Source organism: Niveispirillum fermenti (assembly GCF_048066175.1).
Classification (GTDB): domain Bacteria; phylum Pseudomonadota; class Alphaproteobacteria; order Azospirillales; family Azospirillaceae; genus Niveispirillum; species Niveispirillum fermenti.
On sequence record NZ_JBLTXA010000030.1, the window covers coordinates 1 to 57,671 of the forward strand.

Consider the following 57,671-nt stretch of genomic DNA (forward strand, 5'->3'; position numbering starts at 1 on the left):
TGGGCGCCAGCGCTTGAGGTGCCGAAAGCCTTGACCATCGGTCAAGATTTTCGGCCACTGGTATGGTACCGGCGGCGACTGCCGACGCGCGCCATGTGGCGCGCGCCCCAACCGATCAGGAGAACGTCACCTGCCGGCCATTGCGCAGCACGGGGATGGCGTTGCGGCGCAACTGGCGCGTGCCGGGGTTCAGGATCACTTCCGGGCTGTACTGGGCCAGATAGACGCGGCGCATCCGGTCGGTGCGGTTGGCCCCCGTGGCGTGCAGCAGCAGGGAGGAGAAGGCGACCACGCTGCCGGCCGGCACCTCCACCACCACGCCTTCCTCGTCACCGGACCAGCCGACCAGGTCGTTGGTGCCGGGCTGGCGGATATGGGGAACGATGCCGTCGCGCGTGGCGGGCACCTGGCTGAAGGGCAGCACGCGGACGGTGCCGTTCTCGATGGTGGTGTCGTCCAGCGTACACCAGCAGGTCAGATAGGGCTTGTGGTCCGGCGGTCCGCCATTGCCCACGACATAGCCGCTATCCTGGTGCCAGGAAAAGGACATGCCGCCGCCCGCACCCTTCACGACATACTGGTCATAGAAGAAATAGGCGTCGTCGCCCAGGGTGGCGCGGCAGATGTCGGCCATCACCTCGGAAAACAGCATCTCGCGCAGTTCGGGCTGCACGCGCTGGCATTCGCCGGCGAAATAGCGGTTGCCGCGATGGGTGATGCCGTCCACATCCACGCCCAGCGCATCCAGGCGCGCATCCTCGCGTTCCACCATGCGGCCGCACTGGGCCCGCAGGATGTCCAGAAGCTCGCCTTCCAGCACCCGCTCGAACACGGCATAGCCTTCACGCTGGAACTGCTCGCGCTGCTGTTCGTACTTCATCTTTTCCTCCCGCTTATGGTTTGGCCCCAATCGGTTTGATGCCGGGGACCATTCTGCGGCGGCGCGGGCCATCGCATCCAATCGAATTGCATCAGCACTTCATTCGTGAATACTATGAACCCATGCGCATGCGACAGATCGAAGCCTTCCGGGCCGTGATGATGAGCGGCGGCGTCACCGCCGCGGCTTCCCTGCTGAACATCTCCCAGCCATCGGTCAGCCGGCTGATCGCCGACCTGGAACATTCGGTGGGCTTCCCGCTGTTCGAGCGGCGGGGCGGCCGGGTGCATCCCACGGCCCAGGCCGAGACCTTGTTCGAGGCCGTGCAGCGCTCCTTCACCGGGCTGGACCTGCTGGCCCAGGCCGCGCGGCGCATCAGGGCCCATCCCGTGGGGACGGTGCGCATCGCCTGCCTGGCCAATATCGCCATCTCGCTGCTGCCGCCCGTCCTGCACGCCTTCCGCCGGCAGCATCCGGACGTCAAGGTGACGGTGGAGGCGGTGGGTCAGCACGCGATCGAGGATCGGGTCTTCCTGGGGCAGGCCGATCTGGGCATCGGCGTCGCCGCCCCCCCGCGGGAGGGGGTCCGCGCCGACCTGCTGGTACGGGCCGATTATGTCTGCGCCCTGCCGGCGGGGCACCGGCTGGCGGACCGGTCCGCCATCGCCATCGCCGATCTGGCGGGAGAGGCCTTCGTGGGGCCCATGCACGAGGCCGATGCCCTGTGGAACGGCATCGACGCCGCCCTGGCGGCGGCGGGGGTGAATGTGGAACGCCATGTCGAATGCCAGCAATCCCTGCCCATGTACGCCTTTGTGGAGGCCGGGCTGGGCCTGGCCATCGTGGAACCGTTCACGGCCCGGCTCTATCGCCGGCTGGGGCTGCCCGTGCGGCCCGTGACGCCGGCCATCGGCTTCGATTTCACGCTGATGGAACCCGATATCGGCCCCACCCCGCCGCCCGTCGCTTGGCTGCGCGCAGCCGTGCGGCAGGAGGCGCTGGACTGCCTGCGCGGGTCATGAGCGGCGCGCATCGGCCCTTGCGCGGACGGGACCTAGACAGGAACGGCGCATTGATGGTCCGCTGATGCGCCCATGCCTCATACCGTTTCCCCTCCCCTGTCCCCGCCCGCCAGGATGCCGCCCATGCCCCGCCTTCTCGTCCTGCAATCCATCTGGGGCCTGGATCAGTGCCCCGGCTTCGATGTCTGGAACGACCTGGAAACGGCCCTGCAGGCCGTCATCGACGCCGGGTTCGACGGGGCCGGCACCAATCTGGTACGCAAGGAGCGCACGGCCGTCACCGCCCGCTTCATGAATGAACGCGGCCTTGCCTGGGAGGCACAGGTGCTGGCCGGCAGCGCCGACGAACTGGCCCGTTATGCCGACGAGGCGGCCCGCCTGGGGGCCCATCACCTGAACGTGCAGGTCCGGGGGCCGCTGGACCGGGTGGCCGACGCGGTGCGGCTGATGGAGGGGATGGAGGTCGTGCGCCGGGCCGCCGGGCTTCCCGTCTTCTACGAGACGCACCGGGCGCGGCTGAGCCAGGACCTGCCCTTCTTCCTGCGCCTGCTGGACGCGCTGCCCGACCTGCCGCTGACGGCGGACCTTTGCCACTATGTCGTGGCCGGGGAATGGGACCTGCCCATCGACGCGGCAAAGCACGCCGCCATCGACCGGGTGCTGCGCCGGGCGCACGCCTTCCATGGGCGTGTCGCCACGGCCCATCAGGTCCAGGCCCCCATCGGCGGCCATCACCAGCCCTGGCTGGACCTGTTCGCGGGCTGGTGGCGGCGCGGGTTCGACCATTGGCGGGCACGGGCCGCGGCCGGCGACACGCTGAGCTTCATGGTCGAGCTGGGGCCACCGCCCTATGCCGTCGTCGACAGCCAGGGCCGGGAGCTGACCGATCGCTGGCAGGAGGCGCAGCGGCTGAAGGATCTGGTGCGGGGCCTCTGGCAACAGGCATAAGCAGATTTTCCGAACGCCGCCCACAGATGGGCGGGCTCGGAAAATCTGCAAACCATGGAGTCGGCAGGTTCCTCCAGACCGGGCCATGTGTGGCCCGATCTGGAGGAACCTGCTTAGGCCGTCCCGGCCCTAGCCCAGCCGGTGGATGCGCACGCCGTCGCCCAGCGCTTCCAGCCCGGCATCGACCACATAATGGTGATGGGTGAACAGCACCACCTGCGTCACCCCGCCCAGTTCGGCCAGCGCCAGCAGGCCGGCGCGGGTGCGGCGCTCGTCGGACGTGATGAACAGGTCGTCGGCAATGAAGGGCAGCGGGGTGGCGCGGGCGACATGCGCCTCCACGGCCGCGATGCGCAGGGCCAGGAACAACTGGTCGCGCAGCCCTTCGCTCATATCCTCCACCTGCGCGTCGGCGCCATCCCGGCGCACGCCGACCAGCACGGGATGGTCGGCATCGCCGTAATCCACCTTCAGCCGCGTGACGGGGTTGCCGCCGCCGACCGCCATGGCAGCCAGGATGGTCCCCGCCCGCCGCAGCAAGGGATGCTCGTTGCGGTCGCGATACCGCTCCACGGCCTGGGTCAGCAGCAGGGCCGCGGCGCGCAGCCGCAGCCAGCGGCCGGCCAGTTCGGCAGCCCGCGCCGCGGCATCGGCCGCGTCCTGGGCCGCCCCGCCGATGCCGGCGCGGCCGCGCATCTCGTCCAGCCCGCGTTCGGCATCGCGCAGCCGGGCCGACATGTCGGCCAGTTCACCCTGCAGGCGCTCGATCTCCGCCGTGCGGGCGGCAGCGTCGGCGGCCAGGGCATCGGGGTCGGCGGCATCGGCCTCCACGCGCAACTGCTCCGGGTCATGGCCATCGCCGGCCTGGGCCAGTTCGGTCCTCAGGGCAGCCCCCTGCGCCACCAGCGCCCGCCGCCGGGCAGCCGCTGCCACCAGGGCCGGCACGTCGGCCCCCTCCGCCAGCCGGTAAAGGCAGCGCAGATCGGCCAGCGCCTCACCCGCCCGCCTTTCGGCCAGCAGCGCCGCCTCCAGCGCCTCGGCGGCGCGGGCCTGACGCTCGGCCAGCAGGTCGCGCCGGGCCGCCTGTTCCCGCGCCGCGGCCAGCGCCGCGAACAGCGCGCGGGGCACGGCATCGGCCGCGACATCCAGGTCCAGGCCGGGCGAAAAGGCCGCCGCCGCCGCCGCCAGCGCCGCCCCTTCCGCCCCATGGCCCCCGATATCGCGCTCCAGTGCCGCGATACGGTGATCCAGATCGGCCAGATGGCGCAGTTCGCTGCCGATATCCTCCCAGCCGCGCAGGGCGGCCTCCGCCTCCGCCGGGCCGGCATCGGCGGGCAGGCCGATGGCGTCCATGTCGGCCGACCATGCTTGCCGCCAGGCGTCGATCGCCGCCTCGGCCTGGGTGCTTTCCGCCCGCGCCGCCTCCAGCGCATCGCGGGCGCGCTGCCGTTCCTGTGCCACGCGGGTTGCGGCCTCCAGCGCCTGCCGCGCCGTGGCCACCGCCGCTTCCGCCTCCCCGCGCAGCCGGGCCAGCGGCTGGTCGCCGGGTATGGCGACACCGCACAGGGCCAGCGCCTGCCGCAATTCATCCATGCATTGCCCGGCCTGCGCGGCCAGGGCGGCCAGCGTCTCGCGCTGCTCCGCCTGCTGGGCATGGGCGGCAATGACCGCATCGGCCTGGGTCAGGAAGGCCGCCATCTCTGCCGGGGCGCCGGGCCGGCCGACGCCCGCCGGGCCCCACAGGGCCTGCCAGCGCGCCGCCATCTCCGTGCCCTGGGCCTCCAGCGCCGCCTGCTCGCGCGCCAGGGCGGCCTCACGCTCCATCAGGGCGGCCAGGTCGCTCTCGGCCCGGATATAGCTGGCCACGCGGGCGGCCTCGCGTTCCCGCAGGTCGACCAGCCGGTCGGCCCCGTGCAGCGCCTGCTCGAAGCCGGGCACGGCATCGGCCGGGGCGGTGGTGGGCCCGTCCAGATGCGGCCGCAGGCCCGCCCACAGCCGGTCGCGATGGCGGCGGGCATCGGCGATGGCGGCCGGCGTCGGCACCTCCCCGCCCTCGGCCAGTTCGCGCAAGGACCGGCGCAGGCGCTGCCCCTCCTCCGCGATGGCGCGGGCGTCCGCCTCCAGCCGCTGGCGGCGGTTCTCCAAGGCGGTCTCCTGCTGGCGCTGGGTCTCCACGGCATCCATGGCGGGCAGGGGCAGCGCTGCCAATTGTGCGGCCGTGCCCTGGAAACGGCCCAGCCGCGACAGCATCCGGGCGATGCGCGCCTCCCCCTCGGCCAGGGCGCGTTCGGCCCGGTCCAGATGCAGTTCCACGGCCCCCGGCCGCTGGGCGGCGGCCAGTGCCGCCTCGGCGCGGGCCAGATCGCGGGGGTCCGGGGCGTCGGGCACGGGCTGGCGGTCGGCCTGGCGCGCGGCCGTCGCCGCCGCGTCCGCCCGGCGGTGCGCATCGGCCAGGGCCTGGTCCAGCCTTGCATGGGCGCGGATATGGTCGCGGATGCGCGCCACCAGCCGCCGGTCGGGCTGGCGTTGCGACAGCCGGGCCGCATCGTCGGTATCCAGCCCGATATCGCGGGCCGCCTGTTCCAGCCGGGCGGCCGTGATGTCGCGCTCCTGCCGGCGGCGCGGCAGGTCGGCCCGCGCCTTGGCGATCTCCCCCTGCCGCTGGTACAACGCCTCGATCCGGGCTGCCAGGGACAGCAGGGCCGGCACCTCCCCGGCCCGCTCCAGGGCCTCGGTGGCGGCCCCCGCCTCCTCCCGTGCCCGCTCGGCCTGCCGGCTGGCCGTCATCAGGTGGGTTTCCGCCCGGCGCCACTGGTCGGCCAGATCATCGGGCAGGTCCGGCCCCTCCCCCTCGGCAGCCAGCAGGCGGGCCTGTTCGTCCAGCCGGGCCAGCAGCGGACGGACGCGGCGCTGCCGCTCCAGCCGGCTGCGGGTCCGCTGCGCCTCGGCCAGGGCGGCGCGGATGGCCGCCAGTTGCGCCTGCGCCGTGGTGACGGCGCCCTCCGCCGCCTCCCACGCCTCGGCCTTCGTGGCCTCGCTGCGCATGCGGGCCGCGGCGGCGGCCTGGGCGTCGATGGCCTGCCACAGGGGTTTGCCGGCCTGCCGCCGGTGGGGACTGCCGATCTCGTCGGCATCGCGGGCCAGACGGGACAGGCGGTCATTCAGATCCGACAGGCCGCTGCCGGCCTGGAACAGGGTGCGGGCCAGATCGCCGCCGGCCTGCAGCATGGCCTCGCCCCCGGCCCGCAGCCTTTCATGATCCAGGCCGAACAGCCGCTCGAACGCCGCGCGGTCGATGCCGCCCAGCAATGGGGCCAGCACGGTGTCGGGCAGCGCCACGCCGTCGCCGTCCAGCAGCGTGGCCGTGCGGCCCTTGCGGCGCTTCACCTCCAGCACGCGGCCATCGGGCAGGCGCAGGGCGGCACCGATGCGCAGCGCGCTGTTGCCGTGGCGGAACCCCAGGCGCGACCGCTCCGGCACGCCGAACAGCAGGTCGCAGATGGCCTGCAGGGTCGTGGATTTGCCGGCCTCGTTATGGCCATGGACGATATGCAGCCGGGCTTTCCCATCCGAAAGGTCCAGGCTCGTCCCCTCGAAATGGCCGTAGCGTTCCAGATCCAGCCGGTCGATACGCATCAGGTCCGCTCCGCCAGCCGGTCCAGCAGCAGGGCCTCGGCATCGTCCAGCAGGGCGGCCAGCGCGCCTTCCCCCTCCAGCCCCAGCGCCTCGACCGCGCGGTCGGGCAGGCGCGCCCGCAACTGGCCGATATCCTCCATCAGCGGGGCCAGCGCCTGCGGGTCGTCCTTCAGCACCCGCAGGCTGTCGGCCAGTTCCGACAGGGCGTCGCCCGGCAGGGCGGGGCCTTCGGCCATGTCGCGGGTCCGGGTGGCGACCTTCTCGATCCAGATGTCACCGCCGGCCCGCGCCGCCGCCAGTTCCATTTCCGCCGCCAGCCGGGCCGGATCGCCCTTCAGCCGGCGGTGCTGGGGCGTGGCGCCCGACAGGACCAGCCGCACGGCCAGGGTGCGGTCCCCCGCCTCCTGCACGGCCCGCGTCAGCGCGCCGGCCACGCGGTCGGCCAGGTCCAGGTCATCCCCACACCCCGTCAGGTCCACCTCCACCCGCGCCCAGCGCACATCATCCAGCACCACGTGCGCCACGTCCGCGATGCGGCCCGCGGCACAGGTGACCAGCGTGGCGCCCTTGGGTCCCGCCTCGTTGGCGTGCCGGCCCTGCAGGTTGCCGGGAAAGACGATCCAGGGGTCGCGGTCCAGCACGGCACGCTCATGCACATGGCCCAACGCCCAGTAATCATACCCCCTGGCCTTCAGGTCGGCCGGTGTGCAGGGGGCATAGCGTGCATGCGGCGGCCGGCCTTCCAGCGCCGTATGCAGCACGCCGATATTCAGCCAGCCCGCCACCGGTGGCGGATAGGACAGCGCCAGATTGTCGGTGACATCGCGGGTGTGGAAGCTGCGGCCATGCAGCGCCACGCCCAGATCCTCCCGCCGGAAGGTTTCCGGCCGCCGGTGATCGAAGACATGCACGTTCGGCGGCAGGGCCAGCCGCCGCGTCATCGTGCTTTCCGCATCATGATTGCCGCGCAGCAGGTAGACCTGGATGCCGGCCCTTTCCAGCCGGGCCATCTGGGCCGCGAAGAACAGGCCCGTCATGAAGTCGCGCCAGTCGCCATCGTAAAGGTCGCCGGCAATGACCAGGAAGGCCACCTGCTCTCCGATCGCGGTATCGACCAGCCGCACCAACGCGCGGCGCGTGGCCCCCACCAGCTTTTCCGCCCGCTCTCCGGCGCGGGCGGCAAGGCCAAGCAGCGGGCTGTCCAGATGGATGTCGGCGGCGTGCAGAAAGCGCATGGGGCGGGCAGTCACCTGTAAGGGCGGGGCGGGGCGAACCGGTATGGCGGCGACGGCCGCCGCACGCCACCTGGCGCATAGCCGAGCCCACAGTAGCCCCGAGCCCACGGACGGGGGCGCTGGCGATTGCAGCCCGGTGATCGGTGGCGATCACCGGGAAACGGTATTACCCGTTCTGCACCCGCCCGTGCAATGGGCTTCGGCTTCGGCCCTGGGCCCGCACCTATCCCTCCCGCACCTGCGCCACGAAGCGCGTGACCTCCTGATCGGCGGCCCCGGCGCTGTCGCGGACCTTGCTGGCATTGTCCAGCGCCGTGGCGGCGGCTTCCGTCACGGCCAGCACCTTGTCGGCGATGCCCTGGATGGCGCGCGAGGCGTCGTCCGTGCCGCCGGCCGCCTCGTTCACGTTGCGGGCGATCTCCTGCGTGGCGGCGGTCTGCTGTTCCACGGCGCCGGCGATGGCGGTCGCCGTTTCGTTGATGGTGCGGATGGTGGCGATGATGCCGTTCATGGCGCGGGCGGCATCGCCCGAACTGCCGCGGATGGACCCGACAAGCTCGGCGATCTCGTCGGTGGCCTTGGCGGTCTGGGTCGCCAGGTTCTTCACCTCTGCCGCCACGATGGCGAACCCCTTGCCCGCCGCCCCGGCGCGGGCCGCCTCGATCGTGGCGTTCAGGGCCAGCAGGTTGGTCTGGCTGGCAATGTCGCTGATCAGGCCGACCACGTCGCCGATGCGCTCGGCGCTGCGGGTCAGGGCATCGACCGTGGTGCTGGCCCCGCCCGCCTCCTCTTCGGCACGCGCGGCGATGGTGGCCGACATCTGGACCTGGGTGCCGATCTCCGTGATGGACGCGCGCAACTGTTCGGCCGCCGACGCCACCGTCTGCACGTTGGACGCCGCCTCCGTCACGGCAGAAGCGCCGATCGAGGCGCTCTGCTGGGTGTCGGCGCAATCGGCCGACATCTGCCGGGCCTGATCGACCATGCGCTCGGCATTGCCGGCCACGGCGCGCAGCAGGGCGCCCACCTCCCGCTCGAACCGGTCGGCCAGTGCCAGACGGTCGGCCCGCAGCTTGGCCTCCGTCTCCGCCTCCTTGCGCGCAGCCTCGGCGCGCAGCCGCTCCGCCGCCGCCAGCCCGTCGCGGAAGGCGGCCACCGCCTCGGCCATGTGCCCGATCTCGTCGGCGCGGTCGGCCCCGGGAATGGCACTCGCCAGGTCGCCGCGCCGCACGCCGGCCATGGCGGCGGTCAGCGACAGAATGGGCCGGGCCAGGCTGTTGCCCAGCCAGGCGAACAGGCCGGCGGCCATGGCGATCAGCACCAGGCTGATGGTGGCCAGCGTGCCCACGCTGCGCAGCAGCGCCTCCTGGATGACGGCGGTCGGCACGCTGGTGACCAGCATCCATTGTTCCTGCACGCCGCGAAAGGTGATCGGCGTGGCGAAGACCAGCCGCTCCTGCCCGTCCAGCATCAGCGTGTCATGGGTGGGGCGGCCGTTGCGGCGGGCCTGCGCCACCAGATCGGCCAGCCCCTTATCGTCCAGCGGCCTGTTCAGGCGGGCACCGTCGGGATGCACGACCCAATGGCCATTCTGTGCCAGCAGCCGGACATCGCCCCGCTCCAGCGGCCGAAAGGCGGCGAATTGCTGCTGAAGCGCGGTCAGCGCCATGTCGGTGGTGGTGATGCCCACGGGCCGGCCGTCACGGCGGATGGGCGTGCTGACGGTGACCAGCAGCACCTCCTTGCCCTCGATCGGATAGAGATAGGGCACGGTCAGCATGGTGCGGTTGGCAGCCAGCGGGTCCAGGTACCATTCCTTGATCCCGGCCTCCACCGTCATGACCAGCGACTCCGTGCCGATCGTGCCGTCGGCCCCCCGGAAGAAGTAAGGCACGAAGCGCCCCGCGGCATCCGCCCCCGGCACGCCGATGCCCGTGCTGTCATCGCCATTGAAGCTGTTCGGCTCGAACGCCGTGGTCACGCCGATGATGTCGGGATTGGCTGCCACGGCCGCGGCGACCTGCGCGGACAGCATCGCGCGGGAGAAACCCTCGTACCGCAGGCCGCCTTCCACCTGGGCATTCACGATATGGGCGTTGTCGACAGCCTTGGCGATCAGGTCCGCAGCGATCAGCGCGAAGCCTGTCGTGGATTCCGCCATGGCCTGGCGGACCTGCTCGCCGGCGGTGCGGTGGGACTGCACGGCCGCACCGATGGTCAGTGCCAGGCCCAGACCCAGGCAAAGCCCGATCCCCGACAGGACCAGGCGTGTCTTCAAGGAGGAGCGCAGCGACAGGATCATAGGCATTCCCCTTAAAATCCGGTGGGAAACGTGACTGCATCCATGTGCTTTGCGGCCGGCGGGGAATGGTGGGCATGCCGCCGGCTCACCCGTCATCTTGCGGGCAGGATCACGAAAAATACCACCTTCGATCGTATGTCCCGGTCCCTGTCGGCTACCGGCCGCTGGCGCTTTTATCCGTGCCGTCACCATTGTGCCACATGTCCGTTTCCGGCATGGCGGGAATGGGGGATCGCCGCTTGCGCCCTTTTCACAGCCGCGATAAGGGAGGGCCATCGATGGTTCCTCGAAAGGGGTGAAAAGGGAACGTGGTGGGACGCCCGCAAGGGTGTCGATGCCACGGCTGCCCCCGCAACTGTAAGCGGCGAGAAATGCCCGTCATGGCCACTGGGAAACTGGGAAGGCCGGGCAGCTCCGCGACCCGCAAGCCAGGAGACCTGCCATCGGCAATGCGTCGCGCGGCCATTGGGCGGGGTGCCCCGATGGGACGGTTCACCGTTTCGCGCTGGCGCTTCGGAAGGAGTGCGCGGGTGAACCAGGGGAAGAAGGGGCCGGACGGCCCCGGCACCGGGACATGCATTCGACAAGCGGCCAGCCGTTCCGGTCAGGAACAGCCGCGCCCGGCGCACGCCATCCGAATTCGTCGATGAACGGAACGGAGTGGTGCGAAGTGTCTGCCAATAACCTTTTCCGCCGTGCGCTGCTGTGCGCCGGCGCCACCTTGTGCGTGCCCGCCGCCCTGGCGCAACAGGGCGAGCCCGTGCAGGTGGCCGAGATCATCGTGTCGGCCAACCGCGTGCCCACCGCCCAGGACCGGGTAGGCAGCACGGTCGATATCGTGGATGCCGCCGAGATCGAGCGGCGCCAGCAGGTCCAGGTGCTGGACATGCTGAAGCGCGTGCCCGGCGTCTCCATTTCCCGTTCGGGCGGCTTCGGCAGCACCTCCACCCTGCGGCTGCGCGGGTCGGAAGCCGGCATGGTCAAGGTGCTGGTCGATGGCGTGGAGGTGAACGACACCTCCACCACCGGCGGCGAGTTCGACTTCGCCAGCCTGTCGACGGTCGATATCGACCGGATCGAGGTGCTGAAGGGCCCGCAGAGCGCGCTTTATGGCAATGACGCCATGGCCGGCGTGATCAACATCATCACGCGCCAGGGCACCGGCGCCCCGACGCTGCGCGCCACGCTGGAAGGCGGCGCCTTCGGCACCTTCCGCCAGCAGGCGTCGCTGACGGGCGCGCAACAGGATGTCTCATACGCCCTGACGGCCAGCAACTACCACACCGACGGTTTTTCCCGCACCTTCGTGGGCAACGAGAAGGATGGCAGCGACGCGCGGTCGGTGTCGGGCCGCGTCGGCTATCAGGCGTCGGAGACGCTGCGCTTCGACCTGAATGCCGGCTGGTCCTGGCTGGACAGCGAGTATGATCCGTTCGCCGCCGACGGCGACGCGGCCTTGGAGAAGGAGGACTGGCACGTCCGCGCGGCCGCCAATCTGACCCTGCTGGGCGGCGCGTTCGAGAACAGCCTGGCCGCCTCCTATGCCAGCACGGACCGCGATTTCGACGAGCCGACGGGCTGGTACCGCTTCTCCCAGTATGACAGCCGGCGCAAGGCGCTGGATTATCAGGGCAATCTGCGCCTGCGCGACCGCGATGTCGCCACCATCGGCCTGTCGGTCGATGAGGAAAGCGCCAAGATCGTCAATACGACGGCCACGGCCACCACGACCGACATCGACGACAAGGTTGTGACCAAGTCCGCCTTCGCCCAGTATCTGGCCGCGGTGACCGATGATCTGACCCTGACCCTGGGCGGCCGCATCGACGACCATGAGCAGTTCGGCACCGAGGCCACCTGGCGCATCACGGGCGCCTATCAGGTGCCGGCCACGGGCACGGTGCTGCGCGCCTCCTACGGCACGGCCAACAAAGCGCCCTCGCTCTACCAGCTCTATGCCCCCTGGTACGGCAATGCCAGCCTGCAGGCCGAGGATGGCAAGGGCGTCGATGTCGGGTTCGAGCAGAAGCTGCTGGACGGGCGCCTGTCGTTCGGGGCCAGCCTGTTCCGCAACACCTATGACAACATGATCGGCTTCACCAGCGCCTATGTGAACGTGGCCAGCGCCCGGACCAAGGGCGTGGAGGTGAGCTTCCAGGCGCGCCCCGTGGAAGCCGTGCTGATCCAGGCCAACTACACCTATCTGGACGCCAAGGACCGGCTGACGGGCCGCGACCTGCCGCGCCGGCCGCAGGACAGCTTCAACGCCAGCATCGACTGGACACTGGTGGACGGGATCGATCTGGGGGCGGCTCTGCGCTATGCCGGCAAGCAGCGTGACACCGCCGCGGCCACCTCCCCCATCCTGGCCGGTTCCACCGTGGTGGATGCCACGGCCCGCTGGCGGGTGTCCGACCGGTTCAGCCTGTTCGGCCGCGTGGAAAACCTGCTGGACAAGGACTATCAGGAGGTCCGGTCCTACCGTGCGCCGGGCCGGTCGGCCTATGGCGGCGTGACGGTGACCTTCTGATGCGGCCCGGCACCGCCCCCGTCCGGTCCCTGCCCGCCGCCGCTGCCGGCGCCTGGGATGGCACAGGGGTGGTGCCATGACGCGGCTGGCCGCCCTCGATATCCATATGCGGCGGGGTGGCCGGCCGGTGCTGACGGGTGCCGGCCTGTCCGTGACGGGCGGGGAATGCGTGGGCCTGATCGGCCCCAACGGGGCGGGCAAGTCCACGCTGCTGTCCATCATGGCGGGGCTTGCCACACCCGATGGCGGGTCCGTCCTGATGGACGACCAGCCGCTGGGCTCCTGGACACGGGCGCAGCGGGCCCGGCGGCTGGGCTTCCTGGAACAGGGCGCCGATTGCCACTGGCCGCTGAGCGTGGAGCGCGTGGTCACGCTGGGGCGCCTGCCCCATGCCAATGGCTGGGCCGGCCCGTGGAGCGGGGAGACGGCGGCTGACAGGGCGGCCATCGCCCGCGCCATGGAACGGTGCGACGTCACAGCGCTGTCCGGCCGCAACGTGCTGAAACTGTCGGGCGGGGAACGGGCCAGGGTCATGCTGGCCCGCGTCCTGGCGGGGGAACCCGACATCCTGCTGGCCGACGAGCCGGCGGCCGGGCTGGACCCCTATCACCAGCTTCAGGTCATGGAATTGCTGGCCGCGCTGGCACGCGGCGGCATGGCCGTCATCGTCGTGCTGCACGACCTGTCGCTGGCCCTGCGCCACTGCACCCGCCTGTGCCTTCTGTCTGCCGACGGCAGGGTCGCGGCCGACGGCCCCCCGGTCCCCCTGCTGAATGGCGGCATCATCGAACAGGTCTATGGCGTGGAGCTGCTGCGTGGCGGGCATCAGGGCATGCCCTATGCTCTGCCCTGGCGGCGGCTGGACATGCCGGCCGGCGGGCCGGCACCGTGACGGCAGGGCCGACGCTGGTGCTGGGCGGCGCCCGGTCGGGCAAGAGCCGCATGGCCGAAAGCCTGGTCACGGGCCTGCCCGGCCCCTGGACCTATATCGCCACGGCCCGCGCCCTGGATGCGGAGATGGCGGACCGCATCGCCCACCACCGCGCCGGCCGCATACCCGGCTGGGTGACTGTGGAGGAGCCGCTGGACCTGGCCGGCGCCCTGTCGGCAGCCGGCGGCACAGGCCGACCCGTGCTGATCGATTGCCTGACCCTGTGGCTGACCAACATCATCCTGGCCGGCCGCGACGTGCCGGCCGAATGCCGCCTGCTGCTGGGGACATTATCCCTGCTGCCCGTGCCCACCGTGGTGGTCGCCAACGAAGTGGGGCTGGGCATCGTGCCCGGCGACGCCCTGTCGCGCCTGTTCCGCGACCATGCCGGACGGCTGAACCAGGATGTCGCGGCCATCGCGCGGCGCGTGCTGTTCATGGCCGCAGGCCTGCCCCTGACCTTGAAGGAGGTGCCCTGATGGCGCCGGAAACCAAGGCACGACCGCGTGCCCTGATGATCCAGGGCACGGGATCGGATGTGGGCAAGTCGCTGCTGGTGGCCGCGCTGGCGCGGGCCTTCAGCAACCGGGGGCTGGCCGTGCGGCCGTTCAAGCCGCAAAACATGTCCAACAACGCCGCCGTCACCGCCGATGGCGGGGAGATCGGGCGGGCCCAGGCGCTGCAGGCCCGCGCCGCCCGCGTGGCGCCCAGCGTCCACATGAACCCCGTGCTCCTGAAGCCCCAGAGCGACACGGGCGCCCAGGTGGTGGTACAGGGCCGGATGACGGGCACGGCCCAGGCCGCCGACTACCAACAGCGCCGCGGCACGCTGCTGCCGGCCGTGCTGGACAGCTTCCAGCGGTTGGGGGACGGGGCCGACCTGATCCTGGTGGAAGGGGCCGGCAGCCCGGCCGAGGTGAACCTGCGCGCCCGCGACATCGCCAATATGGGGTTCGCGCTGGCGGCCGGCGTGCCCGTGATCCTGGCCGGCGACATCGACCGGGGCGGGGTGATCGCCAGCCTGGTCGGCACCCATGCCGTGCTGGACGCCGCCGACCGCGCCGCCATCCGGGGCTTCATCATCAACAAGTTCCGCGGCGACATCCGCCTGTTCGATGACGGGCTGGCGGAAATCGTGCGCCGCACGGGCTGGCCGGGCTTCGGCGTGCTGCCCTTCCTGCCGGCCGCCGCCCGCTTGCCGGCGGAAGATGCGGTCGTGCTGGACCATTGGCGTGACGCGGGCCGCGGACACAGGCTGCGCATCGCCGTGCCCATGCTGTCCCGCATCGCCAATTTCGACGATTTCGACCCGCTGCGCCTGGAACAGGGGGTGGCCGTGACCATGGTGCCGCCGGGCCGCGCCCTGCCGGGGGATGCCGACCTCGTCATCCTGCCGGGCACCAAGGCCACCATGGCCGACCTGGCCTTTCTGCGCGCCCAGGGCTGGGACGTGGATCTGTGCGCCCATATCCGGCGCGGCGGCCGCGTGCTGGGCATCTGCGGCGGCTATCAGATGCTGGGCCGTCGCATCGCCGATCCCGGCGGCATCGAGGGGCCCGCCGGCAGCGTCGACGGGCTGGGCTGGCTGGAGGTCGATACCATGCTGACGGGCGCCAAGACCCTGCAGGCTGTGGCCGGTACGGATCTTTCCGGCGGTCACGGCTTCACCGGCTACGAGATGCATGTCGGCCTGACGGATGGCCCCGCCCGCGAACGCCCCCTGCTGCGCCTGGCGGACGGAAGGCCGGAAGGGGCCGTGTCCGCCGATGGCCGTATCGCCGGCTGCTACATCCATGGCCTGTTCGCGGCCGACAGCTTCCGCCGGCATTTCCTGGCCGGCCATGGCGTCACCTCCGCCCTGTCCTACGGGCAGGCGGTGGAGGCGGCCCTGGATGCCTGCGCCGCGGCGGTGGAAACCCATCTGGACCTGGACGGGCTGCTGTCCGTCGCGTCCTTCTGAGAGTCCACACCTCCTAAGCAGGTTCCTCCAGATCGGCCATACATGGCCCGGCCTGGAGGAACCTGCCGACTCCATGGTTTGCAGATTTTCCGAGCCCGCCCATCTGTGGGCGGCGTTCGGAAAATCTGCTTAGCCACTGACCGGCGGGTCGGCGGCCAAGCGGGCCAGGGGCAGCAGGTCGGCCCAGCCATAGGCGCATTCGGTCAGCCGGGCCCCGGCGAAGGACAGCGGCTGTTCGGCCAGAAGCGCCCCCCCCAGCCGTTCATAGAAGAAGCGCGACGGGTTGTCGCGCAGCACCCAGACCACGGCCGCCCCGCGCCCGTCGGCCAGCAACCCCTGCGCCATCGCCCCCAGCAGGCGGCGGCCCAGCCCCTGGCCCTGTACCCGGTCCAGCAGGTAGACGGCGTAGAACTCCCCGCCATAACCGGGCAGGCCCGTGCGCTGCGGCCCGCAGGAGGCGAAGCCGACGACCTCACCCCCGGCCTGGGCCACGAAGGTGCGGCGGCCGCGCTGTGGCGGCCCTTGCAAAAGCCCGCGCCAGCGCCGTTCATGAACGGCGGTCGACAGGCCCACCAGATAGCGGTCGGGCAGCATGCCGGGATAGGTGGCGCGCCAGCTTTCGACATGCACGGCGGCGATGCCCGCGGCATCGGCGGGGCTGGCGGAACGGATCAGGCTGGCGGTCATGGCCCTCCTCCGGACAAGCGGCATCCGCTGCCATGCTGCCCCAGAATCCCGGCCTTGGCGAGCATGATTGACAAGCCGGGCGCCAGCAGGCTGGATAGGCGCCAATGATGCGAGACAAAGTGGCGAACAACATGGAAGACCGGCGCGCCGTCAGCGTCACCGTCACGGGACGAGTCCAAGGCGTATGGTATCGCGGCTGGACCGTGGAGCAGGCCCGTGCCCGGCAGTTGGACGGATGGGTCCGCAACCGGACCGATGGCAGCGTGGAGGCCTTGTTCGCCGGCCATGGCGCCGATGTCGATGCCATGCTGGATGCCTGCTGGCGGGGTCCCCCCTCGGCCATCGTCATCAATGTCAAGGTGTCGGAAGCGGCCGACCCCGGCCCGTCGGGCTTTGAACAGCACCCCACCGCCTGATCCCGCCATCAGATGGCGCCATCGTCCCCGCGGATAAAGAAGGGGGGCGGTGTGTGGCACCGCCCCCCAAGGCTTGGCAGGGAAATGGAAAGCCGGTCCGGTCAGAACCGGCCGCGCAGGCCGACCAGGAAGGTGCGGCCGGGCTTGTAAGATGTGAAGGTGGCGTTTTCAAACTGGAAGTAGCTGCGCTGTTCCGATGCCGTCAGGTTGATGACGTCGAAGGTCAGTTGCGGCAGTCCCTTGGAACCTGTCAGTTCGTCCAGGTCGAAGCTGGAGGAGAAATCCCACTGACGGTAATCGTCACTGAAGATCGCGGCCCGGCCGATACCGTTCTGGTTCGTGCCGCTGGACTGCGATCCCTTGGTGAAGGTCTGCGAGATGCGGGCCGAGATGCCGCCATGTTCGTAATAGGCCGTGACGTTGTAGGTGTAATCCGCGACGCCGATGGCCACGGCGGGGGCGGCACCCTTGCCCTTCTGGTCGATGATGGTGGCATTGGCCAGGAAACCGAGGCCCGGCACCACGTCTTCCAGCAGAAAGTCCAGCGGCTGCACCCAGTTGAATTCCAGCCCGTTGACCGTCAGGCGGCCTTCGGCATTGACCTGCTGCTGCAGGACGACGGTGGCCGACCCCGGCCCGCCGCGGGCATCGATGGCGGTCTTCTGGGCTGCCGTCAGCGTCTCGTAGGTGACGCCATACTGGGCCAGGGCACCGAACGCCACCGTGCGGGAACCATTGACGGTGAAGCCCGTGATCGACTTGCGGAAGGCCGCGACACCGATATAGCCCTCACGGCCCGTATAATATTCGAAGCCGAGATCGATATTCTCGGAGATATAGGGCGACAGGGCCGAATTGCCGACCGAGCCGACATCGGCCGACGGCGTGCTGAAATTCAGGCCCGGCAACTGCGCATTGGGGTCCGGGCGGGTCATGGTCTTGGACAGGGCCGCGCGGACCACGGCATTATCCGCGACATTATAGGCAGCCGATGCCGAGGGCAGCCAATTGTCATACGTGTTCTTCACATAGACGACATTGACGATGGAGGGATATTGCGCACCGTCGGGAAGCGACGGCCCCCCCGCCACCGGCGTGTTGCGGGGATCGGTCAGGGAAACCCGGCCGCCGACCTTCTGGTCGGTCTGGACCCAGCGCAGGCCCAGATTGAAGCGCAGGTTGTTGCCATCGACCTCCTGGATGCCGTTCACCTCGCCATAGGCACCCAGCGTCTTCTCCCAGATGAAGCCGCCGGACGCGCCTGTATTCGACGCTCCCGATTCCGGGGCGTCGCCATGGAACTGGTCATACTTGCTGTCGGCCTTGAACCGGTCCCAGTCCACGGTGACGAAGCCGAACTTGCCCGGACGCAGATAGCTGGCAATCGCGCTGTTGGGGATAAGCGATCCGCCATAGCTGATCTGGCCGGACGCCCCCGCCGTGTAGCCCGTGCCATAACCCGGATATGTCGGATAGCCGGCGGGCGCCGCACCGGGCTGGTTCAGCCCGTTGCAGGGCGGCTGGCTGTTGGGCCGGGGAATGAAGACCGACGGGTTGTTGCCGCAAACGGCGGCCTGCCAAGCGTCGCTGTTGTCATAGGCGCGGATATAGCGGGAAACATCGTCCCAGGCAGCGCCGACCCGCAGGTTCAGATCGCTGTCACCCCAGGTCAGGTTGCCCCGCACGCCCTTGGTCCGGGTCTCGCGGCGTTCGTCCTGGATGTTCACGCGGCCGCCGGGCCAGCCGAACTGGGCCGGATCATTCAGGTCCACGTTGGGCACGATGCTGGGGATGCCGCCATCATTGCTGTATTCGACCGTGACACCGGAATTGGCGGGCGTCAGCACCAGGAAGGTGGGCGATTCCCGGTGGAACTTGGACTTGGTGTAATTGGCCTGCACATCGAATTTCAGATTGTCGGTAATCTGGTAATCGAAGCCCGGATTGATGCCCCAGAACTCGGTATCCTCGATGAAGGGACGATATTCCAGGAAGAACTGGGAATTGGCGAAGGTACCCTCCGTCACCACGCAGCCGAGCGAGCAATCGTCACGATCGACCTTCATGTTCAGCGGGATGGCCGCACCGTTGCGGCCGACCCAGTTCATGTCCACACGCTGCAGGTCGTTGGCCTTCTTTCCATACATGCCGTCCAGGAAGAAATGCAGGTCGTCGGTGGCCTGCAGTTCGAACGAGGCGACGGAATTGACGCGGTCGCGCCGGCCGAAGATCTCCGCGGGGCGGCCCAGGCGCGGGATCATGGCATTGTCGATCTGTTCGATCGTCAGGCCGGGATTGAGGGCCAGCAGCGCCGCGCGGTCCAGCGTGGCGCCCGTCGTCAGGCCATTGCCGGCATTGGCCGGCACCGTGCCGGGGATGGACCAGTTGTTGCCGCCGATGCTGGTACTGCCGGTGCCCGTGATGCAGTGGGAGGCGCCGCCGCATTGTGCCGCCGTCAGGTTGGCGTTGGTCCAGCCGATCGTCTCGAAGCCCGGTGTGCTGACATGATTGCGCACGGCCGCGACGCCGACCAGCGCCCCGAACTTGCCCCAGGTGTCCGACGCCAGGAAGGAACCGCGGCCGCCCCATTTGCCGGCCTTGCTGCTCTTGGTCGTCTGCAGCGAATAGCTGGCGCGCTGGCCATCATAATCAAACGGGCGGGCGCTGCGCATGTCGACCGTGCCGGCCGCCCCGCCCTCGACCATGCTGGCCTGGGGCGACTTGGATACGGTCAATTGCGTGAACAGTTCCGTGGGGAACATGTCCAGGTCGACCTCGCGGTTCGTGCTCTGGGCGTCCGTGCGGCCCGTCGATGCCACGGCCACGGGGGCGCCGTTCAGCAGCACGCGGGTGAAATTGGTGCCCAGGCCGCGGATGGCGATGTTCAGCCCCTCGCCCGTCACCTCGCGGGCGATGGTGATGCCGGGAACGCGGTTGAAGCTTTCCGCGATGTTCGTATCGGGAAACTTGCCCATGTCCTCCGCGAAGATCGCGTCCTGGAAGCCGGTGGCGTTGCGCTTGGCGTTGGTGGAGTTGGCCAGGCTGGACCGGAAGCCGGTGACCACGATCTCCTCCAGCGTGTCGGCACCGGCACCGCCCGTCACGGTCTGGGCCTGGGCCGGCAGCATGGCGCCCGCCGACAGGCAGGTCGCCACCAGCAGCATCGCCCTGACAGGCATCCCCCGGCCCCGTCCGGCCGCACGGCCGGTCCGGTCTGTTTGCTCACGCATGTTCACTCCCTCCCTTTTGAGGCGGCCGCTGCGGGCCGCGCTTGGCTGATCACGTGCGGGTTCCAGCGCTTGGTTTTTGATAGCGCTACCATTTTTGGGCGCCATGGCCCCGCTCTGGGCGGGTCATGGGTACCGGTGGGGTGGCGGGATGAACCGGCCCGTCACCCGTTGCCGACCGCCGCCTGTTTCAGCCGCGGCGACAGGATGTGGACGGCCAGCAGGGCCAGCGGATAGGCCCCCGCCGCCACCAGCAGGATGGGCGTGTAGCTGCCGGACGTATCCAGCACCCAGCCCGTGAATTTCGACATCAGCATGCCGCCGACGGCCCCGGCCATGCCGCCGATGCCCACCACGGACGCCACGGCGGCACGGGGAAACAGGTCGGACGGCAGCGTCAGCAGGTTGGCGGAGAAGCCCTGGTGCCCGGCCGTGGCCAGTCCCAGGATCAGCACGGCCAGCCACAGGCTTTCCGCCGATGTGGCGAAGATGACGGGCAGCACGCAGGCGGCGCAGGCCAGCATGGCCAGCTTGCGGGCGCCATTCACCCCCATGCCGCCCCGCATCAGGCGGGACGAGAACCAGCCGCCGGCCACCGACCCCACATCGGACAGGATATAGATGGCCACCAGCGGCGGCCCGAACCCCTTCAGGTCCAGCCCATAGGACCGGTGCAGGAAGTCGGGCAGCCAGAACAGGAACAGCCACCAGACAGGGTCGGTCAGGAACTTGGCCAGCGCATAGGCCCAGGTCTCCCGCCGGCGCAACAGGACCGCCCAGGCCACCTTGCCCGGCGCCTCCGCCGCGTCGGACCGGATATGGGCCAGTTCGGCGGGGCTGACGCCCGGATGCTGTTCGGGCGTGCGGTAGAAAGCCAGCCACGCCACCAGCCAGCCGAAACTGAGCACGCCCGTGATGACGAACGCCGCCTGCCAGCCCCACTTATAGGCGATGACGGGGACGATCAGCGGCGTGATGATGGCGCCGATATTGGCCCCGGCATTGAAGATGCCCACGGCCAGGGCCCGTTCGCGCCGGGGAAACCAGTCGGCCACGGCCTTCAGCCCGGCCGGGAAATTCCCCGCCTCGCCTGCACCCAGGAACAGGCGGGCAACCATGAACTGGACCAGCGTGGCGGCGGCGGCATGCGCGATATGGGCCAGGTTCCAGACCGTGAAGGCCAGCGCATAGCCCCAGCGCGCGCCGATGACATCGATGAACCGCCCGAACAGCAGGTAGAAGACGGCATAGGCGGCCTGGAAGGCGAAGACGATGTCGGCGTAATCCGTCTCCGTCCAGCCGAACTCCTCCGACAGGGACGGCTTCAGCAGCCCCAGCATCTGCCGGTCGACATAGTTGATGATCGTGGCCGTGAACAGCAGCGCCACGACGATCCAGCGCCGGCCTATGCTCTTGTCCGTGGGCATGCGGATGCGTTCCTTCAGGCAAAGCGGGGGCTTCACCGGCCCATCGGGCGCCGGCGGCAGCGTTGCGGGATTGGCTACTCGAAACCGGTCGGCGCGGCGGGCCACTCAACCCTCCCCGCGCGCGCGACCTTACAAATCACTCTTCACCGGCCCCTGGCGGCGGGGGCGATGGCCCCCGCTTTGGCCTCACCAGTTCCACATGGTGCCGTCGCGCAGGCGGGCCACCGGCAGATAGGCGGGGGTATAGGGGTATTTCGCGGCCAGTTCCTCGTCGATATCCACGCCATGCCCCGGCGCCTCGCCCGGATGCAGGGCACCGTCGGCATAGCTGTAGGCATGGGGGAACACGGCGTCGGTTTCCGCCGAATGGATCATGTATTCCTGCACCCCGAAATTCGGGACCCAGGTGTCGAAATGCAGGGCCGCCCCCATACAGACCGGGGACAGGTCCGTCGCACCATGGCAGCCGGTCCGCACCTGGTAGAGTTCGGCCAGGCCGGCGATACGGCGCAGATGCGTGATGCCGCCGGCATGGACCACGGTGGCGCGGATATAGTCGATCAACTGGTTCTGGATCAGTTCCCGGCAATCATGGATGGAATTGAACACCTCCCCCACGGCGATGGGCGTGGTCGTGTGCTGACGGATCAGGCGGAAGGCCTCCTGGTTTTCCGCGGGGGTCGGGTCCTCCATCCAGAACAGGCGGAAGGGTTCCAGCGACCGGCCCAGCCGCGCCGCCTCGATGGGGGTCAGGCGGTGATGCACATCGTGCAGCAGGTGCAGATCCCAGCCGAACCGGTCGCGCACCGCCTCGAACAGCCGGGGCGCATGATCCAGATAGGGCTCGGTCGCCCACAGCGTCTCGTCGGGGGCGGCTGACCGGATGGCGGGTTCATACGCCTCCCCCTTCTGGACGCCATAGACCTTGTCCAGGCCGGGCACGCCCGTCTGCACGCGGATGGCCTTGAATCCCTTCTCCCGGTAGTAATCGACGCGGTCCAGCGCCTCCTCGATGTCGCGGCCATTGGCATGGGCATAGACCATGACCCCGTCACGGCTTTTCCCGCCCAGCAACTGATAGAGCGGCAGGCCCGCCACCTTGGCCTTGATATCCCACAATGCTGTGTCCACGGCCGCGATGGCCGACATGGTGACGGGTCCGCGCCGCCAATAGGCGCCCTTGTACAGATATTGCCAGATATCCTCGATCCGCTGCGGATCGCGGCCGATCAGGCACGGGATGACATGGTCGTTGAGATAGGAGGCGACGGCCAGTTCACGGCCGTTCAGCGTGGCGTCGCCGATGCCGTACACGCCCTCGTCCGTGACGATCTTCAGCGTCACGAAATTGCGCCCCGGCGAGGTGACGATGCAATAGGCGTTGGTGATGCGCATGGGTGGCTCCCCCGGAACGCGCAAGGTTTACGGCGTCTCCGGAACATCATGGTTGAACAGGGCGGGAAAACGTTTCTCCAGCTCCGGCAGGGAGGTGAGGATTTCCCGCAAATGGGTGCGCATGGCCGCCTGGGCCGCCTCGCCGTCATGCGCGGCGATGGCATCCACCACAGCCGTGTGCTGCGCGATCAGGCGCGGCAGGGGCGTGGTGTCGGCAATGGAAAGATAGCGGGCCCGGTCCATCTGGGCCTTCGTCTCCTCCACCACGCGCCAGGCATAGTCGCAGCCCACGGATAACGCGATGGCGCGGTGAAAGGCTTCATCCAGTTCCATGAAACGGCCATGGTCGCGGTCGGCCACGGCATCGGCCTGTTGCTTCAGGTTGTCGCGGAACTCATCAATATGCCGCGCCGCCGCCTCGGCCGCGGCACGGGCGACGACGGCCACCTCCACCGCCTCGCGCACGAAACGGGCATCGAACACCTGCCGCACCGAGATCTTCACGATGAAGGAACCGCGCTGCGGCCGGATCAGCAGCAACCCCGCCTCCGACAGCTTGATGAAGGCCTCCCGCACCGGCTGGCGCGACACGCCCAGCTGGTCGGCGATATCCTGTTCCGACAGGGCCTGCCCCGGCAGGAAGGCCATGCGGACAATGGCACGGCGCAATTCCCGAAAGACGCGGCGCGCCACGGGTTCGCTGCTGTCCATGTCGATCGGCCGCAGGCCGGGCCTTTGCTGGTCCCGTTCCAAGCGTTCACCCCCCTGAAATTCATTCCCGATCCCCCGGCACCCGTTCAAGGGTGGAGATCGGCGGCAATCATAGCAATGTCGCTGCCGTTACCATTCATGTATACTACCATACCAGAAAGGGTCAAGCATAATGTTAGCGGTAAAAACGGCTGGGCCAAGGGGCGCACACCAGCTTGTCTATCGGAAAGCCGGAATTTTGATAGACAAGCCGGTTTGGCTATCGATCTGGTGACACAAACTGGCTTGTCTGTCGAAAACCGGGAATTTTGACAGACAAGCCAGTTTGGCTCTCATTTTCGACAGACAAGGTCACTTGTCTATCATATTCTTTGATTTTTCACACACAAACTCCATAGTCTATCGATATTCCCGCAGATACAGTCGGCAGGATGCAACACGGAAGCACGTGATGACGGGAAGCAAGACTCCGAACGGATACGACCTTGGTGAAGCGGTCCAGTATCATTATGGGAAGTTCCCCCCGGCGATCAGCGACTATGCACGGATCATGAAGCCGCTGACGCGAGCAACCGCAGCACTGGCGCGTTATGACCAGATGCTCAAAAGCATGCATAACAATGATATTCTGCTGGCACCGCTGCGTAGCCAGGAAGCCGTCATCTCGTCGCGCATGGAAGGAACGGTCAGTACCCTGGACGAGGTTCTGCGCATCGAAGCTGAATATGACGAGGATGCGGATGCGGCCCATGGCAACGCGCGAAGCGAAGCGGTGGAGGTTTATCTTTACAGCCGCGCCATGGACATGGCTCAGAAAAGCATCCAGGATGGCTTGCCGATCTGCAGTTGGCTGGTCCGGTCAGCGCACCGGGTCCTGTTAGGCTTTGGCCGGGGCGCTCATCAATCGCCTGGCGAATTCAAGACGGAACAGAACTATCTGGCCGACCGGTTGCGTCGACAGATTCTTTTCGTACCGATCAGTCCGGAATTCCTGAATGACGGGATGGAGGCGCTGTTCCGATATATGGCGGATGATGATCAGGAAATTCTGATCCGCACGGCATTGGCCCATCTGGAATTCGAGGCACTGCACCCGTTCAAGGATGGCAACGGCCGCATCGGCCGCATGATCATTCCCCTGATGCTGTGGAAGGCCGGCGTCATCAGTCAGCCCTACTTCTACATCAGCGACTTTTTCGAGCAAAACAAGGATGAGTATATCGACCGTATGCGGGCGGCATCGGCGTCGGGCGCTTGGGATGAATGGGTCTTGTTCTTCCTCTCCGCCCTTGAAACCCAGGCGCGGCAGAATCTGGAAACAGCGGAAAGGATAGCCCTCCTTTATGAGGCGATGAAGGAGCGGTTCCGGGACATCCTATCCTCCAAATGGACCATCAGCGCCCTGGATTTCATCTTTACCCGTCCTGTGTTCCGCAACAGCACTTTCACCAGCCGGTCCGGAATACCGGTCCCCACCGCCCACAAATTCACACGAGTCCTCGCCGATGCAGGACTCCTGAAAATCGTGGAACCGGCGTCGGGCCGGCGCCCCGCCCTTTACGCCTTCGAACCGCTGCTGGCCCTGGTTCGGTCATAGGCGGCAACAAGGGGGCGGCAACAAGGGCGTTGCCGCCGCGACCGATCCATACTACCATACCAGTATGGATCAGGCAGCCCCTTGCATAAAATTGATAGCGCTACCATGATCCTTCCGGGATGCGCCGCATCCCCGACCGGCGACCGGGGCCAACACCGGCGCCGACGGGTAGGGGGAAACCGCCTTGCTGCACGAAGATCGCCTGTTCCCGGCCGATCCGGGTACCCGCGCCATTGCGCGGCGGCTTTATGCCGACATCCGCGACCTGCCGATCATCAGCCCGCATGGCCATACAGACCCGGCCTGGTTCGCGGGGAATGCGCCCTTCGCCGATCCGGCCAGCCTGCTGGTCACGCCTGACCATTATCTGCTGCGCATGCTCTACAGCCAGGGTGTGCCGCTGGAGGCTCTTGGCGTTCCCCGCCTGGATGGTGCGCCGGTGGAGGCGGATTCGCGGCGCATCTGGGCCACGGTGTCGGCCCACTGGCACCTGTTCCGGGGCACGCCGACCCGCCTCTGGTGGGAACAGTCGCTGAAGCAGTTGTTCGACGTGGACGAGGTGCTGTCGCCCGGCAATGCCGCTGCCGTCCATGACCATATCGCCGCCTGCCTCGGCCGGCCGGAATACCGGCCCCGCGCCTTGTACGAACGGTTCAACATCGAGGTGCTGGCCACCACCGAAGGGGTGCTGGACGACCTGGCCCATCACAAGGCGCTGGCGGCCAGCGGCTGGCGCGGGCGGGTCATCACCACCTTCCGGCCCGATCAGGTGACCGACCCCGACCAGCCGGGCTTCCGGACCCATGTGCAGGCACTGGGCGCCATGACGGGTCAGGACACGGAAGGCTGGGCCGGCTTCCTGGATGCGCTGCGCCAGCGGCGGCGGGATTTCCGGGCCTGCGGGGCGACCGCCACCGACCATGGCCACCCCACGCCGGCCACGGCGGACCTGTCGCCCAACCAGGCGGCCGCCCTGTTCGCGCGGGTGCTGTCCGGGCGCTTCGATCCGGCCGACGCCGAGCTTTTCCGGGCCCAGATGTTGACCGAGATGGCGGGCATGAGCCTTGAGGATGGCATGGTCATGCAGATCCATGCCGGCGTCGCCCGCCACCATAATCCGCTGGTCACAGGCCGGTTCGGCCCCAACCGGGGCGACGACATGCCGGCGGCCGCGGAATTCGTGCGCTCCCTGCGGCCGCTGCTGGCGCGCTATGGCAACGAGCGGGACCTGACCATCATCCTGTTCACGCTGGACGAGACGACCTATGCCCGCGAACTGGCGCCGCTCGCCGGGCATTACCCGGCGCTGCGTCTGGGGCCGCCCTGGTGGTTCCATGACAGTCCCGAAGGCATGCGCCGTTTCCGCGAGCAGATGACGGAGACGGCGGGCTTCTACAACATTGTCGGCTTCAACGACGACACCCGCGCCTTCCCCTCCATCCCTGCCCGGCATGACGTGGCCCGGCGCGCCGATTGCGCCTTCCTGGCGCGGCTGGTGGCCGAACACCGGCTGGACGAGGCGGAGGCAGCGGAACTGGCCCGCGACCTGGCCTATGGGCTGGCAAAGAAGGCCTACCGGCTCTGAGCGGGCAGCCGCGCTTCCGGCGCTTGAGGTGCCGAAAACCATCAGGAACGGCCCGTCTTCCACAAAACCGGGGCCGAAGGAATGGGAGGTTGGATTGAGCATGTTTCGACGCCTTATGGCGGGCCTGCTGCTGGTCATCGGCCTGTCGGCCCCGGCACTGGCCGAAGATGGCTATGATCTCTGGCTGCGCTTCCGCCCGCTGACGGGCACGGCCCTGGCGGGGGCGGAAGCGCGGCTTTCGGCCATCGCCACGACCGCACCGGAGGGACTGGCGGCAGCCGAACTGTCGCGCGGCCTGTCGGGCCTGCTGGGACGGGCGGTGCCGATCGGCACCGAGGGGCCGCTGCTGGTCGGCACCGGCGACGACCCGGCCATCCGGGCCCTGCGGCTGGACCTGTCGGACCTGGGGCCGGACGGCTATGTCATCCGCACTATCGGCCCGCGCACCGTGCTGGCGGCACAGGGGGGAACGGGACTGCTCTATGGCGCCTATCATCTGCTGCGCCTGGCACAGACGGGCGCCCGGCTGGACACGCTGAACATCCGGGAGGTCCCGCGGATCGAACGGCGCATCCTGAACCATTGGGACAATCTGGACCGGTATGTGGAACGCGGCTATGCCGGGCAATCGATCTGGGACTGGCACCGGCTGCCCGACTGGCACGACCCGCGATACGAGGATTACGCCCGCGCCAACGCCTCCATTGGCATCAACGGCACCGTGCTGAACAATGTCAATGCCAACGCCACCATCCTGACAGCCCCCTACCTGGACAAGGTCGCAGCCCTGGCCGACATTTTCCGGCCCTATGGCATCCGGGTCTATCTGACGGCCCGCTTCTCCGCGCCCAAGGAGATCGGCGGCCTGCCGCATGCCGATCCGCTGGACCCGGCCGTCGCCGCCTGGTGGGGGGCCAAGGTGGCGGAGATCTATGCCCGCATCCCGGATTTCGGCGGCTTCCTGGTCAAGGCCAATTCCGAAGGCCAGCCCGGCCCGCAGGATTATGGCCGGACCCATGCCGACGGGGCCAACATGCTGGCCGACGCCCTGGCCCCGCATGGCGGCATCGTGATGTGGCGGGCCTTCGTCTATAGCGACGAGGTGCCTGACGACCGCGCCAAGCAGGCCTATGCCGAGTTCGTGCCGCTGGACGGGTCGTTCCGCGACAATGTGCTGGTGCAGGTCAAGAACGGCCCCATCGATTTCCAGCCGCGGGAGCCCTTCCATCCGCTGTTCGGCGCCATGCCGAAGACCAAACTGATGATGGAATTCCAGATCACCAAGGAATATCTGGGCTTCGCCACGCATCTGGCCTATCTGGCCCCGATGTACAAGGAGGCGCTGGACGCCGACACGTTCCGTCCCGCCCGCGGGTCCACGGTGGCCCGGGTGGCGGATGGCAGCCTGGACGGGCACGGCCTGTCGGCCATGGCCGGCGTGGCCAATATCGGCAGCGACCGCAACTGGTCCGGTTCCACCTTCGATCAGGCCAACTGGTACGCCTATGGCCGGCTGGCCTGGAACCATGGGCTGTCATCGGAAGCCATCGCGCGGGAATGGATCGCGGCCAGTTTCAGCCCCGACCCGGCCGTGCTGGAACCGGTGCTGGCCATGATGCTGCCGTCGCATCAGGCCGTGGTGGATTACATGACGCCGCTCGGCCTGCACCACCTGATGGGCCGCGGCCATCATTACGGGCCGGGTCCCTGGGTCGATGGCGGGCCGCGCGCCGACTGGACATCCGTCTATTTCCATCGCGCCACGAAGGACGGGATCGGCTTCGACCGCACGCGCCGGGGCAGCGATGCCGTCTCCCAATATGCCGGGCCGGTTGCCGACCGGTTCGACAAGGTGGAAACCACGCCGCCGGACCTGCTGCTCTGGTTCCACCATCTGCGGTGGGACCGGAAATTGTCCACGGGCCGGACCGTCTGGGCGGAATTGCTGCACCGGTACGGTCGCGGCATCGCCGCCGTCGACGACATGATCACCCGCTGGCAGGGGCTGGAAGGCCGCATCGACGCCGCCCGCTTCAAGGAGGTGTCGACCTTCCTCGCCATACAGCGGCAGGAGGCGCAATGGTGGCGGGATGCCAGCGTCGCCTATTGGCAATCGATCAACGGGCTACCCCTGCCGCCGGGGGAGGCCCCGCCGCCGTACCCCCTTTCCCACTACCAGTCCCTTTCCTTCCCCTTCGCACCGGGAGACGGCCGATGACCGGCAATGGTTCCTCGCGCAGATACGCAGGCGCAGCCCTTGGTTTCGGGCTGGCCGCCCTGCTGCTCGCCCCCCTGCCCGCCCCGGCCGATGCGCCGGCCCCGCTGCTGCACCCGATGTTCCAGGATCACGGCGTCCTGCAGCACGGCCGGCCGGTCCCCGTCTGGGGCACGGCACGGCCGGGGGAGACGGTGACGGTGGGCATCGGGCAGGCCGGTGCCGCGCAGACCAGTGCCACGGCCAGGGCGGGGCGCGACGGCCATTGGCAGGCCACCCTGCCGGCCCTGGCACCGGGCGGCCCCTTTACGCTGACGGCGCGCACGGCCACCGCGCAGCAATCGGCGACCGACATGCTGGTGGGAGACGTCTATTTTTGTGCCGGGCAGTCCAACATGGAAATGCAGGTACATCGTTCCCTGGATGCCTGGAGCGAGACGGGCCGCGCCAACCATCCGCATATCCGCTATCTGGCGGTGGACAAGATGGTGGCGGACGCGCCGGCCTATGGCTTCGCCCAGCCCGTCGCCTGGCGGGCCGTGACGCCCCAGACGGTGCCCGACATGTCGGCCGTCTGCTATTTCTTCGGGCGCGAGATGCGCAAGCTGACCAATGTGCCCGTGGGCCTGATCGCCAGCGCCTGGGGCGGCTCGATGATCGAGGCCTGGATGGGCACGCAGGACCTGCGCCGCCAGGGTGACTATGCCGCCGCGCTGGACCATCAGGCCCGGTTTGTGCGCGGCGACGTCGCGGGGGTGCGCGGCTTCATCACGGAGTGGCAGGATTGGTGGGGCCGCACGGGCACCGGGCAGCCCTGGGCCGAACCCCTGGGCAGCGGCGAAGGATGGCGCACCGCCCCCGCCACCTTCAAGCCCTGGGAAAGCTGGGGCGTGCCGGAAATGGCCGACTATAACGGCCTGGCCTGGATGCGGGCCGGCGTCACGCTGATGCCCGAACAGGCCCGCAATGCGGTCGCCCTGCGGCTGGGCCCCGTGGATGATCTGGACGTCACCTGGGTGAATGGCCAGCCGCTGGGCAGCCAGTACGGGCCGGGCGACCCCCGCCGCTATCCCCTGCCCGCCGGCCTGCTGAAACCGGGGGAAAACACCATCACCCTGGCCATCCTGGACGGCTATGGCGATGGCGGCCTTTACGGATCGGCCGAGGCGCAGGCCATCGAACTGGCAGACGGCACCCTGCTCCCGCTGCGGACCCCCTGGGAATACAAACCGACGCCCGTGGACACGGCCGCGGTGCCCCGCGCGCCCTGGGGCACGGTGGACGGGCTGTCGCGCATCCATAACGCCATGGTGGCGCCCATCGGCCCCTATGGGCTGCGGGCCGCCATCTGGTACCAGGGCGAGAGCAACTGGGCCCGGCCGGAACAATACCGGTCGCTGCTGGCCGGCATGATGGCCGGCTGGCGCCGGCAGTTCGGCCAGGACCTGCCCTTCCTGATCGTGCAACTGCCCGAATGGGGCTATCCGGCCGCCGGCAAGCCCGTGGAAAGCAACTGGGCGCGGCTGCGCTGGTCGCAGCGCGCAGCCGTGGACGCGGACGGCAATGCCGCACTGGCCGTGTCCATGGGGCTGGGTGACTGGTACGACATCCACCCCGCCAACAAGCAGGGTGTGGCCCGCCGTCTGGCGCATGCGGCGCGCGGCCTGCTGCTGGGCCAGGACGTGGCCCCGTCCGGTCCCCTGCCGCTGGACGCCACGCGCCAGGGCGGCACGGTGACGGTGCGTTTCACGGGCATCACCGGCACCCTGCAATCCCTGTCCAGCCACCGGCCCGTCGGGTTCGAACTGTGTGACGCCGCACCCGGCACCTGCCGCTATGTCGACGCCACCCTGGCGGGCGACAATGTGGCGCTGGCGGTGGGCGACGGGCCGGCCGTGCGGGTGCGCTATTGCTGGGCCGACAGCCCGGTCTGCACGCTCTATGACGAGGCGCGGCTGCCGGCCGGCCCGTTCGAACTGCCGGTGCGATAGGCCGGACCGAAAAGCACCCCGTCCGGCCCGACTTGCATTGACATCCCCGCCACTTGCCACAATGATAGCGCTACCATCGCTCCAGAAGAGGGCGACCTCAACGCTGACGTTCCCAGGGAGGAAACCTTGCCGACGACCCCCAAGCTGTCCCGCCGACTGTTCGGCGCCAGCCTGCTGGCGCTCACCTCCGCCGCTTCCGTGCCTGCCGGCATGGCGTTCGCGCGCGGGCGCGAACCCTATCGCGACCCGTCGCTGCCCATCGCCGACCGGGTGGAGGACCTGCTGAAGCGCATGACGCTGGAGGAGAAGGTCGCCCAGATGATCGGCATCTGGCAGGACAAGAAGAAGGTCCACAATGCCAAGGGCGGCTTCGATGCCCGCCTGGCATCGAAGAATTTCCCCAACGGGCTGGGCCAGCTTTCCCGTCCCGGCGACCGTGTGGGCGCCGTGGATCGCGATGGCGCCCCCATCGCGGCCGGGGCCAAGGCCAATATCGTCAACCGGGAGGGGCTGGAGGCCGCCACCTATGCCAATACCGCCCAGAAATGGGCCGTGGAGAAGACGCGGCTCGGCATCCCGCTGATCTTTCACGAGGAGGCGCTGCACGGGTTCGTGGGCCGCGGCGCCACCAGCTTCCCGCAATCGATCGCGCTGGCCAGTTCCTTCGACACCGAGATGGTGGAGCGCATCTTCAGCGTGGCGGCACGGGAAATGCGCCTGCGCGGCGTGCATCTGGCCCTGTCGCCCGTCGTGGACATCGTGCGCGACCCGCGCTGGGGCCGGACGGAGGAAACCTATGGCGAGGACCCGTGGCTGGTGGCCGAGATGGGCTTGGCCTCCATGCGCGGTTTCCAGGGCACGACCCTGCCGCTGGCCAAGGACAAGGTCCTGGTCACGCTGAAGCATCTGACAGGCCATGGCCAGCCGGAAAGCGGCACCAATGTCGGTCCCGCGCCCATTTCGGAACGCACCCTGCGCGAGAATTTCCTGCTGCCCTTCGAACGGGCCGTGAAGACCCTGCCCATCCGGTCCGTCATGGCCTCCTACAACGAGGTGGACGGTGTGCCCAGCCATGTCAGCAAATGGCTGCTGACCGATGTGCTGCGCGGCGAATGGGGGTATGAGGGCGCCGTCGTCAGCGATTATTTCGCCATCCGCGAACTGAAGACGGTCCACCACATGATCAGGGACCTGGACGAGGGCGCCGTCCGGGCGCTGGAAGCCGGGGTGGATGTCGAATTGCCGGATGGGGAGGCGTTCCCCGCCTTGCCGGCACTGGTCCGCGCCGGCCGCGTGGCGGAGGAACGGATCGACCAGGCCGTGCGCCGCATCCTGCGCCTGAAATTCGAGGCGGGGCTGTTCGAGGAACCCTATGTCGATCCGAAGGCCGCCGACCGGCTGACCGCCCTGCCCGACGCCGTCGCCCTGGCGCGTGAGGCGGCGGCCCGGTCCATCGTGCTGCTGAAGAACGAGCAGCAGACACTGCCGCTTGATCCCGGCAGGGCCGGCAGGCTGCTGGTGGTCGGCACCCACGCCGTGGACACGCCCATCGGCGGCTATTCGGAGGTGCCGCGCCATGTCGTCTCCGTGCTGGAAGGCGTCAAGGCCGCTGCCGGCCCGGCGCTGACAGTCGATTATGCCGAAGGCGTGCGTCTGACCCGCACCCGGGTATGGGAGGAGGACGAGGTCATCCCCGTCCCGGACGAGGAGAATGCCCCCCTGATCCGGGAAGCCGTCGCCAAGGCGGCGAACGCCGACGCCATCCTGCTGGTGCTGGGCGAGAACGAGCAGTTGAGCCGTGAGGCCTGGGCCACCAACCATCTGGGCGACCGCGCCAGCCTGGACCTGTTCGGCAAGCAGTCCGAACTGGCCGAGGAGATGTTCAAGCTGGGCAAGCCCGTCATCGTGCTGCTGCTGAACGGCCGGCCGCTGGCCGTGAACCGCCTGGCGGAAAAAGCCCATGCCCTGCTGGAAGGCTGGTATCTGGGGCAGGAGACGGGCAACGGCGTGGCCGATGTGCTGTTCGGCCGGGTGTCGCCGGGCGGCAAGCTGCCCATCACCATCCCGCGTTCCGTGGGCCAGTTGCCCGTCTACTACAATGCCAAGCCGTCGGCGCGGCGCGGCTATCTGTTCGATGACATCACGCCGCTATACCCGTTCGGCTTCGGCCTGACCTATTCCACCTTCGACATGGACACCCCGTCCTTGTCGCGTTCCTCCATCGCCGTGGGGGACAGCGTGGAGGTGTCCGTCACCATTCGCAATACCGGCCGGCGCCGGGCCGATCAGGTCGTCCAGCTCTATCTGCGCGACGAGGAGGCCAGCATCACCCGCCCCATCAAGGAACTGAAACGGTTCCAGCGTGTGACGCTGGATGCCGGGGCACAAACCACCCTGCGCTTCACCCTGACGCCGGACGATCTGGCGATCTGGAACATGGACATGAAGCGCGAGGTGGAACCCGGCCTGTTCACCATCAGCACCGGCTTCGACAGCGTGGATCTGAAGCCCGTGGCGCTGACGGTCGTCTGATGCGGCATAGCCACGCCAACGGATGGGGGCACCGGCGATTGAGGTGCCGAAAATCCTGACCACCGGTCAGGGTTTTCGGCCGCTGGTACAAGGGCAGCATTGATCAGGACCGTCGGTTCTGATCACCGCAAAATAGTATAAGAGTCTGGCCGGAAACTTGGGAGGGCAGAGCGTGGCCCCGGCCGACCGGTTCACCCGCAAGCCTTGAATTGGCCCTGGTGCCTGCCGTCCGACTATGGCCAACAATATGCCATGCATCGCGATGGCACGACCAGGGGGGGAAGCATGAACAGGCGGGTTTCCAGATGGGCACTCATTGCCCTGTGCCTCTTCTCCATGGCGCCGGCCCTGGCGCAATCCCCTGCTCAGGATTGGGCGGTCGTCGATGCACAATCCGGGGGCCTCGACCCCGCACGTCTGGATGCCATGACGGCCGCCATCGAAAAGGGTGACTTCCAGAGGGTCACCAGCGTCGTCATCGCCCGCAACGGGCGTCTGGTCTATGAACATTATTTCGATGAGGGTGGCCGCGACGCCCGCCGGAACACGCGCTCGGTGACGAAGACCGTCACCGGCATGCTTGTGGGTCTGGCGATCGGCGACCGGGCGCTGACCAGTGTCAAATCCTCGGTCACCGCCTTCTTTCCCGAGCTGCAGCCCCTCCAGAATCCCGATCCGCGCAAGGATAGGATCACGGTGGAGGATTTCCTCACCATGAGCTCGCTGCTCGAATGCAATGACAGCAACTCCTACTCCCGCGGGAACGAGGAGCGGATGTACCTGATCGAGGATTGGGTCAGGTTCACGCTCGACCTGCCGATCAGGGGTTTCCCTGCCTGGGAGTCGCCGCCGGCCCGGTCGCCGCATGGGCGAAGCTGGAGCTATTGTACGGCGGGCGCTACGACGCTGGGGCCGATCATTCAGCGCGCCACGGGCAAGACCGTCCAGGATTATGCCCAGCAGCGCCTGTTCGGGCCGATGCAGTTCGGCCCGGTCGAGTGGCAGTTCACCCCCAAGGGCGACGCCATGACGGGCGGCGGCCTGGGCCTGCGCAGCCGGGATTTGCTGAAGCTGGGGCAGCTCTATCTGGATGGCGGCATCTGGCAGGGCCAGCGCCTGATCTCCGCCGACTGGGTCCGCGCCTCGACCAGCCCCCAGGCCCAGGTCGATGACCAGACGGACTACGGATATCTCTGGTGGATCAAGCGCCTGAAGACGGCACAGGGCGAGGAGCTCGCCTGGCTGATGAATGGCATGGGCGGCAACAAGGTCGTGGTATTCCCCCGGCTGCATATCGTCGTGACCATCACGACCACGAATTTCCGGGTCCGGGATGCCCACGGCCTGTCCGAACGTCTGCTGACCGATTTCGTGCTGCCCGCGGCGGGCGCTGAGGGCGATGATTAGAGCCAACAGGTTCTGATCATCGCAAAACGGTATAAGCCCGCCCAACCCAGGCTCAACACATCAGCGCCCCCATGGGGGCACAGCATGGAAGGGGCGAAAAATCACGCCGCCATTATCAGCCAAAGACAGCCACAGTTGATCTGACCTCGATGCCACCGGCTTTTGTGCGGCAGATCCGCTGTCCGACGGCCATTTCGAAAACGGCCGGCAACTGGTGTACGGGGGGGGGGGAGAGGACGCCCGGTCCCGAAGGGTTTGAAAGCCAGTCCCGAAGGGTTTGAAAGATTGTCCTTCCTTTCCGGGGATTGAAAGCTGGAGCCCGCGCCGTCCACACCCCGGACAGAACCATTGAACGGTTGCGCTAACACCCGCACAGGGCGGATAAGGAACTCCGGCGTTTCGGGTTCAGGGGCAGGCGATGGCGGAAAGACAGCGGCGGCGGGGTACACAGGCGGTCACCATCCGGGAGGTGGCGGCACGGGCCGGCGTTTCGTCCATGACCGTGTCGCGCGTCATCAACAAGGATGACAAGGTCAACGACAATACCCGCGCCCTGGTGGAAGCGGCCATCCGCGAACTGAACTACACCCCCAATCCCGCCGCCCGCCGGCTGGCGGGGTCGGAGGTGCTGCGCATCGGCCTGCTCTATTCCAACCCGTCATCCGCCTATCTGTCGGAATTCCTGGTGGGCGCGCTGGATGAGAGCAGCCGGGAGGGCCATCAGCTCGTCGTGGAGAAATGCGCCGGCACGGCCAAGGCCGCTGCCGCCGTCACCCGGCTTCTGCAGGGCGGCGTCAACGCCTTCATCCTGCCGCCACCGCTCTGTGAGTCCAAACCCATCCTCTCCCTGCTGGAGGCGGCGGGCGTGCTGGCCGTGGCCGTGGCCACGGGGCGTCCCAACCCCACGATGCCGACCATCCGCATCGACAATTACGCCGCCGCCCGGCAGATGACCGAACACCTGATCGGCCAGGGGCACCGGCGGCTCGGCTTCATCAAGGGCAACCGCAACCAGTCGGCCAGCGACATGCGCCTGCACGGGTTCCTGGATGCCTGCCAGGCGGCCGGCATCGGCGATGCCGACATCCTGACCGAACAGGGACAGTTCGACTATGCCTCGGGCCTGATGGCGGCGGAAAGGCTGCTGGCGGCCGATCCGCGGCCCACGGCCATCTTCGCCGCCAATGACGACATGGCCGCCGCCACCATTTCGGTGGCGCACCGGTTGCGTCTGGATGTGCCGGGCGACGTGGCCGTGGCCGGCTTCGACGATACGCTGATCGCCACCACGGTCTGGCCCGCCCTGACCACGATCCGCCAGCCCATCGCCGCCATGGGCAAGGCCGCCGTCATGGTGCTGGCCAATGCCCTGCGCACCCGGTCCCAGGCGCCGCGCGCCGGGGACGGGCCGGAACAGAAGCTGCTGGGCTACAAGCTGGTGCGCCGCGATTCAACGGACGGGGCGTGACGGGCGGAAATCGTCCATATCGATCGCCAGCCGCTTCAGCTTGTCGTAAAGCGTCTTCCGGGGCACGCCCAGCCGGTCCGCCGCCGCCGCGACATCGCCCTGCATCTCCATCAGGGCGATGCGGATCAACTGGCGCTCGAACGCCTCCACCTGGGCGGCCAGCCCCGCCTCCACCACGGCCGCCCCCCGCATCAGGGCCGGCAGGCCCAGCGCTGCCCGGTCGGCGGCGTTGCGCAGTTCGCGCACATTGCCGGGCCAGTCATGCGCCAGCAGGGCCTGCCGGTCGGCGGCCGGCACCAGGGCGGGCGGGCGGCCCAGCCGGTCGGCGGCCAGCAGCAGGAAATGGTCCAGCAGCAGGGCGATATCCTCCCGCCGGTCGCGCAGCGGCGGGAGCGCCAGGGGCACGACATTAAGCCGGAAATAGAGATCCTCGCGGAACCGGCCCTGCTTCGACAGGGCTCCCAGATCCTCCTTCGTCGCCGCCACGAAGCGGATATCCAGCGCGATGGACCGGTTGGCGCCCAGCCGCTCCACGCGCCGGTCCTGCAGGACACGCAGCAGCTTCACCTGTGCTGCCAGTGGCATGCTTTCGATCTCGTCCAGGAAGACGGTGCCGCCATCGGCGAATTCCAGCTTGCCGATGCGGGTCCTGGCCGCCCCGGTGAAGGCGCCGGCCTCGTGCCCGAAAAGCTCGCTCTCCACCATGCTGTCGGGAATGGCGCCGCAATTGATGGCGACGAAGGGCTTCGCGGCGCGGTTGGAGAACTGGTGCAGGGCGCGGGCCACCATCTCCTTGCCGCTGCCCGTCTCCCCCAGGATCAGCACGTCGGCACCCGTATCGGCCACCTGGCGGATCAGGTGCTTGACGGCCATCATGGCGGGGGACCGGCCCAGCAGGACGGCGTCCAGCCCGTCCTGCCGGGTCAGCGCCCGGCGCAGCACCCCCACCTCTGCCGCCAGCCGGCGCTTTTCCAGCGCGCGGGTGACGGTCGCCACCAGCCGGTCGGAGGCAAAGGGCTTCTCGATGAAGTCATAGGCGCCATCCCGCATGGCGCCCACGGCCATGGCGATATCGCCATGCCCCGTCATCAGGATGACCGGCAGGTCCGGGTCATGCTCCAGGGCGGCCCGCAGCAGGGCCAGCCCATCCATGCCGGGCAGGCGGACATCGGTGACCAGCAGGTCGCCGCCCTCCCGGCCCAGCGCCGCCAGCGCCGGCTCGGCCGCGGCGAAGGCCGTGACGGGCAGGTCGGCCAGTTCCAGCGCCTGTTCCACGCCCAGGCGCACGGCGTCGTCATCCTCCACCAGCAGGATGCGCGGCGCGCTGTCCTTCATGCTTGCTCCCCCACGGGCAACTCCACGCTGAAGACCGCCCCGCCATCGGGACCATTGGCCGCCGACAGGCTACCATCATGGTCGCGGATGATGCCGGCCGAAATCACCAGCCCCAGACCAAGGCCCAGTCCCGGCGCCTTGGTGGTGAAGAACGGCTCGAACAGGCGGGGCATGTCGGCGGGTGCGATGCCGGGGCCGCTGTCGGCAATGTCGAGGCGCAGCCGCCCGGCCGCCGCCGCCGGCCCGGCCGTCACCCGCACCCGGCGGACGGGCGCCCCGGCCACGGCATCCAGCGCATTGCCCAGCAGGTTCACCAGCACCTGCTCCAGCCGCAGGGGGTCGCAGCGCACCTGTCCGCCCGCCGGCAGCCCCTCTGGCAGGTCGATCACCATCACCGCCCCCGTGCGCCGCGTCTTTTCCACCAGCAGGGTCAGGGCATTATCGATGGCGCGGGCCAGCGGCACATTCTCCGGCCGGTTGTCGGACCGGCGGGCGAAGGTGCGAAGCTGGCCGGTGATCCGCGCCATGCGTTCGGTCAGCCCGGCGATATGGCGCAGATTCTCTGCCACCCGGTCCAGCCGGCCGCGCTCCAGGAAGGTCGCGGCATTGTCGGAAAAGGTGCGCAAGGCGGCCAGCGGCTGGTTCAGCTCATGCGTGATGCCGGCCGACAACTGGCCCAGTGCCGCCAGCTTGGCCGCCTGCACCAGCCCGTCCTGGGCACGGTGCAGGTCCTGGTTGGCGGCGACCAGTTCGGCCGTGCGGGCCGCGACCTGCCCCTCCAGCGCCGCCGCCGCCCGCCGCCAGGCCAGCCGCGTCCGCCGCCGCTGCCGCCAATAGAGCCAGGCCAGCGCCAGCAGCGCCGTCAGCCCGACCCCGGCCGTGCGGCCGATGTCACGGGCCAGGTCCACCCCGTCCAGGCTGGACAGGAGGTAGAGCCGCCACGGCGTCCCCTCCACGGCGCTGCCGGTCACCAGATACCGGTCGGGCAGGCCGGCCAGGGATGCCGTGCCGTCCGGTCCCGGGCGCCAGTCCAGCGGCCGCAGCCGCACCCCCTCATACTGGCGGGTATCGGCCAGCCGCACCTGCTCCGCCGCCGTCGGGGCCGCCAGCATGCGGAAGGTCCAGTCCGGGTTGGAAGACAGGATGACGACGCCGTTGGCGTCCACCACCAGGATCGGGTCGGCCGCCTGGGCCCAGGACCGCTCCACGGGCGCCAGCGACACCTTGACCACCGTGATGCCCAATGTCAGGGCGCCATCCTCCAGCGCGCGGGCGAAATAATGGCCGGGCTCCCGGCTGGTCGTGCCAATGCCATAGAAGCGTCCCGACCCGCCGGCCAGCGCCTCGCGGAAATAGGGACGATAGGCGAAATTGCGGCCGACGAAACTGTCGGGCCGGCGCCAGTTGCTGGCCGCCAGCGTGGTGCCGCCCGTATCCAGAAGATAAAGCGCCGCCGCCCCCGTCCGGTCGGCGATCCGCTCCATATAGAGGTTGGCTTCCGCCACGGCGGCGGGATCATCGGGCGCATGCAGCACGCGGCGCAGGGTCTGCGACAGGGCCAGGATGGCGGGCAGCGTCTCGTGCCGCGTCAGCTCGCTGCGCAGGCCGGCGACATAAAGGGCGCGGCGCGGGCCCGCCGCTTCGGCCAGATTGTCACGGGCCAGCCGCGCGGCCAGCGCCCCACCGGCCCAGGCCAGCAGGAACGCCGACAGGGCGAAGGCCGCCGCGATCAGGCCGGTCTTCACCCTGTTCCTGGCACGATCGGTTTCGGGTTGGCTCATGGCAGGTCCAGGATAGGGCAAGGCCGTCGCGGCCGGAAAGCTCTATCTCCAGCCGGCCGCCGGGTGGCGGCGCCCGGCGTCACTCCGCCGGGGCCATCACGGCGCGCGGGCGCTCCGCCTCCTCGATCCCGGTCGGGTTGGCCAGTTCGGCGGCCAGCTTGTCGGTATCCAGCGCACCTTCCCACTTGGCGACCACCAGCGTGGCGACGCCGTTGCCGATCAGGTTGGTCAGCGCGCGGGCTTCGGACATGAAACGGTCCACACCCAGGATCAGCGCGATGGAGGCGACGGGGATATGCCCGACCGTGGCCAGGGTGGCCGCCAGCACGATGAAGCCCGATCCCGTGACACCGGCCGCCCCCTTGGAGGTCAGCAGCAGCACGGCCAGGATGCCCAGTTCCTGCCAGATGGTCAGGTCCGTATTGGTCGCCTGCGCCAGGAAGATGGCGGCCATGGTCAGATAGATGCAGGTGCCATCCAGGTTGAAGGAATAGCCCGTGGGCACGACCAGCCCCACGACCGACTTCTCCACCCCCAGCCTGTTCAGCTTGGTCATCATGCGCGGCAGGGCGCTTTCGGAGGAGGAGGTGCCCAGCACGATCAGCAGCTCCTCCTTGATGTAGCGGATGAAGCGGGTGATGGAGAAGCCCGCCGCCCGTGCCACGATGCCCAGCACGCCGAAGATGAAGATCAGGCAGGTGACATAGAAGGCGGCCATCAACTGGCCCAGCGAGACCAGCGTCTCCACCCCGTACTTGCCGATGGTGAAGGCCATGGCGCCGAACGCGCCGATGGGGGCGGCCTTCATCAGGATGGCGACGATGCGGAAGAACACGCCCGACGCCTGGTCGATCATGTGCAGAAGCGGCCGGCCGCGATCCCCCAGGCCGTGCAGGCCGAAGGCGAACAGGACGGAGATGAACAGCACCTGCAGGATCTCCCCCTCGGCGAAGGCGCCGACCACGGTGGTGGGGATGACATGCATCAGGAAAGCCACCGTGCCCTGTTCCTGCGCCTTGGCGGCATAGGCGGCGATGGACTTCGTGTCCAGCGCGGCGGGGTCGACATTCATGCCGGCACCGGGCTGCCACAGGTTGACGATCACCATGCCCAGGATCAGGGCGACGGTGGTCAGCACCTCGAAATAGATCAGCGCCTTCAGGCCGACGCGACCGACCTTCTTCATGTCCTCCATCCCGGCGATGCCATGCACGACGGTGAAGAAGATGATCGGGGCGATCAGCATCTTGATCATCTTGATGAAGGCATCGCCCAGCGGCTTCATGCTCTCGCCGATGGACGGATAGAAATGGCCCAGCGCGATGCCGATGGCGATGGCGCCCAGCACCTGCACATAAAGGCTGTGATAGAATTTCCCGCGCGCCACCGGCGCGGCCGTGACGCTGGCACCCTGGGCCATGTCGCTTCTCCCGTTTCGATGTTGACCATCGGTGGGTTGGGAGCCCCCGGCCCCGTCCCGCCCTTCGTGCCCCCTTCAGAGCACGTCGCGTGCCAGAGGGGTGGTCTTCATCTTTTCAAGGACTTGGCGTCCGGCCGGCTGCCGGTCTGTCGGGAAATCCGGACAATTTCCAGGGCCGCGCGTGCGGATTTCCGGACAAGCACGCCCGACCATCCCGTGTGGGGGGAGGGCACGGCAGGCGCGGTGCGCCGTTGCCGGCAGCCATGCGCGCGCCCCCCCTGTGTGACAGGGTGTGTGACGTCACACGGGGGAGGGGAAGCGGGAGAAGCCTTGCGCGTCAGCCCCGGTCGAACTGGAGCGCGGCCAGCCGGGCATAAAGGCCGTTGCGGCGGATCAGTTCCTCATGCCGTCCCGTCTCCACCACGCGGCCCGCCTCCAGCACGACGATACGGTCGGCATTGACAATGGTGGACAGCCGGTGGGCAATGATCAGGGTGGTCCGCCGCTTCATCAGCCCGTCCAGCGCCGCCTGCACAGCGCGCTCGCTTTCCGCGTCCAGCGCCGATGTCGCCTCGTCCAGCAGCAGCACGGGGGCATCGCGCAGGATGGCGCGGGCGATGGCAATGCGCTGGCGCTGGCCGCCGGACAGGCGCACCCCCTTCTCGCCCAGGAAGGTGTCGAACCCTTCCGGCATGGCTTCGATGAAATCCAGGGCATGGGCGGCGATGGCGGCCTGACGCACCTCCGCATCCGTGGCCCCCGGCCGGCCATAGCGGATATTCTCCATGGCATTGGCCGAGAAGATCACCTGTTCCTGCTGCACGATGCCGATGCGGGCCCGCAGGTCGGCCGGGTCCGTCCGGGCGATGTCAACGCCGTCCAGCCGGATCACGCCGGCCTGCGGGTCATAGAAACGCAGCAGCAACTGGAAGATCGTGGTCTTGCCGGCCCCGCTGGGTCCCACCAGCGCCACCCGCTCGCCCGGATGGATGACCAGATCCAGACCCGACAGCGCGCTGTCCCGGGGGCGGGAGGGATAGTTGAAGGACACGCCATCGAACACGACCTCCCCCCGCGTCGGCACCGGCAGGGGCAGCGGATGGGAAGGGGCGCGGATGTCGGGAACGGTGGCCAGCAGGTCGAACAGCCTTTCCGTGGCGCCGGCCGCGCGCGACAGGTCGCTGGCCACCTCGGACAGGGCGCCGACCGCGCCCGCCACCATGACGGCATAGAAGATGAAGGCGGAAAGCTGGCCGGGGCTGATGCGCCCGGCGATGACATCATGCCCGCCGATCCACAGCACCATGCCGATGGCCCCGAACACCAGCACGATGACCAGCATGGTCAGCCAGGAGCGGGCGCGGATGCGCCGCAGGGAGACGGCAACCGTCTCCTCCACCCGGTCGGCGAAGCGGCGCACCTCCATCGGCTCGCGGCCGAAGGCCTGGACCGTGCGGATGCCGCCCAGCACCTCGTCCACCGTGCTGCCGATATCGGCGACCGCATCCTGGCTGGCCCGCGACAGGGTGCGCACCTTGCGCCCGAACACCACGATGGGCGCCACGACCAGCGGCACGACCAGCAGTACCAGCCCCGTCAGCTTGGCACTGGTCAGGGCCAGCAGCGCCAGGCCGCCGACCAGCATCAGCGCGTTGCGCAGCGCGATGGATACGCTGGTGCCGATCACCTGCTGGAGCAGCGTGGTATCGGTGGTCAGGCGCGACAGCACCTCGCCCGTGCGCGTCGTCTCGAAGAAGGAGGGCGACAGGGTGACCAGATGGTCGAACACCTTGCGCCTTATATCGGCCACCACCCGTTCCCCGATCCAGGACACCAGATAGAATCGGGTGAAGGTGGAGACCCCCAGCAGTACGATGACCACCAGCATGACCAACAGCGCCTGGTTCAGCAGGTCGGCATTGCCGGCCGCGAATCCGCGATCGACCAGGGCCTTCAGCCCCTGCCCCAGGCCCAGCACGGTGCCCGCCGCCACGACAAGGGCCAGCGTGGCCCCCGCCATGGCCATGCCATAGGGCTTCAAAAAGGGCCAGAGCAGCCGCAGGGGCTTGAGATCGCGGCGGTTGCGGCCATCCGGGCCGCCCGTTCCGGCACTGCTGTCACGAAAGACCAAGGAAGTCGCTCCGGCAGGAAGAAAGCTGATGAAATCCACACGCACCCGTGGTAACCGCATGGCCGCGCCAGGGCAATATCCACGCCCGGGTGGCATAGCTGCCGCGCCCATGTGTATCAGCCCTGCCTTGCAGCGATGCGGGGCCGGATGGGGTTGCCACCGCCCCAGGCTTTGTATATAAGCGCGGCTTCGATTTAGGGACTGCCGACCATGAAGCCTGACATCCACCCCGCTTATCACGAGATCACCGTCGTCATGACCGACGGTTCCTCCTTCAAGACCCGCACCACCATGGGCAAGGCCGGCGACACGCTGCGTCTGGACATCGATCCGAAGTCCCATCCGGCCTGGACGGGCGTGCAGAAGCTGCTGGATACCGGTGGCCAGATCGCCAAGTTCAACAAGCGCTTCCAGAGCTTCGGCCTGAAGTAAGCTGCTTGGCCGCAAGGCACGCGCAAAAGCGTCGCCGGACATTTCCGGCGACGCTTTTTGTATTGGCCTGCCTGTATGTTTGGTCTGCCTGGATCAGGCTGTCCGGACGGTGCGGGGCCTTTATACGAATTCGCACCAGGCGGTCTGGAGACGGGTGGCCGATGCTGGCATTGTCGGTTGCACGCTTCTGCAAGCTTCCGGACAGGGTGAGACGTGCGATGCCCCCGATGTTCCAGCGCCTGCCGTTCCTGCCCGTGCTGCTGTTGCTGGCCGGGACCCTGCCGGCTATGGCCAAGGACAGCGACCGGTGCGACATCGACATCCGGTCCATCGACCGGATCGAGCCGACGGCTGAGTATGATCCCTATGGCGGCGGCGCCACGGGCTATAACGAGATCGAGCTGCGGCACAAGGATGGCGGCGCCTGCGCGCTGCTGGTCGGCATCGATGACGGGGGCAACGGCACCCGCGTCATGGAAAGCGCCAAGGACCGGCTGGTCTATGAACTTTACAAGGATGCCCGGCTGAGCCAGCGGGTCGGCGACATCCGTGGCAACGAATCGGCCATGTTCCCCCTGGCCATGAGCGCCAAGCAGGATACCGCCCGCCTGCAGGTCTTCAGCTATATCGAGCCGGGACAGCTTGTCGCCAAGGGCACCTATCAGGACCGCGTCACCGTCAATGTCTATGAGCTGCGGGACGGGACGCCCTATGGCCCCATCGCGTCCCGCACGGCCCAGGTGCGTACCAAGGTGCGGTCCGTGGTCAGCGCCAGCGTGGTGGTCGACGGGGTGTCGCGGCCGCTGTCCGGATCGGTCGGCACGCTGGACATGGGGGAACTGACGCGCGGCGGCAGCGGCCGGTTCGAACTGTCGGTCAGCGGCAATGGCGACTATTCGCTGTCGCTTTCCTCCGAGAATGCCGGCCGCCTGGTGTCCCGCGACAGCCCGTCGGGCATCGGTTATCGGCTTTATGTCGGTGGCCGAGCCGTGTCGCTGGGTAGCGGCACCACGGTGGGGCTGGGCGGCGCCGGCAATTACGAATTGCGGGTGGAAAGCGACGCGGCACCGCAGGCGCTGGCCGGCACCTACCATGACAACTTGATCTTAACGATCACGACCGAATAATATCCTTATTGCCGGCCAAATGGCCGGCACGGCGCTTCCCCGCCCAGGGGGCTGCCGGAATGCCCAGAACGGGTGGAAGTGAGGTGGGATATGGCCAATCAGTTCAGGCGCAATGCCATCGGCCGCGTCACGGCCCTGCTGGTCCTGGCCGGGTGCGCCGGGGTGGGCGTTCTGGCGCAGGCGCAGGGATCGACCCAGGCGACACTGACCCTGCGCGCCAGCATGCCGCAAAGCTGCACCGTCGCCCTGTCCACCACCAGCGCCACGCTGGACCTGAATGCCGGCGTCACCAACCTGCCCGTCGCCACGGTGGAGGAGCGGTGCAACGCCTCCAACGGCTATACGGTCAGCATGGTGTCCAAGAATGGCGGCGCCCTGTCGGCCGGCGGGGCCAATATCGGCTATACCCTGCATTACGGGGACACCAACAGCAGCACCGGCACCCTGGCCGCCGAACGCGGCGTGTCCGGCAATGCGCGGCAGACCGTGCTGTCCGTCTCCATCCCGCCCGGCACCAACCGACAGGCCGGCGATTACGAGGATACGGTGACGATCAGCATCGCCGCCAAATAACCTTCCCTACCCCTCCCCGCCCATCCCGCCCATCCCGCCCATCCCGGAGGAACCCGGCATGACAACGCGGCCACGCTTCCATCTGGCCTTTCCCGTTCATGACCTGGACGCGGCCCGCGGCTTCTATGGCGGCCTGCTGGGCTGTGCGGAGGGGCGCAGTTCCCCTCAATGGGTGGATTTCGATCTTCACGGTCACCAGATCGTGGCGCATCTGGCGCCGGGGGAATGCGGCGCGCGCGATACCAGCCCCGTGGACGGGCATGACGTGCCCGTCCGGCATTTCGGCCTGATCCTGGATTGGCCGGATTGGGAGATGCTGGCGGCCCGGCTGCGCGCGGCGGGCCAGCGCTTCATCATCGAACCCGGCATCCGCTTCACCGGAAAGCCGGGGGAACAGGCGACGATGTTCCTGCTGGACCCGTCCGGCAACGCCCTGGAATTCAAGGCGTTCCGCGACGAAGCCATGATCTTCGCCCGCTGAGGTCGCCCCCCTCCATCCAAAGGGCCTATACCGCCGGAGAGGGGTATTTTTGTGCGGTTGCACTTGCGGTCGCCGCCACAGACGATAATGTAGGGGAAGGGCGGGACGAGTGCTTTCTTCTCCGGCCGGCTTTCTGCCATGAGGCGAGCGATGATGGCGGGTGATGAAGGGTGGGGGATTGGCAGGATGATCAGGTTGACCCGCATCGGCGAAGCGCCGGTGGAACATTTCCCCGACCGGAGCCAGCCGGCCCCGGTAAGCGAGATTTCGCTTTATGGCGACATTGCCCGCGTGCTGGACCATATGCAGCGCCGTCTGCATGATGTGGTCCGCGTCGAACTGGGCCGGATCGGCGTGGATGACATCAGCCCCATGCAGGTGCTGATGCTTCTGAATATCGGCGGTGACGAACTGACCGTCCGCGACCTCATGGAGCGCGGCTATTATCTGGGGTCCAACGCCAGCTACAATCTCAAGCATCTGGTCGAACAGGGCTATGTCGACCGCGGGGCCTCGGCCCGCGATCGCCGGGCCGCCCGCCTGCGCCTGTCGGAAAAGGGCGAATGGCTGTGTGCGGAGATCAAGAAGCTGGAGGAGCGGCAGGCCGCGCAGTTGCTGCACACCGCATCCGATGTCCGGGACCTGGAGACCACATATAACATGCTGCGCCGCCTGGAACGGCTTTGGGGGGATGTCGTCCGTTACGACAGCCGTGGCCAGGACTGACCCCATGATGATGACCCCGACGGCCGGGGACCCCGCGGCCCCGGCGCGACCCGTCCTCCGGGCCCGCCTGAACAGCAGCGACGTGGAACGGCTGCTGAAGCAGCCTGGCAGCGGCGCGCGCATCGATACCATGACGAAGCTGGTCATGGAGATGGAGGAAGGCGGACTGACGGCCAAGGAACAGCGGCTGGCGCTCGATGTGCTGCGCGCCTTCGCCTCCGATGCGGAGATGGAGGTGCGGGCCGCCGTGGCCTGGCAGATCCATAACAGCCCCATCCTGACCGCCGACATGGCGGAAAAGCTGGCCCGCGACGTGGCACAGGTGGCCGTGCCCATCCTGAAATATGTGGATGGTCTGCCGGAGAACCTGTTGCTGGAGATCGTGGCCGAGCGGGATCCGCAGAAGCAGCTAGCCATCGCCGGGCGCCGCACCGTGTCGGAAGCCGTGTCGGCCGCCCTGGTCGAAACGGGCAATGTCGTCACCGTCGTGCATCTGCTGCGCAATCGCGGTGCCGCCGTGCGGGAGGCGACGCTGAGCCGTGCGGCGGAACGGTTCGGGCAGTTCCGGATCGTTGCCGACAGCGTCGCCGCCCGGCCGGATGTCACCGTCGCCATCGTGGAACGCATGATCGCCCTGGTGTCGGAGGATGTGCGCCAGCAATTGATCCGCGACCACAAGATCGAGCCGGCCCTGGCCAAGCGGCTGGCCGAGGGGGGACGGGAGGCCGCAACGCTGCGCGTCCTGCAGCCCCTGCTGGTCTCCCCCGATGATGCGGAGATGGTGGCCAAGCATCTCTACCGCCAGGGCCGGCTGACCCCGCAGGTACTGTTCCGGGCCCTGTGCGCGGGCGATCTGGAACTGTTCGTGGCGGGCATGGCGGCACGGGCCAACATCACGCCGCAGGCCGCCGGCATCCTGGCCTGGGATGATGGCGTGCTGGGGCTGCATTGCCTGATGGACGCGGCGGCCATTCCCGGCCCCCTGACCGCGCCCTTCCGCACGGCCCAGCAGATGGCGCTGGAGATTGAATATGCGGCCGGCAACTGCACGCGGGAGAAATACCAGCAGGTCGTGCTGGAGGCCCTGTTCGACCGCTATGCCGACACCGCGGAACGGGAGGTGGACGAGTTGCTGATGCAGATTTCCGACCAGCCCGGCATCGATGTCGGTGCCATCCTGAATCCGATCCGGGCATAAGGGCCCCGGTCCCACATGAAGCTGATCTGCTATGCCATTCATGGCGATCCGCCCCTGATCCGTCCGGCACCGGCCACGCGCGACTGGATGGACGGCACCCCGCAGGCCTATGCCTATCGCTGCCTGCCGCTCAACATCGCCAATGCCCATGGCTGGGAACTGCTGAACCGCAGTGGCTTCACGGCCCATTGGGATGGCGGAAGCGGTATCGACAGCATCAGCATCACGCCCGATCCCGGCACGACGGCCCCGGCCATCAGCCATTTCGGCTCCGGTGTGCTGACCTTCCATATCGAAGCCGTGTTCCGCACCGAGCCGGGGTGGAGCCTGTGCGCGCAGGGCCCCGTGAACCGGCCCAAGGATGGTATTTCCGCCCTGTCGGGCATCATCGAGACGGATTGGGCACCCTACAGCTTCACCATGAACTGGAAATTCACGGCGCCGGGCCGGACCGTCCGGTTCGACGCCATGGAACCTTTCTGCACGATCTTCCCCGTGCAGCGCCGCCTGCTGGAAAGCGTGGAACCGGAAATCCGCAACCTGTCGGACGATCCCGAACTGGCCCGGCGGTTCGAGGATTGGGCCCAGGGCCGCACCCGCTTCAATGAGGAGTTGAGCCAGCCCGGATCGGACGCCCGCACAGCCAAATGGCAGAAAAGCTATTATCTGGGGCTGTTGCCGGACGGCAGCCCGGCCGACCCCGACCATCTGGTCAAGCTGCGGCCCCCCGGCTTCGTGGACAAGCGCTGAGCCTGATCCGGGTCGTACTCATTCACCGCGCCGGTGGCGCCCGTTCATACCATTCCCATTCTGCGGTGATCGGACCTTGTTGGTTCCGATCACCGCATTCAAGCGCCGGCGCCAACATGCCGGGCGCCAACATGCCAATGGCTTGGCTACGCCGCACGAGTGGTGCTGCGGCCGGTGCTGCGGCGCCCGCCACCGCATGGCGATCCATCCCCGCCCCCCGGCCCGGCTGTGACGGCCGGCACCCTGCCGGTCGTCAGCGTTCCGGCCCCAGACACCCCCGTTCCACCGACTGCGCCGCCAGTTCCTGAAACCGGGACAGATAGCGCCCGTCACCCGCCATGGTCGGGTCGCGGATGGTATCGGCGTTCAACTGGCGCATTTCGGCATTGATACGGTCACAGGGGCTGGCACAGCCCGACATGGCCAACGACAGCGGCACCAGCAACAGCAGCGCACGCGCCGCGACGGACGACAGGGCGGACATGGGTGACCAGCCATCTTTCAAACCGTTTCGATGACTGGCACCCTGGCACCCGGTCCGGGCAAAAGCGCGGCATGTCCGTGTCGCGATTGCGGCAGTGGCCGCCGTCAATACCGGCGGATCAACCCGACCAGCCGGCCCTGCACATTGACCCGGTCGGCCCCGAACACGCGCGTTTCGTAATTGGGGTTCGCAGGTTCCAGCGCGATGGAATTCCCCTTGCGGCGCAGGCGCTTCAGCGTCACCTCCTGCCCATCCACCAGCGCCACGACGATCACGCCATTCTCCGCCGTCTCGCAGCGCTGGATGATCACCGTGTCGCCATCCAGGATGCCGGCATCCACCATGCTGTCACCGGCGACTTCCAGCGCGTAATGATCGCCCGTCGCCACCATGCTGGCGGGAATGTCGATCGTCACCGAACTGTCGCGCATCGCCTCGATCGGCAGGCCGGCGGCGATCCGGCCGTAAAGCGGCAGGGCCACGGCTTCGGCGTCGTTGCTGGCCGGACGCCCCGGCAGGGCGCCCCGGAAATCTCCCTTGATGACATTGGGCTTGAACCGCGGCGTCACATCCGCCGGCGGCTGTGACGCCGGTGCGGCGGCCGGGCGGGCCTTGGCCGCCGGCTTCTCCGGCAGGCGCAGCACCTCCAGCGCGCGGGCGCGATGCGGCAGGCGGCGGATGAAGCCCCGCTCCTCCAGCCCTGTGATCAGCCGGTGGATGCCCGATTTCGATTTCAGGCCCAGCGCATCCTTCATTTCATCGAAGGAAGGGGAGACCCCACCCTGTTCCAGCCGCTCATTGATGAAGAACAGCAGTTCCTGTTGCTTGCGCGTCAGCATGGCATCCCCTTGACCGCAACCGCCCGTCGCCCATCCACGCAGCGGCATGATACGGTCCGACTATAGAACAATCCCGGAACGTCAATCAATGTTCTATTTTGGTTCGTGCTTTCACAATGTCCATCAGCACGCAATCCGTCCCGCCGACACCACTATAGGGGGATATAGCCACACCAAAAATGTACTTATAACATTCGGCCTATGGATGTTGGATAGGTATTCATCAAGTTTCACCTGACATAACATGCACATTTAAAAATTTCTTAGAGAAAACATCCCGGAAACCACATATACGAAAGGATAGGTGGCAGCACCATCAAAATCATTATAAATATTTATATAGCTAATTTTCCAATAAGGAAATTGCCGGTGCGTATTTTTAAGCCTTCTCAGGAAACCCGTCGACTTTCCGCTTTAAGGGATGCTATCGATCGCTCTCAATGTGTCATTGAATTTGATATTAACGGATATATACTAGATGCAAACGAGAACTTCCTGACATCTCTCGGCTATCATCGTGAAGATATTATTGGGAAACACCATAAAATTTTCGTTCTTCCCAAAGAACATGCAAGTGAAGGATATCGCGATTTCTGGAATACGCTGAAGCAGGGCAAATTCCAGACCGGCGTTTTCCGCCGGGTCACCCGTGAAGGTCGGGAAATTTGGATCCGCGCCACATATAATCCTGTCTTCAACCGGGCAGGTCAGGTGGTCCGGGTCGTGAAGCTGGCGACAGACATTACGGAAACCATCCACCTGCGAAATGATCTCGCCGCCAAGGTGGCCGCCATCGGCCGGTCACAAGCCGTGATCGAGTTCACGTCCAGCGGCGAGATCATGACGGCGAACGAAAATTTCCTGTCCGCGCTGGGATACCGGCTGGAGGAGATCCAGGGCCGGCATCACCGCATGTTCGTTCCCGCGGAGGAGCGGGAGAGCACCGCCTATCTCCAGTTCTGGCGGCAACTGGCCGCCGGGGAACATAATGGCGGGGAGTTCCGGCGCGTGCGCAAGGATGGGCACGACATCTGGATCCAGGCCACCTACACCCCTATCCTCGACGAGGACGGGCGGGTGGAGAAAGTGGTGAAATTCGCCACCGACATCACGGAACAGAAGCGCCGCACGGCCGATTTCGAAAGCCAGATCCAGGCCATCAGCAAAAGCCAGGCGGTCATCGCCTTCAACCTCGATGGCACGATCATCACGGCCAATGCTAATTTCCTCGACACGCTGGGATACCGGCTGGAGGAGATCCAGGGCCGGCATCACCGCATGTTCATGCCGGAGGAGGAGCGCGACAGCGCCCCCTATCGCCAGTTCTGGGAACGGCTGGGCCGCGGTGAATATCAGGCCGGCGAATATCGGCGCATCGGCCGCAACGGGCAGGAAGTCTGGATTCAGGCCTCCTACAATCCCGTCCTGGATTTGAATGGCAAGCCCTACAAGGTCGTGAAATATGCCAGCGACGTGACGCGGCAGGTGCTGGCCCGTCAGCGCAGCGAACATGTGCGCAGCATGATGGAGAATGTTGCCGCCGGCGCGGAGCAGATGAACGCTTCGATCCGCGAGATCGCTCACAACATGGCCCGTTCCCGCGACGAGGCCGAATCGGCCAACCGCCGCGTCGACGCGGCCGGTGCCGTGACGGCACGCCTCAGTTCGCTGTCCGACAGCATGGTCGAGATCGTGAACCTGATCTCCGGCATCACGGGACAGATCAACCTGCTGGCCCTGAACGCCTCCATCGAAGCCGCGCGCGCCGGGGAGGCCGGAAAGGGTTTCGCCGTCGTCGCGCAGGAGGTGAAGAACCTGGCCAACCAGGCCCGCGCCGCCACCGACCGTATCAATGATGATATCGGCAGCCTGCGGGAGACGGCGACGGAGGTCGTGCAGACGCTCGACAGTATCCATGGCGCCATCAGCCAGGTCAGCGACTATGTCAGTTCCATCGCCGCCGCCGTGTCGCAGCAGAGCGCTGTTGCCGGCGACATGTCGACCAGCATGCAACGCGCTGCCGCCGAAGCAGCCCGTATCGGGGCCTGACCCGGCGGCCGGAGCGCCCACGCGGCGACGGGTGTCAGAGGGCGACCGGCGTCAGAGCGCGTCGAGCGGCATTACCCGCACGCGGTCCCCCGCCCTGGCCGGCGGGGCGTGGGGGGCGCGCAGGATCAGGCAGTCGGCCCAGGCCAGGCGGCTCAGCATGCCGCTATCCTGTTTGGGAAAGGGTTCGGCCACAAGGCGGCCTTCCCCATCGGTGGACAGCCGGGCACGGATGAAATCAGCCCGCGCGTCGTTGCCCCCCATGTCACGTCCCAGCACGGCGTCACGCAATTCGTCATCCGCCGGCAGTCCCTGCATGGCCAGCAACAGCGGGCGCAGGAAAAGCCAGGCGCAGACCAGGGCGGAAACGGGATTGCCGGGCAGCCCGATCATGGGCACGCCATGCATGCGCCCGAAGATCAGCGGCTTGCCGGGCCGCATGGCGATCTTCCAGAAATCCAGTTCCATCCCCGCCGCCCCCAGGACGGACCGCACCAGATCATGTTCCCCCACCGACGCACCGCCGATGGTGATCAACAGATCGGTGCCCGACGCGGCGGAAACCAGGGCGGACAGGCTGTCCACACTGTCGGCCGCGATGCCCAGATCCACCGGCTCGCCGCCCAACTGGCGCACCAGGGCCGCCAGCGCCAGGGAATTGGAACTGACGATCTGGCCCGGCGCCAGCGTGTCGCCCGGCATCACCACCTCGTCACCCGTGGCCAGGATGGACACGCGGGGACGGCGGCGAACCCGCAGCCAGGGGACGTTCATCGATGCGGCCAGCGCCAGGTCGCGGACCGTCAGGCGACGGCCCGCCGGCACCCCGATGTCACCCGCCGCGAAATCCTGGCCCGCCGGACGGACCCAGCGGCCGGGCCCGCCGCCATCCTTCAGCGTCACGGTGGCGCCGTGATCCTCCGCATCCTCCTGCACCACCACGGTATCGGCACCGGCCGGCAGCGCACCGCCGGTGAAGATGCGCACGGCCTGGCCGGGGCCGACCACGCCGTCGAACGGCCGGCCGGCCGGCGCCTCCCCGATGCGGGACAGGGTGGCGGGGAAGACGGAAAGGTCGGCCGTGCGCACGGCCCAGCCGTCCATGGCGCTGACGGCGGTGGGCGGGTGGGTGACGCGGGCCACGACATCGGCGGCCAGCACGCGCCCCAGCCCCTCGGTGATGGGGACCTGTTCGGCGGGCAGCAGCGTCGCCGCCGCCAGGATGCGGGCACGGGCCTCGGAAAGCGGGATCAAGCGGATGCTCCGTCTGTCAAACAAGTTCGACATATTGGGGCATATATCACGGCCCGCAACGGGGCAAGCGGGACGGGCCGCCGATATTTTCCGCATGCAGAAGGCTCTGTGGCACCGGACCGGACCCTTGGGAGGAGAGGTGCCCCCGGCGGGGGTCCGGTCCCAAGGGGCGCCGCTATCAGCCCGCCGGCCCCGTCACGGCATTGTCCGCGATCAGGCCGCGCAGCAATTCCCCATCCAGGGTGGACTGGATGGTTCCATCCTCCTCGATGAACATCACAGGTCCGTGATTGGTGAACAGCAACTCGGTATATTCAGGAAAGCTGGTGCATTCATGGATGGTGCCCAGCGGCTCATAGCCCCAGGTGCCGGCCAGAGCGACGCCCATGCGGTATTCCATGCGGCCCTTGACCACGAAATATTCGCCGGCGCCGTAATGCTTGTGCCGGCCGAAGGAACTGCCGGGCTGGCAGCGCAGCAGCACGGTCCAGCGGCCTGTTTCAAGGCTGGTGAACAGCAGGCGGAAATCGATCCCGTCGGCCAGGGGAACCCACGGCTTTTCCTCCGCCGGGATCAGGCTTTCATCGGTGGACATGCGTCCCGTCCTTTCATCGGTCAGAAACGTTGGGTGAATTCGATGCCCCAGCTCGCCCGCTCACCGTAGTAAAGCGGGATCACGCCGAAATCGCGCAGGTCGGTGGCATCGACGATATAGGCCTTGTCGGTGACGTTGCGGCCCCAGAAGGCCAGTTCCCAATCGGCATCGGGCGACGACAGGGCCACGCGCAGGTTCAGGAGACCATGGCCGCCCCGGCTGCTGACCAGATCATCCTGGGCGTTGTTGTAGTATTTCTTGGCGGTGTAATTATATTCGGCCCGGAAGGCCGCGCCATAGGCGGCGGTCAGCGGCACCCGGTATTGCGCGAAGCCGGACAGGGTGAATTTCGGCGCGCCGGGCAGCCTGTTGCCGGAAAAGTCGCGGGCCTGGCCCGTGGCCGGATCGATGGCACCGGAAGTGTAGTTACGGTACTGCGCATCCAGCAGGCCCAGGTTGAGGCCCAGGTCCAGCCCGTCGGCGGGAATGGCCGTCAGTTCCACCTCCAGCCCCTTGATACGGGCGTCGGCGGCATTGTCCAGGCCCAGGGTGGGCACGCCGCTGCCCTGCTGGTTGACCGACAGAACCTGCAGGTCGCTGTAATCGTAAAGGAAGGCGGCGATATTGGCGCGCAGCCGGCGATCCAGCAGGGTGCTTTTCAGACCGATCTCGTAGGCTGTCAGGAATTCCGGATCGACCTTGGTCCGTTCCGCCACGCTGGTGATGATGCCGATATTGAAATTGCCCGATTTGAAACCCCGTGTGACGGACCCATAGGCCATGACATCCCGGGTCACGTCGTAATCGGCGGCCAGCCGCCAGGACGATGCCTTGAACGTGTCGCCCATCGCGGCATATGGCACCAGCGCCACGGGTGCGCCGTCGGGAATATCGGCATCGAAGAAGCCGGGGATCAGCACGCCCTGGTGCGTGGCCCGCACCTTGTCCCAGGTATAGCGCGCGCCCGCCGTCAGGCGCAGGCCCTCGGCGACATCGATGGTCGTCTGCCCGAAGATGGCATAGCTCTTGTTCCGGCGCGTGGCATCGGTGACCAGGGGCACGGCCCCATCGGCAAAGGACAGTTCGCCCACCAGATCGGCTTCCGAGTGGGAGATGAAATCCTCGTCGAAATAGAAGGCGCCGATCAGCGCCTGGATGCCGCCGCCATTATAGGCGACCTGCAGCTCCTGCGACTTCTGCTCGGTCTCCGTCAGGAACTTGATCTGGTCGATGCGCAGGGGGCCGCCATCCACATCCACGCGGTTATCCACGTCGCCCTTGTCGTACCCCGTGATGGATTTCACCGACAGCGTGTCGGACAGGCTGAAGGAGGCGGTCAGCGAGACCCAGTGATTGTCGGAATGGTTGCGGCTGTCGCCGTTGAAATTCAGGATCTTCACCTCGCCCGGTGCCGGATCGCGGTAACCGAACAGGTCGCCCCCGTTGATCTGCCCGTCGGGCTTGGGCTGCAAATAGTCGCTGCGGTCGCGGCCTGTGCCGGCGGCCAGCCTGACATCGACATCACGGTCGCCGTCGGGATGATAGCGCAGGATGGCCCGCACGGCCCCTTCGTCCACATCGATGGCGCGTTCGCCGGTGAAAAGATTCACCCGTTCGCCGTCGCCGCGCCGCAAGGTGGCCGACACGCGCGCCGACAGTCCCTCGGCCAGCGGCATGGAGGCTGCGGCCTCCGCCTCGAACAGGTTGAAGCGGCCATAGCCCAGGCGGAAATAGCCCTCCTGCCGGCCATCCGGCAGCTTGGAGACATAGACGATGGCCCCGCCCGTCGTGTTCTTGCCGAACAACGTGCCCTGCGGCCCGCGCAGCACCTCCACCCGGTCCAGATCGAACAGCGAGAAGCTCTGGCTGCCCGTCGAGGCCACGGCCACATCGTCGCGATAGATGCTGACCGGCCCGACGGAGGAGGAGTTGAAATCATTGTTGCCGACACCGCGGATGAAGATGTTCGGCACGCCGCCGAAGGTCTTGATCTCCAGGTTCGGCACGATGTCGCCGATGGCCAGGCTGTTGGACAGGCCGCTTTCCTGCAACTGCGCCCCGCCCAGGGCCGTGACGGAGACCGGCACCTCCTGCAGGTTCTGGGCCCGGCGCTGGGCCATGACCACGATCTCCTCGATGGCTTCCTGTGCGCCGGCCGGGACCGCTGCCGCCGTCGCGGCCAGAAGCGGCAGGGCCAGCGCCGTGCGCGCCCCTTTTCTGAACTGCATGTTTTTCCTCCCCCTTGTCCCTTCGATCGGGCGTTCTTCTGTGATGGCGGGACCCTATCGCGGCCACCGGGCCCGTGACTTTGCGCTGAGCGTCAGAACTCATGCGCCACAGCGCGGGGCGCGCGGCGACTTGCGCGGCAGCGACCTTATTCTTGTTCCTGCGCGCATCGCTTCGTATGCCGCGGCTCGTCAGCGGGGAGGATGCGGTTTACTATGCGGTACCCGAACGGATCGGGCCCAAGACCAAGATCAATCCGTGGGAGGTGTCATGTCTTTGGCCGGGACCGAAAGCTGGTCGTCGCAATCCATGCCCGTCAACCGCCGCTTCCGCGGGTTCCAGGATGTGCTGGACCGCACCCATTTCCATTGGGACCTGCATGTCGACCGTGGCGACAATTACAGCGCGCAGGTGCTGCGCCGTCCGGTGGATGAATTCGTCTTCACCCATGTCGTGGCCGACCCGCTGGCCGGGTGGCGGCGGGCGGACGAGATCCGCAAGTCACAGGCGGGGTATTTCTGCCTGCTGTTCCTGGAACAGGGCCGCACGCTGCTGGAACAGGGCCGCAACCAGACCGAACTGGGGGCGGGCAGCATCGCGCTGTGGGACAGCACGCGGCCGGCCTATTTCGCCGCACGGGAGGTGCAGCATCAATATTCCCTGCTGATCCCCCGCCAGGCCGCCCTGTCGGCCCTGCCCAGCATCGAGGATATGTGCGGTCTGCAGGTGCGCGGCGACAGCGGGGTGGGTGCCGTGCTGCTGGCCCATCTGCGGCAGTTGCACCGGTCCATCGACAATATCGATCCCGCCGACCGGCCGGCCATGCTGCGCGCCACGGTGGAACTGGCGGCCATCGCCTTCCGGCCGGAACTGGAACGGCTGAACGGATCGGCCTTCCAGCGCGCCCTGCTGACCCGCGTGCAGGATTACATCAACACGCAGGCCGGCGACCCCGGGTTGGGGCCGCAGAGCATCGCGGCGGCCTTCCGCTTCTCCCCCCGCTATCTGCACCGGCTGTTCGAGGCGACGGACATGACCGTGTCGGAATGGATCAAGCAGCGGCGGTTGCAGCGTTGCCGTGCCGATCTGGCGGCCGTGGGCTGTGACGGCCTGTCCCTGACGCAGATCGCCATGAAGAACGGCTTCGCCGACGCCTCGCAGTTCAGCCGTTCCTTCCGCGCCGCCTTCGGCACCACCCCGCGCGAGTTTCGCCAGCAGGCACGTGACGGACGCGGATAATGCTATTTTGCCCGTTCCCGGTGAGTACGCCCCATCGGGAACGGGCACCGGGCGGCCCCGCCGGCCTCACCCCCGCTCGCTGTCCATATGGGCCAGCAGAGCCTCCGGATAGCGGTCACCGGCTGCGGCGCCGGGCGGGATGGCCGCTTCGATCGCGGCCAGTTCGGCGGCCGACAGGACCAGACTGGCCGCCCCCAGGCTTTCGGCCAGCCGGTCGCGGCGGCGCGCGCCGACCAGCGGCACGATGTCCGCCCCGCGGGAGGCGACCCAGGCGATGGCCACCTGCGCCACACTGGCCCCGATATCGGCGGCCACACGGCGCAGCGTGTCCACCAGTGCCAGATTATGGTCCAGGTTCGGGCCCTGGAAACGGGGGCTGTGGCTGCGGAAATCCGTCCCTCCGGCGGTGCCCGTGAAATGCCCGCTGATCAGCCCGCGCGACAGCACGCCATAGGCCGTGATGCCGATGCCCAGTCCCCGGCAGACCGGCAGGATGGCCTCCTCGACCCCCCGGCTGATCAGGGAATATTCGATCTGCAGGTCACTGATCGGGTGGATGGCGGCGGCCCGGCGGATGGTGTCGGCCCCCACTTCCGACAGGCCGATATGGCGGACATATCCTTCCTTCACCAGATCGGCGATGGCGCCGATCGTGTCCTCGATGGGCACGTCGGGGTCCAGCCGGGAGGGGCGGTAAATGTCGATATGGTCCGTGCCAAGCCGCTTCAGGCTGTAAGCGACGAAGTTGCGGATGGCGACGGGCCGGGCGTCATAGCCGGCCCATTGCCCGTCGGGCCCGCGCAGGGCGCCGAACTTGACGCTCAGCAGCACATTGTCGCGCCGGCGCCCGTGCAGCGCCTCGCGGATCAGCATCTCATTATGACCCATGCCATAGAAATCGCCCGTATCCAGCAGGGTGATGCCAGCATCCA

Annotated in this window: 42 protein-coding genes and 1 riboswitch (1 of these 43 running past the window's edge); of the genes, 23 read left to right on the plus strand and 19 right to left on the minus strand. The window is 67.8% G+C overall.

Features of this window, described 5'->3' with window-relative positions:
• Positions 1-115 precede the first annotated feature (115 nt).
• A complete protein-coding gene (locus ACM9LZ_RS20600) occupies positions 116-880 on the minus strand; it encodes a phytanoyl-CoA dioxygenase family protein (protein ID WP_416621403.1) in 765 nt (254 codons plus the stop codon).
• 128 nt (positions 881-1,008) lie between these two features.
• On the opposite strand from ACM9LZ_RS20600, the gene ACM9LZ_RS20605 reads away from it, so the two are divergent.
• Both ACM9LZ_RS20605 and ACM9LZ_RS20610 read left to right on the plus strand, forming a co-directional pair.
• The gene (locus ACM9LZ_RS20605) at positions 1,009-1,902 is read left to right on the plus strand and encodes a LysR substrate-binding domain-containing protein (protein WP_416621404.1); all 894 of its coding nucleotides are present in this window, start codon (positions 1,009-1,011) and stop codon (positions 1,900-1,902) included.
• Positions 1,903-2,025: 123 nt separating this feature from the next.
• Entirely contained in the window at positions 2,026-2,850 is an 825-nt protein-coding gene (locus ACM9LZ_RS20610) for a hypothetical protein (protein WP_416621405.1), read from the plus strand.
• A gap of 129 nt (positions 2,851-2,979) precedes the next feature.
• Here ACM9LZ_RS20610 and ACM9LZ_RS20615 read toward each other — a convergent pair whose 3' ends face one another.
• From ACM9LZ_RS20615 to ACM9LZ_RS20625, 3 genes are all read right to left on the minus strand, one after another.
• The gene (locus ACM9LZ_RS20615) at positions 2,980-6,486 is read right to left on the minus strand and encodes an AAA family ATPase (RefSeq protein ID WP_416621406.1); all 3,507 of its coding nucleotides are present in this window, start codon (positions 6,484-6,486) and stop codon (positions 2,980-2,982) included.
• Positions 6,486-7,721: a metallophosphoesterase family protein gene (locus tag ACM9LZ_RS20620; RefSeq protein WP_416621407.1), complete on the minus strand. Its 1,236-nt coding sequence runs from the start codon at positions 7,719-7,721 to the stop codon at positions 6,486-6,488. The genes ACM9LZ_RS20615 and ACM9LZ_RS20620 overlap by 1 nt, the downstream gene beginning before the upstream one ends.
• A gap of 223 nt (positions 7,722-7,944) precedes the next feature.
• The gene (locus ACM9LZ_RS20625; RefSeq protein ID WP_416621408.1) at positions 7,945-10,029 is read right to left on the minus strand and encodes a methyl-accepting chemotaxis protein; all 2,085 of its coding nucleotides are present in this window, start codon (positions 10,027-10,029) and stop codon (positions 7,945-7,947) included.
• A 256-nt stretch (positions 10,030-10,285) separates the two neighbouring features.
• A riboswitch (cobalamin riboswitch) is annotated at positions 10,286-10,482 on the plus strand.
• Between the two features lie 211 nt (positions 10,483-10,693).
• On the opposite strand from ACM9LZ_RS20625, the gene ACM9LZ_RS20630 reads away from it, so the two are divergent.
• The 4 genes from ACM9LZ_RS20630 (at position 10,694) to ACM9LZ_RS20645 (ending at position 15,444) form a co-directional block, all read left to right on the plus strand.
• Complete coding sequence (locus ACM9LZ_RS20630; RefSeq protein ID WP_416621409.1) at positions 10,694-12,553, plus strand: TonB-dependent receptor plug domain-containing protein; 1,860 nt, start codon at positions 10,694-10,696, stop codon at positions 12,551-12,553.
• 76 nt (positions 12,554-12,629) lie between these two features.
• Positions 12,630-13,445 carry an ABC transporter ATP-binding protein gene (locus ACM9LZ_RS20635; protein WP_416621410.1) on the plus strand — a complete coding sequence of 272 codons (816 nt, stop codon included), beginning with the start codon at positions 12,630-12,632 and terminating at the stop codon, positions 13,443-13,445.
• Positions 13,442-13,963 carry a bifunctional adenosylcobinamide kinase/adenosylcobinamide-phosphate guanylyltransferase gene (cobU, locus tag ACM9LZ_RS20640; RefSeq protein WP_416621411.1) on the plus strand — a complete coding sequence of 174 codons (522 nt, stop codon included), beginning with the start codon at positions 13,442-13,444 and terminating at the stop codon, positions 13,961-13,963. The genes ACM9LZ_RS20635 and cobU overlap by 4 nt, the downstream gene beginning before the upstream one ends.
• A complete protein-coding gene (locus ACM9LZ_RS20645; RefSeq protein WP_416621412.1) occupies positions 13,963-15,444 on the plus strand; it encodes a cobyric acid synthase in 1,482 nt (493 codons plus the stop codon). Before cobU ends, ACM9LZ_RS20645 begins: the two co-directional genes overlap by 1 nt.
• A gap of 129 nt (positions 15,445-15,573) precedes the next feature.
• Here the strand turns inward: ACM9LZ_RS20645 and ACM9LZ_RS20650 are convergent, their stop codons facing one another.
• Complete coding sequence (locus tag ACM9LZ_RS20650) at positions 15,574-16,131, minus strand: GNAT family N-acetyltransferase (RefSeq protein ID WP_416621413.1); 558 nt, start codon at positions 16,129-16,131, stop codon at positions 15,574-15,576.
• A 107-nt stretch (positions 16,132-16,238) separates the two neighbouring features.
• Between ACM9LZ_RS20650 and ACM9LZ_RS20655 the strand changes: the two genes are divergently transcribed.
• The gene (locus ACM9LZ_RS20655; protein WP_416621447.1) at positions 16,239-16,547 is read left to right on the plus strand and encodes an acylphosphatase; all 309 of its coding nucleotides are present in this window, start codon (positions 16,239-16,241) and stop codon (positions 16,545-16,547) included.
• A gap of 101 nt (positions 16,548-16,648) precedes the next feature.
• On the opposite strand, the gene ACM9LZ_RS20660 is transcribed toward ACM9LZ_RS20655, so the two are convergent.
• From ACM9LZ_RS20660 to ACM9LZ_RS20675, 4 genes are all read right to left on the minus strand, one after another.
• Entirely contained in the window at positions 16,649-19,777 is a 3,129-nt protein-coding gene (locus ACM9LZ_RS20660; protein ID WP_416621414.1) for a TonB-dependent receptor, read from the minus strand.
• Positions 19,778-19,938: 161 nt separating this feature from the next.
• Positions 19,939-21,306 (minus strand): MFS transporter, encoded by a 1,368-nt coding sequence (locus ACM9LZ_RS20665; RefSeq protein WP_416621415.1) that lies wholly within the window; start codon positions 21,304-21,306, stop codon positions 19,939-19,941.
• Between the two features lie 81 nt (positions 21,307-21,387).
• Positions 21,388-22,596: a D-mannonate dehydratase ManD gene (gene manD / locus ACM9LZ_RS20670; protein WP_416621416.1), complete on the minus strand. Its 1,209-nt coding sequence runs from the start codon at positions 22,594-22,596 to the stop codon at positions 21,388-21,390.
• Between the two features lie 27 nt (positions 22,597-22,623).
• Positions 22,624-23,349: a GntR family transcriptional regulator gene (locus tag ACM9LZ_RS20675; protein WP_416621417.1), complete on the minus strand. Its 726-nt coding sequence runs from the start codon at positions 23,347-23,349 to the stop codon at positions 22,624-22,626.
• 409 nt (positions 23,350-23,758) lie between these two features.
• Between ACM9LZ_RS20675 and ACM9LZ_RS20680 the strand changes: the two genes are divergently transcribed.
• The 7 genes from ACM9LZ_RS20680 (at position 23,759) to ACM9LZ_RS20710 (ending at position 36,102) form a co-directional block, all read left to right on the plus strand.
• Complete coding sequence (locus ACM9LZ_RS20680) at positions 23,759-24,904, plus strand: Fic family protein (RefSeq protein WP_416621418.1); 1,146 nt, start codon at positions 23,759-23,761, stop codon at positions 24,902-24,904.
• Between the two features lie 184 nt (positions 24,905-25,088).
• Positions 25,089-26,489: a glucuronate isomerase gene (gene uxaC / locus ACM9LZ_RS20685; protein ID WP_416621419.1), complete on the plus strand. Its 1,401-nt coding sequence runs from the start codon at positions 25,089-25,091 to the stop codon at positions 26,487-26,489.
• A 100-nt stretch (positions 26,490-26,589) separates the two neighbouring features.
• A complete protein-coding gene (locus tag ACM9LZ_RS20690) occupies positions 26,590-28,707 on the plus strand; it encodes an alpha-glucuronidase family glycosyl hydrolase (protein WP_416621420.1) in 2,118 nt (705 codons plus the stop codon).
• Positions 28,704-30,695 (plus strand): sialate O-acetylesterase, encoded by a 1,992-nt coding sequence (locus ACM9LZ_RS20695; RefSeq protein WP_416621421.1) that lies wholly within the window; start codon positions 28,704-28,706, stop codon positions 30,693-30,695. Before ACM9LZ_RS20690 ends, ACM9LZ_RS20695 begins: the two co-directional genes overlap by 4 nt.
• Before the next feature lie 126 nt (positions 30,696-30,821).
• Positions 30,822-33,227 (plus strand): glycoside hydrolase family 3 N-terminal domain-containing protein, encoded by a 2,406-nt coding sequence (locus tag ACM9LZ_RS20700; RefSeq protein ID WP_416621422.1) that lies wholly within the window; start codon positions 30,822-30,824, stop codon positions 33,225-33,227.
• Between the two features lie 285 nt (positions 33,228-33,512).
• Positions 33,513-34,634 (plus strand): serine hydrolase domain-containing protein, encoded by a 1,122-nt coding sequence (locus ACM9LZ_RS20705; RefSeq protein ID WP_416621423.1) that lies wholly within the window; start codon positions 33,513-33,515, stop codon positions 34,632-34,634.
• Positions 34,635-35,052: 418 nt separating this feature from the next.
• A complete protein-coding gene (locus tag ACM9LZ_RS20710; RefSeq protein WP_416621424.1) occupies positions 35,053-36,102 on the plus strand; it encodes a LacI family DNA-binding transcriptional regulator in 1,050 nt (349 codons plus the stop codon).
• Here ACM9LZ_RS20710 and ACM9LZ_RS20715 read toward each other — a convergent pair.
• The 4 genes from ACM9LZ_RS20715 to ACM9LZ_RS20730 form a co-directional block, all read right to left on the minus strand.
• On the minus strand, positions 36,085-37,437 hold the full coding sequence (locus ACM9LZ_RS20715) for a sigma-54-dependent transcriptional regulator (protein ID WP_416621425.1): 1,353 nt from the start codon (positions 37,435-37,437) through the stop codon (positions 36,085-36,087). The genes ACM9LZ_RS20710 and ACM9LZ_RS20715 overlap by 18 nt on opposite strands.
• Entirely contained in the window at positions 37,434-39,218 is a 1,785-nt protein-coding gene (locus ACM9LZ_RS20720) for a sensor histidine kinase (RefSeq protein WP_416621426.1), read from the minus strand. The genes ACM9LZ_RS20715 and ACM9LZ_RS20720 overlap by 4 nt, the downstream gene beginning before the upstream one ends.
• Before the next feature lie 79 nt (positions 39,219-39,297).
• On the minus strand, positions 39,298-40,638 hold the full coding sequence (locus ACM9LZ_RS20725; protein WP_416621427.1) for a dicarboxylate/amino acid:cation symporter: 1,341 nt from the start codon (positions 40,636-40,638) through the stop codon (positions 39,298-39,300).
• Positions 40,639-40,975: 337 nt separating this feature from the next.
• Entirely contained in the window at positions 40,976-42,769 is a 1,794-nt protein-coding gene (locus ACM9LZ_RS20730; protein WP_416621428.1) for an ABC transporter transmembrane domain-containing protein, read from the minus strand.
• Positions 42,770-42,979: 210 nt separating this feature from the next.
• Here ACM9LZ_RS20730 and rpmE point away from each other — a divergent pair, with 210 nt between their 5' ends.
• From rpmE to ACM9LZ_RS20765, 7 genes are all read left to right on the plus strand, one after another.
• Complete coding sequence (gene rpmE, locus ACM9LZ_RS20735) at positions 42,980-43,201, plus strand: 50S ribosomal protein L31 (RefSeq protein WP_416621429.1); 222 nt, start codon at positions 42,980-42,982, stop codon at positions 43,199-43,201.
• 218 nt (positions 43,202-43,419) lie between these two features.
• Positions 43,420-44,328, plus strand: a complete 909-nt coding sequence (locus ACM9LZ_RS20740) for a spore coat protein U domain-containing protein (protein ID WP_416621430.1) — start codon at positions 43,420-43,422, stop codon at positions 44,326-44,328.
• Between the two features lie 90 nt (positions 44,329-44,418).
• Entirely contained in the window at positions 44,419-44,901 is a 483-nt protein-coding gene (locus ACM9LZ_RS20745; RefSeq protein ID WP_416621431.1) for a Csu type fimbrial protein, read from the plus strand.
• Between the two features lie 58 nt (positions 44,902-44,959).
• Positions 44,960-45,382, plus strand: a complete 423-nt coding sequence (locus tag ACM9LZ_RS20750) for a VOC family protein (RefSeq protein ID WP_416621432.1) — start codon at positions 44,960-44,962, stop codon at positions 45,380-45,382.
• A gap of 186 nt (positions 45,383-45,568) precedes the next feature.
• Entirely contained in the window at positions 45,569-46,108 is a 540-nt protein-coding gene (locus ACM9LZ_RS20755; protein WP_416621433.1) for a MarR family transcriptional regulator, read from the plus strand.
• Positions 46,109-46,112: 4 nt separating this feature from the next.
• Positions 46,113-47,306, plus strand: a complete 1,194-nt coding sequence (locus ACM9LZ_RS20760) for a DUF2336 domain-containing protein (RefSeq protein WP_416621434.1) — start codon at positions 46,113-46,115, stop codon at positions 47,304-47,306.
• Positions 47,307-47,321: 15 nt separating this feature from the next.
• Complete coding sequence (locus tag ACM9LZ_RS20765; protein ID WP_416621435.1) at positions 47,322-48,056, plus strand: DUF6065 family protein; 735 nt, start codon at positions 47,322-47,324, stop codon at positions 48,054-48,056.
• A gap of 253 nt (positions 48,057-48,309) precedes the next feature.
• On the opposite strand, the gene ACM9LZ_RS20770 is transcribed toward ACM9LZ_RS20765, so the two are convergent.
• Positions 48,310-48,540 carry a hypothetical protein gene (locus tag ACM9LZ_RS20770; RefSeq protein WP_416621436.1) on the minus strand — a complete coding sequence of 77 codons (231 nt, stop codon included), beginning with the start codon at positions 48,538-48,540 and terminating at the stop codon, positions 48,310-48,312.
• A gap of 104 nt (positions 48,541-48,644) precedes the next feature.
• The gene (gene lexA, locus ACM9LZ_RS20775) at positions 48,645-49,379 is read right to left on the minus strand and encodes a transcriptional repressor LexA (RefSeq protein ID WP_416621437.1); all 735 of its coding nucleotides are present in this window, start codon (positions 49,377-49,379) and stop codon (positions 48,645-48,647) included.
• Positions 49,380-49,748: 369 nt separating this feature from the next.
• Here lexA and ACM9LZ_RS20780 point away from each other — a divergent pair, with 369 nt between their 5' ends.
• Positions 49,749-51,428 (plus strand): methyl-accepting chemotaxis protein, encoded by a 1,680-nt coding sequence (locus tag ACM9LZ_RS20780; RefSeq protein WP_416621438.1) that lies wholly within the window; start codon positions 49,749-49,751, stop codon positions 51,426-51,428.
• 51 nt (positions 51,429-51,479) lie between these two features.
• On the opposite strand, the gene ACM9LZ_RS20785 is transcribed toward ACM9LZ_RS20780, so the two are convergent.
• From ACM9LZ_RS20785 to ACM9LZ_RS20795, 3 genes are all read right to left on the minus strand, one after another.
• On the minus strand, positions 51,480-52,679 hold the full coding sequence (locus ACM9LZ_RS20785) for a molybdopterin molybdotransferase MoeA (protein WP_416621439.1): 1,200 nt from the start codon (positions 52,677-52,679) through the stop codon (positions 51,480-51,482).
• 178 nt (positions 52,680-52,857) lie between these two features.
• Entirely contained in the window at positions 52,858-53,274 is a 417-nt protein-coding gene (locus ACM9LZ_RS20790; protein WP_416621440.1) for a 2,4'-dihydroxyacetophenone dioxygenase family protein, read from the minus strand.
• 20 nt (positions 53,275-53,294) lie between these two features.
• Entirely contained in the window at positions 53,295-55,502 is a 2,208-nt protein-coding gene (locus ACM9LZ_RS20795) for a TonB-dependent receptor (protein ID WP_416621441.1), read from the minus strand.
• Positions 55,503-55,770: 268 nt separating this feature from the next.
• On the opposite strand from ACM9LZ_RS20795, the gene ACM9LZ_RS20800 reads away from it, so the two are divergent.
• Entirely contained in the window at positions 55,771-56,739 is a 969-nt protein-coding gene (locus ACM9LZ_RS20800) for a helix-turn-helix domain-containing protein (RefSeq protein ID WP_416621442.1), read from the plus strand.
• A gap of 66 nt (positions 56,740-56,805) precedes the next feature.
• On the opposite strand, the gene ACM9LZ_RS20805 is transcribed toward ACM9LZ_RS20800, so the two are convergent.
• Positions 56,806-57,671: the 3' portion of an aldo/keto reductase gene (locus tag ACM9LZ_RS20805; protein ID WP_416621443.1), read on the minus strand. Its footprint extends 130 nt past the window's final position; the window shows 866 of its 996 coding nt (coding positions 131-996); the start codon falls outside the window, past its right edge; its stop codon occupies positions 56,806-56,808.

Bases quoted from the DNA above. Each gene is read 5' to 3' on its own strand.
- ACM9LZ_RS20615 (WP_416621406.1), bottom strand. From the start codon at position 6,486: ATGCGTATCGACCGGCTGGATCTGGAACGCTACGGCCATTTCGAGGGG.
- ACM9LZ_RS20715 (WP_416621425.1), bottom strand. From the start codon at position 37,437: ATGAAGGACAGCGCGCCGCGCATCCTGCTGGTGGAGGATGACGACGCC.
- ACM9LZ_RS20740 (WP_416621430.1), top strand. From the start codon at position 43,420: ATGCCCCCGATGTTCCAGCGCCTGCCGTTCCTGCCCGTGCTGCTGTTG.
- ACM9LZ_RS20695 (WP_416621421.1), top strand. From the start codon at position 28,704: ATGACCGGCAATGGTTCCTCGCGCAGATACGCAGGCGCAGCCCTTGGT.
- ACM9LZ_RS20790 (WP_416621440.1), bottom strand. From the start codon at position 53,274: ATGTCCACCGATGAAAGCCTGATCCCGGCGGAGGAAAAGCCGTGGGTT.
- ACM9LZ_RS20720 (WP_416621426.1), bottom strand. From the start codon at position 39,218: ATGAGCCAACCCGAAACCGATCGTGCCAGGAACAGGGTGAAGACCGGC.
- ACM9LZ_RS20660 (WP_416621414.1), bottom strand. From the start codon at position 19,777: ATGCGTGAGCAAACAGACCGGACCGGCCGTGCGGCCGGACGGGGCCGG.
- ACM9LZ_RS20650 (WP_416621413.1), bottom strand. From the start codon at position 16,131: ATGACCGCCAGCCTGATCCGTTCCGCCAGCCCCGCCGATGCCGCGGGC.
- ACM9LZ_RS20600 (WP_416621403.1), bottom strand. From the start codon at position 880: ATGAAGTACGAACAGCAGCGCGAGCAGTTCCAGCGTGAAGGCTATGCC.
- ACM9LZ_RS20680 (WP_416621418.1), top strand. From the start codon at position 23,759: ATGACGGGAAGCAAGACTCCGAACGGATACGACCTTGGTGAAGCGGTC.
- ACM9LZ_RS20800 (WP_416621442.1), top strand. From the start codon at position 55,771: ATGTCTTTGGCCGGGACCGAAAGCTGGTCGTCGCAATCCATGCCCGTC.
- ACM9LZ_RS20770 (WP_416621436.1), bottom strand. From the start codon at position 48,540: ATGTCCGCCCTGTCGTCCGTCGCGGCGCGTGCGCTGCTGTTGCTGGTG.
- ACM9LZ_RS20760 (WP_416621434.1), top strand. From the start codon at position 46,113: ATGATGATGACCCCGACGGCCGGGGACCCCGCGGCCCCGGCGCGACCC.
- rpmE (WP_416621429.1), top strand. From the start codon at position 42,980: ATGAAGCCTGACATCCACCCCGCTTATCACGAGATCACCGTCGTCATG.
- ACM9LZ_RS20655 (WP_416621447.1), top strand. From the start codon at position 16,239: ATGCGAGACAAAGTGGCGAACAACATGGAAGACCGGCGCGCCGTCAGC.
- ACM9LZ_RS20755 (WP_416621433.1), top strand. From the start codon at position 45,569: ATGATCAGGTTGACCCGCATCGGCGAAGCGCCGGTGGAACATTTCCCC.
- ACM9LZ_RS20690 (WP_416621420.1), top strand. From the start codon at position 26,590: ATGTTTCGACGCCTTATGGCGGGCCTGCTGCTGGTCATCGGCCTGTCG.
- manD (WP_416621416.1), bottom strand. From the start codon at position 22,596: ATGCGCATCACCAACGCCTATTGCATCGTCACCTCGCCGGGGCGCAAT.
- ACM9LZ_RS20725 (WP_416621427.1), bottom strand. From the start codon at position 40,638: ATGGCCCAGGGTGCCAGCGTCACGGCCGCGCCGGTGGCGCGCGGGAAA.
- ACM9LZ_RS20605 (WP_416621404.1), top strand. From the start codon at position 1,009: ATGCGACAGATCGAAGCCTTCCGGGCCGTGATGATGAGCGGCGGCGTC.
- lexA (WP_416621437.1), bottom strand. From the start codon at position 49,379: ATGCTGACGCGCAAGCAACAGGAACTGCTGTTCTTCATCAATGAGCGG.
- ACM9LZ_RS20765 (WP_416621435.1), top strand. From the start codon at position 47,322: ATGAAGCTGATCTGCTATGCCATTCATGGCGATCCGCCCCTGATCCGT.
- ACM9LZ_RS20795 (WP_416621441.1), bottom strand. From the start codon at position 55,502: ATGCAGTTCAGAAAAGGGGCGCGCACGGCGCTGGCCCTGCCGCTTCTG.
- ACM9LZ_RS20635 (WP_416621410.1), top strand. From the start codon at position 12,630: ATGACGCGGCTGGCCGCCCTCGATATCCATATGCGGCGGGGTGGCCGG.
- ACM9LZ_RS20645 (WP_416621412.1), top strand. From the start codon at position 13,963: ATGGCGCCGGAAACCAAGGCACGACCGCGTGCCCTGATGATCCAGGGC.
- ACM9LZ_RS20610 (WP_416621405.1), top strand. From the start codon at position 2,026: ATGCCCCGCCTTCTCGTCCTGCAATCCATCTGGGGCCTGGATCAGTGC.
- ACM9LZ_RS20705 (WP_416621423.1), top strand. From the start codon at position 33,513: ATGAACAGGCGGGTTTCCAGATGGGCACTCATTGCCCTGTGCCTCTTC.
- ACM9LZ_RS20750 (WP_416621432.1), top strand. From the start codon at position 44,960: ATGACAACGCGGCCACGCTTCCATCTGGCCTTTCCCGTTCATGACCTG.
- ACM9LZ_RS20625 (WP_416621408.1), bottom strand. From the start codon at position 10,029: ATGCCTATGATCCTGTCGCTGCGCTCCTCCTTGAAGACACGCCTGGTC.
- ACM9LZ_RS20745 (WP_416621431.1), top strand. From the start codon at position 44,419: ATGGCCAATCAGTTCAGGCGCAATGCCATCGGCCGCGTCACGGCCCTG.
- ACM9LZ_RS20710 (WP_416621424.1), top strand. From the start codon at position 35,053: ATGGCGGAAAGACAGCGGCGGCGGGGTACACAGGCGGTCACCATCCGG.
- ACM9LZ_RS20620 (WP_416621407.1), bottom strand. From the start codon at position 7,721: ATGCGCTTTCTGCACGCCGCCGACATCCATCTGGACAGCCCGCTGCTT.